This is a genomic window from Photorhabdus heterorhabditis, assembly GCF_018448905.1.
In the GTDB taxonomy this organism is placed as follows: Bacteria; Pseudomonadota; Gammaproteobacteria; order Enterobacterales; family Enterobacteriaceae; genus Photorhabdus; species Photorhabdus heterorhabditis.
The window spans coordinates 1-57,671 of the sequence record NZ_RCWA01000015.1 but is presented as its reverse complement, the minus strand read 5'-3'; the positions used below and the strand labels follow the sequence as shown (position 1 = coordinate 57,671).

Below are 57,671 nucleotides of genomic sequence, written 5' to 3'. Positions count from 1 at the left end.
CAACAGCAAAAATCACATCTGAATTATGCATTGCCTTGTTAGCTTCAAATGTGCCATGCATACCAAGCATACCCAGATTTTGCCGATGAGTGGCCGGGAAACTGCCTAATCCCATCAGGGAACTGACAACCGGAATATGAAATTTTTCTGCTAATACCAGTAATTCTGCCGAACAATCTGCATTAATTACTCCGCCCCCGACATACATAATCGGTTTTTTCGCATTCAGAAGCTTTCTCAATGCTCGTTTAATCTGCCCTTTATGCCCTTGAATCGTCGGGCTATAAGAGCGCATGCTTATCTGTTCAGGATAAATATATGGCAGTTTTATTGCTGGATTTACCGTATCTTTTGGTAAGTCAATAACAACTGGCCCCGGACGACCACTAGAAGCCAAATAGAAAGCTTTTTTTAGTACCTTCGGAATATCTTCCGCTTTCTTCACTAAAAAACTGTGTTTCACGATCGGACGGGAAATACCCACCATGTCACATTCCTGGAATGCATCATTACCAATCAAGGAACTGGCTACCTGACCGGACAATACAACCATTGGAATTGAATCCATATAAGCTGTCGCAATACCCGTGATTGCATTGGTCGCACCTGGCCCAGAAGTGACCAATACCACACCAACCTTACCCGTGGAACGGGCATAACCATCAGCCATATGAACTGCACCTTGCTCATGACGTACCAGGATATGCCCAATTCCCCCAACCGTATGCAAGGCATCGTAAATATCCAGTACTGCCCCACCCGGATAACCGAATACATGTTCAACGCCCTGATCAATTAACGATCGGACGACCATTTCAGCTCCTGATAACATCTCCATGGGTTTTCCTCCAGGCTCTGTTTGCAAGTTAATAATCGGAAGTTATTTCCACTTTTATTTTAGTAAGACAAATAGACTCTCAGCTATTATCGTTGCTGAGTTAATTAACATAACGCTAGAAACGGATGTTAGCAATTGTCATCACCCTATTCTCTTCCCACCACTTCTGCCGTAATCCGTATCATCCCATTCCGTCTATAAATATGGTAATATTCAGCCAAAATCCATATACCTCATCATGAATTCATTCTTTTATCACGCCATAAATTATATTAATTCCAATAATTCACCAAAATAGCCAGGTTATGAACATAAGCAGACCTGACATATCTGCAAACAGCCAGTCAATTTCTTCACAACATTGAATTATCTTTTAACACCTTCTCCAGATTAGGAAAAATCGTAAAACCATCGCGATCTAAAAAGTGCCCGCCATCAGGGAAACCGTACAATTCAGCACAAATCTTCTGGCTCAAATTTAATGTAAACTGTGGGGGTACAATCTCATCATTAAGAGATAATACTGCTATTCGCCGCTTTATTTTTTGTATAAAGAGACGAAAATCTAGATTCACATCAGTAAATGTACTTAATTCAGGTAGGGTAGGTAATTCTTCAGAGAATCCTGAAATTAATACGACACCCCCTATAGTGACATCATCAGGTAAAGATGAGATGTACCTGAGTGTGGCAATACAGCCCAAGCTATGCCCAATAAAAAGCGTTCTTTCATTAGGATTGGGTATACTTTGCTGCAATTTTTCTTGCCACAAATGAGGAGAAGGAGCATGTGATTCTGGCATTTCTGGCACAATAACCTGAATATTTGACCTTTCATATTGACCTTTAAGCCAAGGAAACCAATGTCTATTAGGGGCTGCTAAAAAACCATGAACAATAACTAAATTATCAAAATTCATTAATTCACCAAATTATACAAAATGTGTTCTATTTACTATAAAAACGAGCATAGAATACTATCAGCTCATTTTTATAGTCCTCTTTTACATATACTTTTCATATCCTATTCTTAATCAATGAGAAATAAAATAATCTATCTGATAGGAATAACATAATGTTGTCAGTCAACAAGTCCTTATAAATTAGCAGAAAAAATAGCACCAGCCCCTGAAACCATATGAATTTTTTGTTCTGAGATAAAATAACATTTTTATAGCATGAATCGCCGAATAGTTTTCAGATGACAAGTATTAAAACTGTGATATTTAACAATCACAGAGCGATATCAGGGAATGTCATTTATCTACGACTTTTAAGGCTGAACTACAGTCTATTCGCCAATATTGAGATCTTTAAAAACCAAGGAACTTTGGGAAAGTGCCTAGTGAAATATGATGCGATACCACCTGGAACTTTCCTTGAAGAATTACCAGTTTAAGGAAATAGCATTAACTAACTTGATATATACCCAATAGATTTCAAGTTGCAGGGCGGCAGCAAGTGAACGCAGCCAACAAAGCAGCAGCTTGAAAGATGAAGGGTATAAATCCTGAAAATCAATCCTGATACATAGACTCAATTTCTTGATGGTAGCGCTGCATAATAATTTTTCTTCGTAATTTTAATGTTGGAGTCAATTCACCTGTTTCCATTGAAAATGGTTGCGGCAGTAATGTGAAGCGCTTGACCTGATCAAAATGGGCAAAGTTCTTCTGCATCTCTTTTAGGCGTTGTTCAAACATTGCCATAATGTGGCTATTACTCAATAATTCAACTCGGTCATGATATTTCAGATTGATTGATCTTGCGTACTCTTCCAAGGCATCATAGCAAGGCACGATAAGAGCGGATACAAACTTACGGGCATCAGCAATAACCGCAACATGCTCAATAAAACGATCTTGCCCCAAAATGCTTTCAATCATTTGTGGAGCAATATATTTACCATTTGATGTTTTCATCAAATCTTTTAAGCGCTCGGTAATAAACAAATAACCATTTTCATCCAATTTACCCGCATCACCAGTACGCAACCAACCATCTTGAGTAAATGTCCTGGCGGTTTCTTCCTGATTATTGAAATAGCCTTTCATCACAATTGGACCGCGCACCTGTATCTCATTTTCTTCACCGATACGGACGTCAATACCTGGCAGTGGAGTACCAATAGAACCAAGCACGTAACCTTGCTCATCCCAACAGGAAACCGTGGCACAAGTCTCTGTCATGCCATAGCCATATTTGATATTTATACCAACAGCAAGGAAAAATAGGATAATGGTTTCGTCTAAACGCGCTCCGGCAGCAGGTAAAAAACGGACTCTGCCACCCAATATATTACGCAATTTGCTCAATACCAATTTATCGGCTAGTCGGTGCATTGCCGTTGACCAGGGACAATTTTTTTTACCTTGCAGCTTACGTAAAAACTGACGTTCTCCACATTTAATCGCCCAATTAAAAAGTTTCCTCCGATGCCAAGGCGCCTGAGAAACCTTTTCAAAAACCGCACTATAAATTTTTTCATAAAATCTTGGCACTGCACACATCACTGTTGGACGAATAGCTGCCATAGCTTGACGAACAAAATTAGTATCCGTCAAATAAACGTTTTGCGCGCCGGTATGCATGACATAAAAGCTCCATGCGCGCTCAAATACGTGGGATAACGGCAGGAAACTCAAAGAAACATCCTGATCAGTTAATGTCAGTATATGGTCATGTGAATGTAACTGATATGCTAAACTACGATAATCAAGCATGACACCTTTAGGCTCACCGGTTGTACCAGATGTATATATAAGCGTAAAAAGATCATCTAGGTTGCGGTTAACAATACGGGTTTCTAACTCAGACTGATGCTGTAATTTATTATCAGTCATAAAGTCAGATAAATGTTGTGCTAATGAACAATCGTGCAAATCAACTGATTCATCCAATACAATGATATGACTTAGCTGAGGACAACATTCTGTCAATGTGATAGCAACATCGTACTGCGCCTGTCCACCAACAAATAGAATATGTATACCGGCATCATTAAGAATAAAGCCAGCCTGCTCCTGACTACTGGTTGCATACAAAGGAACAGTAACCGCCCTGAGCTGTAATACAGCAATATCTACCAGAGACCACGCCATACTGTTATGTGCAAAAAGGCCAATTTTTTCCTGTACATCAATACCCATCTCCAGCAACGCCCGGCTAATAGCTTTTGCCTTTTTATCAATGTCATTCCAGCTTAATTCGAGTTGTTCCTCTGGAGACCATTGACGAAAAGCTATTCTCTCTGGGTATTGTTTGATTTGTTGCTGTAATCGGTTTATCAAGTGATAAGGGTGTAAATTTTCAGTTATCACAATTCTTTTCCTGTTAGAAAAAATTTTTCTTATCAGAGAAAAAACAGAGGCTTTATTCTCTAATAATACCTGTTTGCATCACTTACTCGCTTTTCAGCTTACAGGTGTTAGCTATTTCCTTGCAGTCTACCTATTCCTGAACAACAGGAAAAGAATATTTATCAAAAGTTGAAAAATTTGTGATAAAGAAAAAAACTCACTACCAGTTATCCAATAGTGAGTACCAAGTTAATTAGTTTCCACCGAGTTGACTCAGCAGCGATTTCATCCACTGATGCCCTTTATCTTTTGTTGTAGATTCGTGCCAAATCAAATAGCACGGACGACTGACTTTATCCCACGGTAATGAAATAGCTTTTATTGCTAATTGTTCGCTGTAGTGTTCAACCAACCATCTTGGAGCAACCGCAACCAAATAGGTTTGAGATACAATATGTAACACACTATTCAAGTCAGTTCCTTGATAAACGACAGAACGCAAACACTCGCCACCATCATAATAAGGGATACTGAATGAATCTACATTATCCAAGGATACAACTGCATGATGCTCCTCATACAATTGCTGTTCACTAATACTATTTCCAATTCTTGGATGACTACTGGAAACGGCCAAAACCAATTCATCATTGAATAACGGATAATGATGAAAGTCCGTACGTTCCAACTGCGTATAACTAATGACAAACTCAGTTTCTTGATATCTGAGTTGATGCTCAATATTATCATGCAGATATGATCTAATCGTGACACCCAGATTCGGCGTATTTTGTTTTACCTGTTCAACTATTTTTGCGGCCAGCCTAATATCCAAAGGGCTACAAATTGAAAGATTAAAAACCCTGTCACTACCATCAGGCTCAAAACCAACCCCAGGTAACTCATTATATACCAATTGTAATGCCTGACGGACAGGGCCAAATAATTGATGAGCTCTTGCTGTCGGTTGTATTCCACGCCCATAACGCACAAATAATTCATCATTGAACATTAACTTCAAACGAGAAACTGCATTACTGACCGCAGGTTGTGACATCCCTAATATCTGCGCAGCACGTGTTACATTCTGCATTTGCATAACCGCATCAAAAACAGTCAACAGATTTAGATCCACATTACGTAAATGAATTTCACTTGGACCTTTTTGGTTTGTCGTTACTGAGGTGTATTCAGCCATTGTTTAACTCCACTAAACTCATTCAGATGACCCCAACTAATAACAAAACATCGGAAATACTTCATTCATCACTCAGATATTACGATGACTTTTACTATTAACGAGATCAATTACCTTAATCATTTTGATGATAAATAATTAAGAATCGTCCTTGTACAAATCTGAATACGCATAGCTAACCAGCGCATCCCCTTATTAGTGTTAAAAATATATAATTTCAATTAGTAGAAAATGTAGATGCTCATTATTTATTCACAAAAAAGTACAATCATGTTAACAATCCATTTACTCTAGTTCGTTAGATAAGATAATAAATCAAAGAATGACATAATTCATAATAAAATTACTGATTTATTATTATTAAACAATTTTATCAGAGTTATTATATTATGAAATTATTTTTTCAAGGATATATAACATAACTTCCTATTTACATCTATTTTGTCAATAACAGATGACGTTTTTTAGAAAAATACAAATCGCTTTCCATCTTTCCCCATGGAAAATACTTAATTTTAATTAATAAGTATAATACGCTATTTTTTATATAATTATGAGTTTATCACTAAAGCCAAAACGGGTCTTAAAAGAATAAAATAAAATCTTTTCAAATAAATACAGATTAACACTTCAATTTATCACCACAGGAAAAGTAAAACCAAGAATCATATGCCTAAATGAATTCTTGACATCACTTTTAAGATAACGTATCAATAAAAGTATCGGAATCACAAACACTCATTAATATTGCTGAAAGGTTGGATCAATATGATTCACTCAATTTGTCTATTAAACCTACTACTAATCGTATCTGATATGCGCGGTATGCTGGTGGACAGAAAACGGAGTTGATTCAAAACAGAGTTGGTCCAAACCAGACATTAACAACCCGCGCCATGCGCGGGTTTTTTTTACCTGCTGGGCGCAAAAAACAACCACGAGAGGAGCACAATATGAACCAGCAAGTTATTATCTTCGACACCACTTTACGGGACGGAGAACAAGCATTACAGGCCAGTTTGTGTGTGAACGAAAAACTCCAAATTGCACTGGCTTTGGAAAGAATGGGAGTTGATATCATGGAAGTTGGTTTTCCAGTTTCCTCGCCTGGTGACTTTGAATCTGTACAGACAATCGCTCAGCAGATAAAAAACAGCCGTGTTTGTGCCTTAGCCCGTTGTGTAGAAAAAGATATTGATGTTGCCGCTGAAGCATTAAAAGTTGCGGAAGCCTTTCGTATCCATGTTTTCCTGGCTACCTCTAACTTACATATTGAATCCAAACTGAAAAAAACATTCGAAGATGTCATGGAAATGGCAGCTCAATCAATCAAACGGGCGCGTCGTTACACCGACGATGTCGAATTCTCCTGTGAAGATGCCGGACGCACACCTATTGATAATCTGTGTCGGATCGTTGAAAACGCGATCAAAGCAGGTGCAACCACCATCAATATTCCAGATACCGTCGGTTACACCACACCCTATCAATTTGGTGGCATCATCACCAATTTGATCGAACGAGTTCCTAATATTGATAAGGCGATATTATCCGTCCATTGCCACGATGATTTGGGTATGTCTGTTGCCAACTCAATCACAGCGGTACAATCTGGTGCCCGTCAGGTAGAAGGAACGATGAATGGTCTTGGTGAACGAGCTGGCAATTGTTCGCTGGAAGAAGTCATCATGGCAATTAAAGTGCGTCAGCAGATGTTAGGTGTCTATACTAATATCAATCATCAGGAAATTTACCGTACCAGTCAGTTGGTCAGCCAGTTATGTAACACGCCGATCCCTGCTAACAAAGCGGTTGTCGGTAGTAATGCATTTTCCCACTCATCCGGTATCCATCAGGATGGAGTACTGAAAAATCGTGAAACTTACGAAATCATGACGCCAGAGTCCATCGGTCTGAAAGACATTCAATTAAATCTGACTTCCCGATCTGGTCGTGCAGCAGTAAAACATCGAATGGAAGAGATGGGATATCAAGACAAAGATTACGATATGGATAATTTATACGAAGCCTTTTTACGGCTGGCGGATAAAAAAGGCCAAGTATTTGACTATGACCTGGAAGCTTTAGCGTTCATCAACTTGCAACAACAAGAGCCAGAATTTTTCCATTTGGATAATTTTAATATCCAATCCGGTTCAAGTGTAATGGCAACAGCAGCGGTACGTTTAGTGTGTGGCAAAGAGATAAGATCAGAAGCTGCCACAGGTAATGGCCCGATAGATGCTGTTTATCAGGCAATTAGTCGAATAACTGAATACCCAGTTGAACTTGTTGCTTATCAGTTATCAGGTAAAGGGCAAGGGAAAAATGCGCTGGGTCAGGTAAATATCGTTGTCGAATGCTTTGGGCGTCGCTTCCACGGCATGGGATTGGAAACAGATATTATTGAATCCTCTGCCAAAGCAATGATTCATGCGCTGAATTGTATCTGGCGCACAGAGCAAGTTAAGAAAGAGAAACAACGCATACAGCAAAATACAAAGGAAATGGTGTGAACATGTCGAACAATTATCATATTGCAGTTTTACCCGGTGATGGTATTGGCCCAGAAGTTATGACGCAGGCCCATAAGGTACTGGACGCAGTCCGCAAGCGTTTCAATATCCGCATCACCACCAGCGAATATGATGTAGGTGGAGTTGCTATCGATCGTCACGGCTGTCCGCTGCCAGTAGAAACCATAGCAGGCTGTGAACAGGCTGATGCCATATTGTTCGGATCTGTGGGGGGGCCTAAATGGGAACATTTACCACCAGCAAAACAACCTGAACGTGGTGCTCTGTTGCCATTACGCAAGCATTTCAAACTGTTCAGCAATTTGCGCCCTGCTCGCTTATATGCTGGATTAGAAATATTTTGCCCTTTACGCAGCGACATCACTGCCAAAGGCTTTGATATTTTATGTGTCCGTGAATTAACAGGCGGTATTTACTTTGGTCAGCCAAAGGGGCGTGAAGGCCAAGGTAAATTTGAGCGTGCATTTGATACTGAGATTTATCACCGCTTTGAGATTGAGCGTATCGCCCGCATCGCTTTTGAATCAGCCCGCAAACGCCGTAACAAAGTCACATCTATTGACAAAGCAAACGTGTTGCAGAGTTCCGTGTTATGGCGGGAAGTGGTCACTGAAATTGCTAAAGAGTACCCCGATGTAGAAATTGGTCACATGTATATTGATAATGCCACCATGCAATTAATCAAAGATCCGTCCCAGTTTGATGTCATGCTGTGCTCCAATATCTTCGGTGACATCTTATCTGATGAGTGCGCTATGATCACCGGTTCAATGGGCATGTTGCCTTCTGCCAGCCTGAACGAAAAAAGCTTTGGTCTGTATGAACCCGCTGGTGGTTCTGCGCCGGATATTGCCGGGAAAGGTATTGCTAACCCAATAGCCCAGATTTTATCTGTTGCGTTACTGTTGCGTTACAGCTTAAGTCAGCATGATGCTGCTAATGCAATTGAACAAGCGGTGAACCATGCACTAGAACAAGGTTATCGCACAGTAGATTTAGCCGGAAATGGTAAAGCAATCAGTACTGATGAAATGGGTAACGTCATTGCCCGTTATGTCGCCGAGGGGGTTTAATATGACTAAGACTTTATATCAGAAATTATATGATGCTCATATCGTCCGGGAAGTACCAAATGAAATCCCGTTACTCTATATTGATCGTCATCTGGTTCACGAAGTAACCTCCCCGCAAGCTTTTGATGGTTTACGCACCAAAGGTCGCCCAGTTCATCAACCCAGTAAAACGTTCGCCACAATGGATCATAACGTCTCCACACAAACAAAAGATATAAACGCCTGTGGTGATATGGCACGTATTCAGATGCAAGAGTTGATGAAAAACTGCGCCGAATTCGGTATCACATTATATGACTTAAACCACCCCTACCAAGGAATTGTTCATGTGATCGGACCGGAACAAGGTATGACCCTGCCCGGAATGACTATCGTGTGTGGTGACTCACATACCGCAACCCATGGCGCATTCGGCTCATTAGCATTCGGTATTGGCACTTCTGAAGTTGAGCATGTACTGGCAACTCAAACCCTGAAACAAGCTCGTGCTAAGACCATGAAAATAGAAGTTGTTGGTAATGTCGGTGATGCTATTACCGCCAAAGATATCGTTTTGGCAATCATCGGCAAAACAGGCAGTGCAGGTGGTACAGGTTATGTTGTTGAATTCTGTGGTAAAGCGATTGAAGCACTTAGTATGGAAGGCCGGATGACCTTATGTAATATGGCAATTGAAATGGGTGCTAAAGCGGGTTTAGTTGCGCCAGATGAAACTACTTTTACTTATATGAAAGGCCGCCAGTTCTCACCAAAAGGAGCGCTGTGGGAACAAGCTGTTGCTTACTGGAAGACGCTGAAATCCGATCCTAACGCACAATATGACACAACTGTAACTATTAATGCAGAAGAGATCTCCCCACAGGTCACATGGGGAACAAACCCAGGACAAGTAATCGCTATTGATCAGGCAATTCCTGCACCAGAATCTTTCATTGATCCTGTTGAACGCGCATCTGCTGAAAAAGCACTGGCTTATATGGATTTGAAACCCGGTATTAAGCTGACGGATGTGAAAATTAATAAAGTCTTTATTGGTTCCTGCACCAATTCCCGTATTGAAGATTTACGGGCTGCCGCAGCTATCGCGCAAGGCCATAAAGTTGCCCTAGGAGTTCAGGCGATCGTTGTTCCAGGATCAGGCCCAGTTCAAGCACAAGCGGAAGAGGAAGGTTTGGATAAAATCTTCATGGATGCCGGTTTTGAATGGCGTTTACCCGGATGTTCAATGTGTTTGGCAATGAATAATGACCGCCTGCAACCGGGTGAACGCTGTGCTTCAACCAGTAACCGCAACTTTGAAGGACGTCAGGGGCGTGGGGGACGTACACACCTGGTTAGCCCAGCAATGGCAGCTGCGGCAGCGATTAACGGCCATTTTATTGATGTACGTAATTCTGTACAGAAGTCATAAAGGAGAAAATTATGGAAAAATTTATTCAGCATACTGGCTTAGTTGCTCCTTTAGATGCCGCAAACGTTGATACCGATGCCATTATTCCCAAACAATTTTTGCAGAAAGTTACCCGTACCGGATTTGGTCGCCATCTGTTTCACGACTGGCGTTTCCTTGATGATGCAGGAGAGAAACCGAATCCTGAATTCGTATTAAATCTGCCCTGTTATCAAGGTGCCAGTATCCTTTTAGCCCGTGAAAACTTTGGTTGCGGCTCCTCCCGTGAACACGCACCCTGGGCATTGACGGATTATGGTTTTAAAGTTGTTATTGCTCCAAGCTTTGCAGATATTTTCTACGGTAACTCCTTCAACAACCAGTTACTGCCAGTGAAATTAGACGATAAAGATGTAGATGAACTATTCGAACTGGTTCAGCAAAACCAAGTTTGTCGTTTTACCGTCGATTTGGGACAACAGAAAGTGCATGCTGGTAATAAAAGTTATGACTTTGAAATCGACAACTTCCGGCGTCACTGCATGATGAATGGCTTGGATAGCATCGGTCTGACATTACAACATCTGGATGACATAATAGCCTACGAACAGGAGCAGCCAGCTTTCTTGCGTTAATCTTTTCTTTATTTATTCATCGATCAATCCCGTAGTTTTCTGCTGCGGGATTTTTTTATCATCCAGATAGAAGAAATGCCTTAGCGTTAGCTTAAAGCATTGCAGAAATTGATACACAAGAGCAACAACAGCACCTAGACAAAATTCAACCAACATCAGATTGCTACTCAATTTTGAATCGATGCATAAAATAGAAACAACACAGAATAAAATCTCTAAATTTCCCCATACTGACTTCTATTATGTGCATGTTAACCACAACAACAGAATAACAACACACACAATGTACAATAAGAAAAAAAGCCAGTAAGCTTGCTTACTGGCTGGCAAATCACCATTACTCAAGAAAATTGGGGGAGAAGCCAGATATCGTTCTGGCCTATTGAGCTACTTTCAATACTGTTAATTATCTGCTCAATATAAGGAAACAAAAATTGATCAATAATACTACGGAGTTCCTCTTTTATGCCCAGCCCACGTTTACAACAACAATTCATCAGACTATGGCAACATCATCAAGGAAAAGAGGCTGAAACAACATTACAGGAACTGGCAAATATCTTGCATTGTTCAAAGCGTCATATCCGCTCACTGCTCAACAATATGCAGAAAGCCGGCTGGTTACAATGGCAAGCAGAATCCGGTCGAGGAAAACGTTCTCAATTGAATTTCTTGCGTGACGGTCGAGAACTCCAGCAACAACGAGCTGAAGAATTGCTTGAACAACAGAATATTGAAAAGCTAGTTCAGCTCGTTGATGATAAAGATGCCGTTCGTCAGATGGTGTTATCCCAGATTGAACGCCGTTTCCGGCAAGGAAAAAACCTTCTACGGATACTCTATTATCGCCCGTTCCTTAACCTTCTACCCGGCTCACCTTTACGCCGTTCTGAAATTCATCTAGTCAGGCAGATATTTAATAGCCTGACACGCATAAATGAGGAAAATGGGGAACCAGAAGCTGATTTGGCTCATCACTGGCAACAGATATCGCCAAATCATTGGAGATTTTATCTGCGACCAGCCATCCATTTTCATCATGGAAGAGAATTACAGATGGCAGATGTCATTGCTTCGATACAAAGGTTAAGTAACCAGCCTCTTTTCTCCCACATTGAAAAAGTAACAACACCGACACCACACGTAATTGATATTTTTCTTTCAGAACCCGATCACTGGCTCCCTTTATTAATTGGTAGTCCACATGCCATGATTTTGCCGCAAGAATGGCATCAACTCCCGAACTTTGCTCGTATGCCAGTAGGAACGGGTCCTTACCAAGTAGTCAAAAATAGCTCTCAGAAACTGCAAATCCGAGCCTTTGATAATTACTTTGGCTTTCGAGCGCTGATTGATGAGGTGAATATATGGGTTCTGCCAGAGTTAGCGGAAAAACTAGTCTGTACAACCCTACACTTGGAAAGCGATAGTACAGGTAATAATTCGTTAGAAAGCAGGATAGAAGAAGGCTGTTATTTCCTACTGCATGACCAACGTTCTGATAAATGTAAAAGAGAAGATGTTCGCCAGTGGCTATGCAGCCTATTAACACCAATAAATCTGTTGGCTCATTGTGACCCTTTCTACCAGCGACATTGGTCACCCGCATATGGCTTATTACTACGTTGGCATCACAGTAAGCTAGTAGCAGAGTTAGATAAACCAGAAGATATTACCCATCTGACCGTAACTCTGTATCATCAACACCACGAATACCACACAATCAGTCAAATCCTGCAAACCATCCTGACAAAATGCAGAGTCGAACTGAAAATCAACATCGTGGATTATGACACATGGTTCAATGGTAACGCCGAAAGTGACCTCTGGCTTGCCACCGCCAATTTTTATAACCCACTGGAATTTTCACTGTTTGCCACATTGTATGAGATGCCATTATTGAAAAAATGTCTTGGGGATAACTTAGATGAAGAAATCTCACAATGGCGACGACAGGAATTATCGCTTGAAGAATGGTGCAAAAAAATAGTCGATAAACACTGGCTTTATCCGCTGTTCCACCACTGGCTTGAACTACAAGGACAGAGAAGTATGCGAGGAGTAAAAATGAACACCTTTGGCTGGTTTGATTTCAAATCTGCCTGGTTTAACCCATATGAAGGGTAATTCACAGAAAAGGCCACAGTTATGAACATACACAGGTATACACGTCTGCTTTTATTCACTTTTTCTGTGGATATCTATGTGAAAAAGGCAGGGGTAATTCAGGTATAGCTTTATATTATGAATTATCAACCTATAAACAAAGAATGAAATTGTATTTATTTTTCATTGAAATAGCCGTTATTTACCCCGTTATTTCTGGCGTCAGCCATTGCTATAACCGGTAACATTAGTCAACAAGAACAAAAAACAACCAAAAATAACATTATCCACAGGTTATGCTTTTTAGTTAAACAAAAAACAAGGTTTTTGTAGAGAAATATGTTAGTCAAGGCTGTAAATCAAACCAGTGATCTCATTTTTGTCTACTTATCCCATAAAACTGTGGATAACATGGTGTAAAATCCTGTTCATTATTGCCGGCAATCGGTGAACAATAGTGTCAGTCAATCTTACAATAATCCAAATAGCAATAAAAAATGTTTATATATCATGATATTATCACTCTGTTAGTGACTGTGTAAAATCCAAATTTATTACTCACAAACAGCAAGGCTATTTTTTGACCTAAAAACGGATATACCTAAATGCACACACGTTTTACCCCGCCCCTTCCACCGGACAACGAACAACAGTTATTTGAATGCGCCCAACTTTTGGCTGGTTTATCAATGGGAGAACTCGCGACAAAAGCCGATTTACCTATCCCCCCCAATCTGAAACGAGATAAAGGCTGGGTAGGAATGTTGCTGGAATACTATCTTGGTGCCAGCGCTGGCAGTAAACCTGAGCAGGATTTTGAACATATCGGTGTTGAACTTAAAACTATCCCTGTAGACAGAAAAGGCTATCCTTTGGAAACAACATTTGTTTGCGTTGCACCATTAACTGGGAACAGTGGTATTACCTGGCAAAGTTGTCATGTCAGACGCAAGTTATCGCGTGTGCTGTGGATACCTGTTGAAGGTGAACGGGACATTCCTTTGGCTAAACGCCGGGTTGGTTCACCTCTGTTATGGAGTCCCAATAAAGAAGAAGAAGAGTTACTGCGTCGTGACTGGGAAGAATTGATGGATTTTATCGTACTTGGCAAAGTAGAAAGTGTGACAGCCCGTCATGGTGAAGTCTTACAGTTACGCCCTAAAGCAGCCAATAGTAAAGCATTAACCGAAGCAATCGGCATACACGGCCAACCCATTATGACTCTGCCCCGAGGGTTTTATCTGAGGAAAAATTTTACGGCTCCTTTACTGGCTCGTCATTTCTTGATTTAACATCAATATTCGATCAGTTTTTTCATTGACGTACTTACCTTGCATTCAATCACGCGTATAATTAAGTTTTTACCTTAAGGTTTTAATACACAATGTTAGAATGGATCGCCGATCCCCATGCTTGGATGGCACTGGCCACCCTGACAATTCTAGAAATCGTTTTAGGGATTGATAACATCATCTTTTTATCACTTGTTGTCGCAAAACTCCCTATCCATCAACAAAATAAAGCACGCAAAATTGGGCTAATGGGAGCAATGTTGATGCGCCTGGCGCTATTGGCATCTATTGCTTGGGTTATCCAGCTAACCTACCCAATATTGACCATTTTTGAACATGATATTTCTGCTCGTGATCTGATCCTATTCTTTGGCGGACTATTCCTGATATGGAAAGCCAGTAAAGAAATTCATGAAGCCATTGAAGGCGGAGATGAAGGAGACTTAAAACGCCCTGTTCACTCTTTCTTTGGTGCTATCACTCAGATTATGCTGTTGGATATTATTTTCAGCCTAGACTCTGTCATTACCGCTGTTGGTCTGTCCGATCATCTGTTTATTATGATGGCAGCCGTTGTAACCGCTGTCGGAGTTATGATGCTCGCGGCTCGTCCTATCGGAGAGTTCGTTGACCGTCACCCTTCAGTAAAAATGCTCGCACTGTCATTCCTGATACTTGTGGGTTTTACCCTTATTCTGGAAAGCGTACAGGTACACATACCTAAAGGTTACATCTATTTTGCAATGTTCTTCTCAATGACAGTGGAAACACTGAACCTAATGCGTGGAAAAAAGAAAAGAAATGAGAAGTAGTGTTACAATAACGCCAAAAATATCATTCTCTAATATATACCCAATAGATTTCAAATTGCAGCACAGCGGCAAGTGAACGCAGCCAACAAAGCAGCAACTTGAAGGATAAAGGGTATAAAAAGTATTTCACCAAAGCCCTGTTCAGTATTGCAGCATCTAAATTCCATATAACAAAAAAATTGCCGGTTATCCCGGCATTTTTTTTATTACACTTAGCTAACCTAGCCAAATATGAGGGATTTATTATGACTGCCCAGGCAAAGCTGCATAAAAATCAATCAAAACACTTTCGATCGAGAACTCTCTGTTAATACGACAGAACCCCTCCCCCTTTTGAAGAAATTATTAAAATTCAGATAGTAATTTAATAAGGAACAAATACTCACGACACCATAACGTTCAGGTATTAATGTTGAGTATATCGGAAGCTAATAATTGATTGTCTCAAAAAGGGAACAAACTGCCTTTCAATCTTTACCGCTCAGAAATAGATATGTTATCGACGGTTTAATCAAAATTCAGAAGTTAATCAGCAAACAAAATAACTCAAATGACAAGTAAAACGTACCGCGTTTGCGATCTGATTGTTTAACTTGTCGTGATGTTGTTTCACGCAAAATGTATCGAATAAACAAAAGGAATCGATGAAATGAAAAAACAAATTTTGAAGACCTGTGTGATAGCGGCACTGTGTCTGGGGGGGATGTCGCAGGCTATAGCGGAGGAAGTGAGTGCCGGTACCCTGACGGTGAGCTCTTCAGTGACCGCAGAGACTTGTAAGTTTGCCGCAATAGAGCCTGTTAGTCTCACCGCTTTGGTATCCGATTTTACCGGGAAAGCAGATGGCACAATCTTAGCTAACACTCAAAAATTCGTCACGATTAAAACGGAGAAATGCCCTCTGTGGAATTCCGCGAAAAGCGCTAAATTGACAGTTTCTGGCACCGCAGCAGGACCAGGCGGCGCTTACTTTCAGCTTGTTAACAACGCGGGTAATGCTGCAATTACCGACCATGCGGTTGGCCTGACGATAAATGATAAGCCCGTGCCACGAGGCACTGCAATTAACCTAAAAGATCCCCAATACAGTCCCGGAGTAGCCGGTAATAATGACATCACGCTTAAGGTAGGGCTGGCTAAGATTGGTCCAGCGGCGGTAAAAGCAACAAACTCCAAAGCGAACCTGACAGTGAAAGTCGAGTATGACTAATGCAACTCCGTTAGGCGTTCCGTGGAATTGGACAGGGAGGTCCAATTCTTACTTACGCAATACCCAACCAAACATTTTCAGGTGAGTCAGTGAAAAGATTGATGACAGCAATGATAGTGACCGGTCTGTTAGGTTGCCCGGTCACTTCCGCGCAGGCGGAAGGGGTGGGGATCAACACTACCCGCATTATCTATCCAGCGGATAGCCGCGCGATAACCGCCTCAGTGAGCAATACCAGTAAAGAGTCGGTCTATTTAATACAGGCGACAGTCAGTTCTGCTTCTGAGGGAGATAAAACCGCGCCATTTCTGGTGACGCCGCCCCTGTTTCGTATGGAACCCGACAGCCAGAATCAGGTGCGCATCATCAAAACGGGTCCGTCGCTGCCTGCCGACCGGGAATCCCTGTTCTGGTTTACGGCAAAAGCCATTCCGTTAAGCTCTGAATCCGATAATCACTCCCGGCGGAATGTCTCCGGCGGAATACAGTTTGCTATAGCCAACACGATTAAGCTGATGTATCGCCCGTCAGGGTTGTCGGTTTCGCCGGAACAAGGATTTGGTTCACTGCGCTTCAAACCGACAGCCGCGGGAATCACAGTCACCAATCCATCACCCTATTACATCACCTTAACCTCCCTAAAAGTGAGTAAACAGGAGGTGATGACGCAGCAGAAAGCGAACATGGTCTCTCCGTTCTCTGATCTCTCTTTACTATTTAAAGGAGAGAGTTATCCAGCCAAAGTGAGCTGGACGGTGATTAATGACTTCGGCGGAGAGTCCACCTATCAGGGGGAGATACCGTAATGCGTAAACCGTGGACCCTTATCAGATGGACAACATTAGCTGGCCTGCTCTGTGCCGCCTCCCTGCCCGGGGTGGCGAGTTCAAACACGGCAGAACTGACATTGGCGCTGACGCTGGAACAGCCAACCTGTGAGCTTTACATGCAGACATCCCATGTCGAGTTTTCATCCGTACCACTCACCGAAGTGCGGTACAGCACGCAACATATTGCGGCGGCGGGCAGTAAACCTATTACGTTGGCATTGTCAGGCTGTGCGGGATCAGCCAGAGCAGGCCGTACTCCGGCGATTAAAATAGGCGGTGCCACGTCAGAAAGCCATCCGACGTTATTTCGGGATAAAGCGTCCACGGTGGCGGGCAATGTGGGATTTGGTCTGCGCTATCAATTACCGGGCGGTGGGTTGGGGAGCTACCTGAAAAATGGCGATTATGTGAATTTAGCACCACTGGGTAACGCCGCTAAAGACAGTCAAATTACCTTCCTGATGGATATGCGACATGAATCCGGCACGGCTGTGCCGACTCCCGGTGAACTGACCGCACACATTCAATTTCAATTTGACTATCACTGAGTATGACTCAGGTAACAGGTTTCAGGAGGCATTGTGGAAATAGGTCGGGTACGCCCTGCGTGGTACCGGCTGGTACCATTTGTATTCTGGCTAGGGTTAGGGATGACCGGTACAGAATCCTGTCTAGCCGCCGGTATCAGCCTAAATAAAACCCGGGTGATTTTTATCCAAGGGGAGCGGGCACAAACGCTGACGGTGATCAATACCACACCTCAGGCGTGGCTGGTGCAGGTAAGGATAACAGAAGATCAGGAGAAAACTACACCGGCGTTTGTGGTGACACCACCGCTGTTCAGGTTGGAAGCTAACAGTCAAAACAGCCTGCGTATTTTGCCAACCTTTAATCAGCCCTCCTTTCCGGTGGATCGGGAATCGCTCGGGTATGTACAGATGAACACTATCCCCGCAACTCAGCAGGTGACGGATGAGCCTGTTCAGGAACAGGCGTCGATGAGCATAGGAATGCGGATTAAGTTTTTCTGGCGACCGTATGGCCTGCCAATGTTGCCGGAAGAAGCGTATGGACAGCTCCGCTTTCAGTCGCAACCCGATGGCATCAAAGCGTGCAATCCCACTCCGTATTTCCTGTCGCTAGACAGTCTGATGCTGGACGGACAGACGCTCGATCTGAACCGCTATCCCTCCATGATAGCGCCACAGGATTGTGTGACCTATGCCGGGCTGGTGGGTAAAAAATCGGTGAGCTGGTCGATGATTAACGATTACGGCGGGGCTTCAAATCTGTTTACCGCCAACGTGGCGCGTTAAATTCGCCCTTGTTTTATTTAGAGGTGGAAAGTGAAGAGAGTCAGTAACCGGCATAGGGGGACACACTGGGGGGTAATGCTTTATTCCCTTGGTTTCGCCTTGCTGCTAGGGGATATATTCAAAGCGCATGCGGTTGATAATCAAGGGCTATCGTTCTCCCCGATGCAGTTGTCTTATGTGGCTAAAGATAGCCCGAGCGGCGTGACGCTCAGCATGACCAATCACACGACGCAGAACTATCTGGTACAAGGATTTGTCAGTCCAATGGACCCTGATACCGGTCGCTTTGACACCCAAGCCGAGCAGGTTCCCCCTTTTATCGTTCTGCCGCCGTTAAAACGGGTTGAGGCTGGCGAGAAATTTTCGTTCCGTATTCGCCAGCTTGGCGGGCAATTACCGCCGGATAGGGAATCGGCCTTTGTAGTTTCTTTACGAGCTATCCCGGGAGTTGCCGTACCGGACATGGGAGAACCAGAGCGCCAGAACGGCAAAGATTCACAAGTGCAGGTCGCCTTACAAATGAATATCCGGCTGTTTTATCGCCCTCAAGGGGTTCCTGCTAGGGATAACGCCACGGTGGCTAAACAGGTGAAATTTTCCCTTCAGGGGGCGCAGTTACGGGTAGAAAACCCTACACCCTATTTTCTGACCTTTTCTGTCCTAAAAGTCGGCAGCCAACAGGCAGATGACCGCACCCGTCAGGCAATAGTGCCCCCGAAAGGCATACAAACCTATTCGTTTCAAACCCATTCGTTTACCGCCGGAGTACAGGGGCCACTGGTCTGGCGTTTTCCCGGCGACAGTCAGGATCACCATGTTCCGTTATGACCCGTTCTCATCTGTGAGTAGTGACCAACAAAGTGACCTCAAGATTAACAGCATAGGCTTAAGTTAGAAGCAGAAATGAGCTATGACAATAAACATTTTATTTTCGTTTGCGTGGCTGGCTGGCAGCCAACGTGCGACCGGTCAGTCGTGCCGTTTCCGGCTCCGTCCTGTATATGTATGTCTGCTATGCTCACTGACGGCGACAACCTTGCCGACCTCTGCGCGGGAATACTTTAATCCCGCTTTTCTTATGGGGGCGACGGGGGAACAGGAACATATCGATCTCTCGGTGTATGAAAACGCGGGTTATGTCGCACCGGGACGCTATCTGGTGGATGTCTACATGAACCAGAATAAGGTAGATAACCGCGAGATTGAATTTAGATTGGTGAATGACCATCTGCAACCGGCATTAACGATTGCACAGCTCAAAGAATATGGGGTCAATATTCACGGGTTACCGGCTTTTCAGGGTAAAGCGGACGACAGCCTCATCACAGATCTGACGAAACAGATCCCGCACGCCCACGCAACACTGGATTTCGCCCGTTTGCGTTTGGATCTGAGTGTCCCTCAAGCGGCTATGCAGCCTCACCATTCTGGGATGGTCGATCCGTCACTGTGGGATAACGGGATACCGGCCTTTTCGATGAATTACACCGTCAATGGTTCGGAAGGGCGTTATGACGGTCAGGCGACTGGCGGCGGATCACACTCCCGTAACCTATTTGCCTCTTTTCGCAATGGGTTGAATCTGGGGCCGTGGCGTCTACGCAGCACACAAACTTACAGTTACAATCGCCAGCGCAACGAGGGGCCCTCCGGTTTTTCCCCCTCGACACAAACCCAATGGCAGGTGAGTAATACCTATCTGCAACGTGATGTGCAGTCACTGCGCAGTGAATTCACGGCGGGTGAAACGTATACCGGTGGGGATATTTTTGACAGCATCCCGTTGCGTGGCATGAAACTGGCTTCGGAGGAGGCCATGTTACCTGACAGTCAGCGCGGTTTTGCCCCGGAGATAACCGGGGTGGCAAGCTCCAATGCACAGGTGACCGTATCTCAGAATGGTTATACCGTGTATCAAACCACGGTGGCGCCGGGGCCGTTTCGTTTCACCGACCTGTACACCACCGGAGATTCTGGCGATCTGACGGTCACAGTCAAAGAAGAAGATGGCAGTACTCGTGTCTCTACCCTTGCTGCATCATCTGTCCCGATGATGCAACGTCCCGGTGGCATTAAATATGAGTTAACGGCCGGTCAATATCACGGCGGCAGCCTCACCGATGGCAGCCGTTCCCCGGTATTTGCTCTGGGCACTCTGGTCTATGGTTTGCCACATAATATCACCTTGTACGGTGGGGGACTGGTCGCAGACAACTATCAGTCGGGTGTATTAGGCTCGGGCGTGTCACTGGGGGCATTCGGCGCACTGTCTGCGGATGTGACGTTTGCCCGTGCCCAATTGCAAGAGGCCAAGGGGCAGGAAAATAACCGGCAACAAGGCCAATCTTATCGGGTGAAATACTCTAAGAACTTGATCAGTACCGGCACCGGCATTGATCTGGCCACCTACCGCTATTCCACTCAGCATTATTACAGTTTCAGTGATGTTAACAGCATGGGGTACAGCCTGAATGAATATCAGGTCCCGTGGGCACTTGACCGACGTCAAAGTACCTGGCAGGTGAACCTGCGTCAAACGCTAGGATGTTGGGGCAGTCTTTACGCCTCCGGGACGCGTAACGATTATTGGAATGGTCGTACTGACAACAATCTGAATCTGGGTTATAACGCAATGCTGATGGGGATCAGCTATAACCTGAGTTATAACATTTATCGCATGGAAGGGGCAGGCAACTGGTCGGAGAATCGTCAAGTGTCATTCAATATGCAGGTCCCACTCAGTCTCTTTGGATCATCGTCTGCGCTACGGGGCGTTTATACCCGCTATACGGTCTCGCGCGACTCGCAGGGGCGCACAGCTCAACAGACCGGAATTAGTGGCATGTTATGGGATAACCGCCTGAATTATAACCTCCAGCAAGGTTGGGGGAATCGCGGCCAGCAAAACAGTCGGGCTTTGTCTCTGAGTTATCAGGGCAGTCAGAGCAACGTTAATCTGGGCTACAACGACAATACCAATAGCCATCATTTCACTTACGGGGCTTCCGGTGCCCTCCTAATCCACCCTTACGGCATGACGCTATCACGTTCACTGGGTGATGAAGCGGTGTTGGTCCGTGCACCCGGAGCGAAAGGGGTGACGGTCGGTGACGGAAACGTGCAGACCGACTGGCGTGGCTACGCCGTACTGCCGGGCGGATCGGTCTACCACAAAAACACTATCAATCTGGACCCGTCCACCCTGCCGGAAGGGGTCGATATTGACCAGACCAGCAAGAATGTTTATCCGACTAGGGGAGCCGTCACGCTGGCCAATTATCAGGTTCGCTCAGGCAGCCAGTTACTGTTGACGTTGATACATCATGGTAAACCGGTGCCTTTCGGTGCCACCGCGACGCTGGAAGAGAATGCCACTCAGGCCGGCAGCGGCATTGTGGGCGATAACGGCCGAGTTTATTTGAGCGGTATGCCTCCCGCCGGTCACGTGAAAGTCAAATGGGGAAACGGGGCAACGCAACAATGCACTACTCGTTATCAGGTACCGCCCGATACCCCCGGGCAACTGGTACAGGCAGATGCCGTGTGTCTATAAGCGTTACCCTCATGTAGGCACCACCAAAAATGAGGTTATCCCGGCAGTTAAAGTCAGCGATTTGAACAGATGAGTCATTTGGAGAGAAGAAGAATGTTAAACACTGAACGTTTGTGGGGCTGTCATGTAGAGAACCCCGTTCCAATCCTTATAGGCTTGGGGATATCACTGCTCTTTTTATTGACTGCTTTGCCCCTTCAAGCGGCAGAGCGTTATCAGGACTGCGAGATTGAACTGGTACAGATGGTTCGTCATGTTACGGGTTATGCCACGGTGCCAAGCAACAAAGATAAACGTGATTACTCACGTGATGAGATAGTGGGTTATACCACCAGTGGCCCCCTTGACTGGTCGACAACCTGTCGCGTCCCGGCTGGAACGCAGTTTATGGCCTACACGGTGGAGTCTGGAACGAATCCATTAATCTCTTCGTCGTCACCGAGTCACGTCCGAGTGGGACGGTCCGGCGACTTTATGATTGATGTCGGGCAATCTTCACTCTCTTGCCAGACACACGGTTCATCCAGTACGTATCGCTCAGCCAGTCTGGCAGGGAGGAATGTCGGCGTTAACATTCCCTGCGTTCCCGATGCCAACGGCCTGGTTGATGTCAGTGTCCGCACCGTGACAGGGGCAATTTACCCGGACAGTGACGGCAATTTCAATGTGAAGGCAGGAGGCAGCCCTCTGTCATTTGGCGCGATCGGCTGGACTCCTGCGGCCATATTGGGTTCTAACGGCATGCTGAAACCACTGTGGACCACGGTTATTCTCTCACCGGTCAAAAAGCCATCCACCTGTGCGGTTGTCCTGACACCCTCATCGGTGGATTGGGGAACGGTGAAAAGAATCGGTAAACAGGCAGGAGACCCACTGGCGTCGGCCAGACAGATAGGGATAAGCAGCACATGTTCCGGTGATGACGATGTATTCCTACATTCACGCCTACTCTACCGAATCGATGGGCCACTTGTGCCGGGGAAACCGAATGTATTAGCTTCCTCAATAGAAGATATCGCCTTCGCGTTCACCAATTCTGCCAACAAACCCATATATCTCGGTACTGGGCACAGAGGCGAAGGAGAGAACGCAAGATACATTAAGCGGGGGGACAATAGCTATACCGCATCAACACAACTGTCTGTTGTACCGATTCTGATGAAGGCTGACGGAGCCGGAGGGCGAGCCAGTGCCGTTGCTGTCATCTCAGTGTGGTCGGATGTTAATTTCGTCGAACCATCGGCTTAGGCTAGGAAGGTTCTGTCGCATTAAGCGCTGTTTGGATAATCAGGCGAGGTAAGACCATGTTAGCTGAGATTGAACTCAATATGTTGCGTAAAGGACAATACCCGCAAGAACCGGGATATCCCATTTCACCCGCAGTCTTTTTTTATCGACCAGCTGCATAAAAATGAATCAAAATACTTTCGATCGAGAGATCTCTGTTAATGCGACAGAATCCTCAGTATGGCATTCGGTTAATCAATGCTCATATGTGAAAAATAATGGAGAGTATCCAAGAAAGTGTATATACCCAATAGATTTCAAGATAACGGGTATAAACATATACATGTATATGAAGGTTACATCAATTCAAATAATACTGAACTAGGGGATAGATTCACAACTCGTTACGAGCTTAGCGACTATCCCCTGATGCTATATATTAGTGCATAAGAATTCAGATTATCTTCTTAGCTGCCTGCAAGTAAAGCATCTCCAGCGCAACAGTCGCACCTGCCAAAGCAGTAATCTCAGACTGATCATAAGCTGGAGCCACTTCTACTACATCCATACCGACAATATTCAGTGGTTGCAAACCACGCAGCAATTTCAATACCCGATCGGTTGTCAGTCCACCAATTACAGGCGTACCCGTACCTGGTGCAAAAGCAGGATCAATACAATCGATATCGAAAGTCAGATAAACCGGCATATCACCAACAGTCTCTTTTATCTGAGCGAGCACATCATCCACACTACGGTCATTAACCTGAGCAGCATCCAACACAGTGAAACCATCGTCCTGACCATGTTCAGTACGGATACCAATCTGTACTGAATGATGTGGGTCGATCAATCCTTCATTTGGAGCATGGTAGAACATAGTACCATGGTCAAATTTGCTGCCGTTTGGATAGGTATCAGAATGAGCATCAAAATGAACAAGAGCCATTTTGCCAAAATATTTAGCATGAGCGCGTAAAAGCGGTAAAGTAATGAAATGATCACCACCAAAAGAAAGCATACGCTTACCGGAAGCTAGTACTCTTTCCGCATGGTCTTGTAACTTGTCACTCATATTCTGAGCATCACCAAAATCGAAGACCAAATCACCACAATCCACAACGTTTAGGTGATTGCGTAATTTAAAATCCCACGGCCAACGACTACTTTCCCACGCCAGGTTAGTAGAAACCTGGCGAATAGCCGCAGGCCCATGGCGGCTACCTGAACGACCCGATGTTGCCATATCAAATGGCACTCCGGTAATTACCCACTCTGCATCACTAGAATACGGCTGGAAATTCAGCGGAAAGCGCAGGAAACCGAAGGCGTTAGAAACTAGAGAGTTATCTTGTTGGTTGCCCAAGGTACTTATTGTCATGAGATATATCCTCAGAAGTTTCCTGACAGGATAATGCTATTTAATTCCAGAATACCTAATGCTATTACGAAACGGGGTATGCCTGAGATAATCCCATTTCTATGCATCCCCGAATCTGGTTTTATAAATAACGTCATCTGTATACAGGAGGCTTAATTAACACCAGAAGACTATTCATCTTCCAGATATGTGTAGCCATAAAGACCACTTTCAAATTCCAGTAAAAATTGCTCTTGCAAACCGGTATCCAAATCCGTGCCTTTTACTTGATCACGGAAACGGGCCATCAGCACATTAGGGTCCAGTTTCACATATTGCAGCATATCCGCAACCGAATCCCCCTCTTCACTCTGGTTATAAGTCACTTCGCCATTATCAAATACATAAACATCAATAGCCGCAGTATCACCAAACAAGTTATGCATATTGCCAAGAATTTCCTGATATGCCCCCACCATAAAGAAACCAATCATTGGCGGGTAATCAGGATCATAAGCAGGCATTGGCATTGTCGTTGCTACACCATCACCATCCACATAATGATCAATAATACCATCGGAATCACAGGTGATATCTAACAAGACAGCACGACGATCCAACGGCTTATCCAGCCCTTCAATCGGCAAAACAGGGAACAACTGATCGATTCCCCATGCATCAGGCATAGACTGAAACAGAGAGAAATTCACATAGAATTTGTCTGCCATGCGTTCTTGCAATTCATCAATAATTGGCCGGTGAGCACGGTTGCTTGGATCAAGATCCTGCTGAATACGACGACAAATATTCAGATACAATTCTTCCGCCCATGCCCGTTCAGTCAGATCCAACATGCCATGAGCATATTGAGTATGAACATCATGCAGATCGAGCTGACTGTCATGCAGCCATTCACGTAAAGAACGTCTGTTCCCTTCCGAGTGCATCTCCTGCCATGTTTCCCACAGACTAGCAAGCGGGCGGGAAGCATCTTCTGCCGGTGGCGTTGTCTGCGTAAATTCATTACGTTCAACACCGATAACATTGGATACCAACACAGTATGGTGAGCAGTCAGAGCACGACCAGATTCGGTGATAACGGTCGGATGTGGTAAACCATGTTCATCACAGGCATCACCAATGCCCCAAATCACATTGTTAGCATATTCATTCAACCCGTAGTTTACAGAACAGTCAGATTGAGAACGAGTTCCTTCATAATCGACACCTAATCCACCGCCAACGTCAAAGCACTGAATATTGACACCGAGTTTATGTAACTCGACATAAAAACGGGCTGATTCACGAACACCCGTTGCGATATCACGAATATTCGACAATTGTGAACCAAGATGGAAATGCAGTAATTGCAAACTATCAAGCCGGCCCACTTCACGCAGAGTCTCAACCAATTGCAGTACCTGAGTTGCCGCCAGCCCAAATTTCGATTTTTCACCACCACTGGCTTGCCACTTACCCGAGCCTTGCGATGCCAAACGTGCACGAACTCCCAAGCGGGGGATCACATTCAGCCGTTCAGCCTCCTCCAGCACCTGAGCAATTTCAGACATTTTTTCGATCACCAAATAAACTTTGTGACCTAACTTTTCACCTATCAGCGCCAAACGAATATATTCACGATCTTTATATCCATTACATACAATTACAGTACGAGTCATACCCGCATGTGCTAACACCGCCATTAACTCAGCTTTAGAACCCGCCTCAAGCCCTAAAGGTTCACCAGAACTTGCCAGCGATTCAATAACCCGGCGTTGTTGGTTAACTTTAATGGGATAAACTAAAAAGTAATCACCTTTATAGCCGTACGACTCTCTGGCTCGCCTGAATGCAGCGTTAATTGAACGCAAACGATGCTGTAGGATTTGAGGAAAACAAAATAACGCCGGCAAGCGTAAATGTTCCTGCTCTTCCTGAACTCTTTTCACTAATCCCGCAAGATCAATTCTTGCCCCTGGCAAATCAGGGTTTGGACAAACACTGACATTACCTAAATCATTGACGTAGTAGTAACTCCCTCCCCAATATGCAATATTGTAAGTCTGTTGCATTTTACGAGCGATATTATCATTCATGGCAGTCTCCTTAATGGAGTTAGAGTTTCGCCTTCGCCTGTAATTAATAAATAACTCAAGACACCATATCTTGCGTGTTAAGAAATATCAGGGAACAGCATGCTCTCAGGTTTAAAAAGCGTTTAGTTACTACTAAACAATGACAAAATTACCGAGCGACAATACGTCTGTCCGACATATCCGGCCTATTTGCTGACAACGGATAACATCGAATTAAAGACATATTGAAAAGAAAGGAAAAAGATGCGGACAAATCCGACAAGTGTGGCTGTTGGCCATTAGCAATCAGCAGATAATGGATCATTACCCCATTCACCCCCACACATGACTCATATTTAAAGAGCCATTTTCTCGATTGAGAAACAGAAGCTATTTAGCTTTCTGCAAGTCTGTAGCACAAATAACTCAACTACGGCCGCTGTTTATACTCGCAATTACACAAAATTGCAAAATGAAATTGAACAAAACTGACATATAAACAAAGAAATTATTTGTTACCAGATGAAAATGACCACTTATATACCCTATGGATTTCAAGATGGATCGCGACGGCAAGAGAGCGAATCCCCGGGAGTATAGATAACGATGTAACCGGGGTGAGTGAGTGCAGCCAACGAAGAGGCAACTTGAAAGATAACGGGTATAACTAAAAAAATCTGGAACACGGATAGTAATTATCCTAAAATAGCCATCTAGATGTTAATCCATCCATCATTCCCAAACTGAAATTATATTTTAAGGTAACGTAATATAATGACCACATACCTTTTCACTTCTGAATCTGTTTCTGAAGGGCATCCTGATAAAATCGCAGACCAAATTTCTGATGCTGTTCTTGATGCTATTCTGGAACAAGATCCAAAAGCTCGTGTCGCATGCGAAACCTATGTTAAAACCGGCATGGTTATGGTTGGTGGTGAAATCACTACCAGTGCTTGGGTTGATATTGAAGAAATTACGCGGCAAACAGTTCGAGAGATTGGTTATGTCAATTCTGAAATGGGTTTTGATGCAAACTCATGTGCAGTATTAAGTGCTATTGGCAAACAATCACCAGATATTAATCAAGGTGTTGACCGCGAAGATCCTCTACAACAAGGTGCTGGCGACCAAGGGCTAATGTTTGGTTATGCAACCAATGAAACTGATGTACTGATGCCCGCGCCTATCACCTATGCACACCGTCTGGTTCAGCGTCAAGCAGAAGTTCGAAAAAATGGTGTACTGCCGTGGCTACGTCCAGATGCCAAAAGCCAGGTAACATTCCAATACAGTAACAACAAAATTGTCGGCGTTGATGCAGTTGTACTTTCAACACAGCATTCTGAAGACATTAACCAAAAAGATCTGCAAGAAGCGGTAATGGAAGAGATCATCAAGCCGGTTCTACCTTCTGAATGGTTAAATCCAACAACCAAATACTTCATCAACCCAACTGGCCGTTTTGTAATTGGTGGCCCAATGGGTGATTGTGGTCTAACAGGCCGTAAAATCATTGTGGATACTTACGGTGGTATGGCTCGTCACGGTGGTGGGGCATTCTCTGGTAAAGATCCATCCAAAGTTGACCGTTCTGCCGCTTATGCTGCGCGTTATGTAGCAAAAAATATTGTGGCTGCTGGCTTGGCTGATCGTTGTGAAATTCAGGTTTCTTACGCTATCGGCGTTGCAGAGCCAACTTCCATTATGGTGGAAACCTTCGGTACTGAAAAAGTGCCAACAACAACTTTGACTCTACTGGTACGTGAATTCTTCGACCTGCGTCCTCATGGCCTGATTCAAATGTTGGATCTGTTACACCCGATCTATCGTGATACCGCTGCCTATGGCCATTTTGGTCGTCCACAATTCCCATGGGAAGCAACTGATAAAGCAGAGATACTACGCGAAGCGGCTGGTCTTAAATTGTCAGCTATTAATATATAAAAGCAAAGAACCTAGTTTGGATAAACTGAACTAGGTTTTTTTAACATGAGCTGACGATTAAAAAAACCATAAAGTTATTATTATCGTTAGCTTGCTTTTAAAAATTTCTAATAAATATTTACTCATCCTCACTTACTTCATTTTCAACACATGAAATCAGTTAGAGTTCCAATTACTTTACAACAAGCTGTTATGCAAACCTTGCGGCAAAAACTGCAACAGGCAAATTTACATCTTAAGCGTGATTTTCCTGAACCTATAATAAACTACCGTCAGCGAGGAACCACTGCTGGCAGTGCTTACATACAGCATTGGGAAATTCGCCTTAATCCAGTGCTATTGATTGAAAACCAACAAGCTTTTATTGATGAAGTTGTTCCTCATGAACTGGCTCACTTATTGGTTTATCACTACTTTGGGAAAGTACCTCCACATGGGAAACAGTGGCGTTGGATGATGGAAGAAGTTCTGAGCGTTCCTGCCAACCGTACACACAAATTTAAAATCGATTCAGTGCGCAGTAAAACTTTTACTTATTACTGTAGCTGTCAGCAACATGCACTAAGCCTGCGTCGCCATAATAAAATCTTACGGGGAGAGAACCATTATATTTGTCGAAAATGTGGCGAGAGACTTATTTTTAAATAATAAAAAATTGAAAAAAAGAATAATCGTAAAATATTTACATGAAAAGGTAATTACCTATATTACTTGTTTTTTCATAAATAACTTTAAAAAAAACATTAACACCACACAACAATCAAATATATAATCCCAGTCGGTTGCGCATAATAACCAAAAATTTTGGATCATCAGTATGTTACCTATTTCATATATAATGAAATAGGTAACATACAATAAAAATGGAAAAGAATTATCTTTAATTCTTTTCCAACTCTTTAAAATTAGCAAAAAACAATTTATTAATAGGAAAAAATCATTTATAACTTCTTTAATAAGATCACTTTCATTAACATTATTATTGTGCTCGAAAACCTTAAAGTCACTTTTTATTTCATCAAAATAAACATCATAATACTCATAAAGACTATTGAACCACCTTAATTGCATAGCAGGATTTTGAAAAAATTTAGGTATCATTCCTGACTTTACAGCAATCTCATGATTATCGATAGAATCTTGAGATGTATAATTAAAAAATATCACTCCGTCAGATTGAGGACATTTCTCGACAATAACATCATATAACTCATTAAAGATATTATATTCATCATGACTAACAATTCCATTGACATAAAGTAATAACATCATTAGCTTATCTTCAGCTAAAGAACGTTCCATTATGATGTTATATCCGTGATCAATCCATGATTTTATGAGAATCGATCTCTGAATTATCATATGTAACTGAAAAGGAAATCCATTGGGTATAGAATAGTTATCATATTCAATATTAACATAACCTAAGTTACCATCTTAGTAGTGAGTACGCCATATAAAAATATAAAAATATAAAAATATAAAAATATTATCCAATTTCATTAACAAGAAGCCAAAAAATTTCAATCAATATTACAGATGGATATATACCCAATAGATTTCAATTTGCAGCGCAGCGGCAAGTGAACGCAGCCAACAAAGCAGCAACTTGAAGGATGAAGGGTATATAAAATAAGCTCTTATCCAGTCAATAAGATACCCAATTAATATGGGTACCTTATTGATAATTTTAAACGAGCTCTGTCATCACCAACTTAGCTATTTCAAAATAGATAATCAAACCAGTACCATCAATAAGCGTGGCAATAAAAGGAGCAGATACAACAGCCGGATCAATAGAAAGCCTTTTCAATACCATCGGAATAATGGAAGAAACAATGGCACTCCAGACGGTAATTGCAATGATGGTCAAACTGACAACAATCGTCACTTCAATTCCTACACCTAATATCCAGGCTCGGATGAGCGCAACAGAACCAATCGTCATCGCCACTAAAAACGAAGTGGAAACCTCTTTACGTAACACAGCCCACAGATTACGCAAGCTCACTTCCCCCAACGCCATTGCTCTGACCAACGTTGAAGTGATCTGTGTACCGCTGTTGCCTCCCGTACCTATCAATAACGGGATGAAAAATGCTAGAGAAATTGCCGCTTCTAGTTGCTCTTCAAACGCTTTAAGTACAGTCCCAGTATAGGCTTCTGCGACAAACAGCAGCAATAACCAACCAGCGCGCTTACGCCATAATGTTATTGGGCTGGTACTCAGATAAGGTTCATCCAGAGGCAAAGTCGCCCCCTGTAAATGAGCATCCAACGTATTTTCATCTTCGATTAGTTCAGCAATATCCTGCGGTCGTAGTACGCCAACTAATTTGCCAAAATGAATAACCGGTACACTATCCATACCGCTGTGATTTATCAGACTATAAACATCATGACGCGGCTGCTCCGGTGATACAGAAAAGTAGCTTTGCCTCATAATATCTGACACAAATAAATCATCGGCTGCGGTTAATAACACCTTCACCGGCAATATGCCATTCAGATAACCTTCATCATCAATGACATATAAATACGTCGGGATCTGTTCTCCCTCAAGTTGATTAATCAGATTACCTTTTGCCGATAAAACAGAATCAGCAACGGATACAGAAATAAAACATTGACTCATATATGCACTGACAGTTGCATCTTCATGTTTCAATTGATGCTTCTGCTGCTGATCAACATTTTTTTCATTAATGGAATGGTTACTAGCAATAGCTAATAGATCCATTTTTTCATGGGATGTAACTTTCATGATGTTGGTCCCTATTACTGTTGTGAACTTCAAACAGCACTCACATAGGGGCGAAACCAGATGAGAGAATGCAACAGCTATCTCCACGTCTCAGTTTTAGCACTATACAACGTATCCTGATTTATCAGGAAGTTACATGGGGATATACCTTGGTTCGATATATCCTGTCCTAATCTTGGGCGTCTCTCGACGTCGTCAGATCAGCAACCTGTGTTTGTATAGGAGCCTCGCCTAACGAGATACTGCACTTAAAATGCGGCTCGTATTATAAACAAAATTTATAATAATTCAAAATCATAAGATAACTTGTTTAAATTCTGTTTAAATTACTAATGATAATAAAAAAACGGCATAGATTTCTATCTCATACCGTTTAATGCACATAATCCTATGAAGATGTTACTCATTTTCTGATTTCTTAGCTTCAATTTTTTCAGCTTCAGCAATCAGTTGGTCAGCTGTTTTACCATCCAGTGACTTATAAAACTTTTGTTTTAATTCTTTTATATCGCTATTAACACCTGATTTAACCAGTTCATTGAAATCGATACTATTAAACATAGCTACCTGAATTGATTCATCAAACTTAGCTCTTTTATCATCTGGTAGCACATCCCTTATCTTATCAATGGATGTTTTCAGAGCAATTTCATTAGAAGCATCAATTTTAGGTTGGTTATCACAGCCAGCTAATACAAATCCCAACAAACAAATTGCTAACAATTTTTTCATACTCATCCCCCGAAGAATATTAAACAAGGGAATAATAACAGAAGCGAAAACAATAAACCGTTTATAATTAGCCAAATTAGCAAAGAATAGGTATATACCCTTCATCTTTCAAGCTGCTGCTTTGTTGGCTACGTTCACTTACCCCAGTCACATCGTTATCTATGCTCTTGGGGAGGAGTTCACTTGCCACCGCCCTGCAACTTGAAATCTATTGGGTATAAAATGAAATTTTTTATTCTATTCCAGAACAACATCTCCCCATAATTGGCAACTGCATGCCAGAACATAACCGTTTGCTATTTCATTAGCCGTTAATGTCATTGTACTGCGGGTTGTATATTCACCACTGATCACCCGAGTCTTACAACTGCCACAAACACCTGCCCGGCACGCGGCCATCACCGGAATATAGTTATTTTCCATTGCCGCTAGCAAAGTTATTCCTACCGGTACTTTGAACCTGGAAACTGACTGGTTTAAAGCCATAGTCAAATGACTCTTATCAGATTGTTCTGGCTCTGCAAAAAATCGCTCCATAAAAAAGCGATTTTCTGCCACCCCAAGACCATAGCAAAATTCACGAGCATTTTTCATATAAGGCGCGGGTCCACACGCCATGACTGTCCGACAACTAATATCAGGAACAAGCGTAGCCAGTTTTTCTTCAGTTAACCTACCATTGTTAAGACTACCCTTTTCCGGTTGTTCAACCATTATGATGAATTGCAATTGTGATGGATAACGAACAACTAATTGCCGCCACTCATCAGCAAATATCACCTGCTGGCTGTCCCGCACATTAAAAATCACCTTCATATCTGCTTGTGGACGATGATGCAACAACCAACGGCACATAGACATAACCGGCGTCACACCACATCCCGCAGCCAGCATCAGATAGTGATTATCAATATAGTTAGCACAGGTAAATTCACCCTGAGCATCGGATAACCACAGATAATCACCGGGTTTCACTTTTGTTGTCAGCCAAACCGAGCCAACACCCTGCTCTAATCGCCTGACCGTAATTGAAATAAAACGGCTCAATCCTGGCGAAGAAGATAATGTGTAAGCTCGTAAAACTTCATTGCTTCCATCAATGCTTACCAGCGCAAATTGCCCTGGCTGATAAGGATAAAAATCGTGATTAATCAAAAAGATTGTCCAGACATCCGATGTTTCCTGCCGGATAGAATGTACTTGCATACAGTTAGGGCAAAGTGAAGTTGACATGGTCATAACGATTTCTCCCTGTCAGAGATTGACATAACTTCCATCTGACAATATTTCCTCAAGCTGAAAGAATATCCTGTAAATCTTGCTCAACTGTGGTGATTGAACGCATACCAAATTTTTCGCTAAGTATCGCCAGTAAATTATCTGTCAAAAATGCAGGTGCCGTTGGACCGGTATAAATATTTTTCACACCAAGAGAAAGCAGAGTCAGCAAAATCACGATCGCTTTCTGTTCAAACCATGACAGCACCAGACTCAGCGGTAAATCATTCACTCCGCATCCCAATTTTTCAGCCAAATGCACAGCTAACATAACCGCTGAATAAGCATCGTTACACTGCCCTACATCAAGCAAACGGGGTAAACCTTCCAACATACCGAAATCGAGTTTATTAAAACGATATTTACCACAAGCCAGAGTCATGATCAGGCAATCCTGCGGAACATTACGGGCAAACTCTGTGTAATAACTACGTTCTCCTCGGCTCCCATCACATCCACCAACGAGAAAAACATGACGTAATTTCTTTCGAATAACCAGATCAATAACAGTATCAGCCACATTAAGAAGTGTCTGACGGCCAAATCCAACCGTAATCAGATGTTCTACTTCGCTGTAAGGAAAGCCATTCATAAACTTTGCCTGTTCAATTACAGCACTGAAATCATCACCATCCAGATGATTAACACTCGGCCAACCTACAATACTGCGGGTCCAAATACGATCACGGTAATTCCCAACATTCGGGTCAATAATACAATTAGAAGTCATGACAATTGGACCAGGAAATTTGGCAAATTCAATCTGCTGGTTTTGCCAGCCACTACCGTAATTCCCTACCAAATGAGGATATTTTTTTAGTTCAGGATAACCGTGAGCGGGCAACATTTCACCATGAGTATAAACATTTACCCCAGTTCCTTCCGTTTGCTGTAACAACATATGCAAGTCTTTCAGGTCATGACCTGAAATCAGAATAGATTTGCCTGCAACCGGACGCACATTGACAGATACAGGCTGCGGATCACCATAAGCTTGCGTTTCACCTTTATCCAGCATCGCCATAATACTGAAATTCATTTGACCGATTGCCATTGCGTTATCTAGCAATTCGGCCATATTGTCAGGATTAGTCCCCAGCCAGGCCATAATCGTATGATATTGAGCGTAAATTTCATCATTATACTGCCCAAGCACATGCGCATGCTCCATATAAGCCGCTGCACCTTTCAATCCATACAGACAAAGCATACGAAGGCCATGAATATCATCACCAACCTTAGCTTTATCACTGTTAAGAGCGAACTTCCCAGCTTGTTTCTGTAAAGATGGAATATCTTCTCCTGCCAATTGCAACACAGCCATAGGATGATCGACAGTTATTACGGAACTAGCCTGACGACAGCAACTTGCCAGAGACTCCCGCAGATAAATAGCTTCTTTGACATAACCGATAATCCGCTGAGAATCGAAGTTAACATTAGTCAATGTGGAAAAAAATGCTCGCGGAGCAAAACTGTCAACATCATGATCCACAATGCCCAATTTCCGCGCTGCTATTGCCCAAGCAGAAAGCCCTTGCAAAACAGCAACCAGTAAATCCTGTAAGTCAGAAGTTTCAGCCGTTTTACCACACATTCCTTGCGCGTAATTACAACCATTACCTGCGGGAGTTCGGATTGTTTGTTCACATTGCACACAAAACATAATGTGCTCCTTATAAGTTGCATTTAATATACATATATAAGATTACAACTTTTCCCGTTGTTAAAAAGGCATTTTATTTACAACTTAACTTTTGTTTGATCTGACGCAATTTTGGTAAATAGCGGTACTTATAACAACCACTACTTAACTCATTGTTATCAATTAAAAATTATGAAAAATAAAAATATTATTTACCAGAGCCACTAAAATTATTTGATTAATATAAATCGTTATCATTATCATTTTAAGTTTATTGTAAACAGATATGGACCTAATCAGATGACCGATTACATTAATTATTCTAATTAATTAACCAAGAACACCCTATATTCCAGCATTCATGAATCTCTGATACAGAATATCGCTTTGAAAATCTGCATATGAAACTTAAATCAAAGGAGAAACAATGTCAGTCATCCCCCGCACTGCAAAATACTTGCTGACTACCATGTTGATATTATTGCCTATCTTTGCTCAGGCAAAAGAAATTACGGTCAAGGATGTTGCTGGCCGGAAAGTTAAAGTTGATGCACCAGTCAGTAGGGTTATGCTGGCTGACAGCCGGGTATTAATCGCGTTGAATATTCTTCATCCTGATAATCCTCTTAAAGGCATTATCGCTTGGGATAATGCATTAGAAATCAAATCCCCAGACTTGGCAACGGCTTATGAGCAAAGTTTCCCACAGTTATGGGACATTCCCGTATTTCCTAATCCTTATCAAAACGATTTCAGCGTTGAAAAAGCGTTAACTCATAAACCCGATTTAGTTATTTTTGATATTGGCCTTCAATCCAAACTCAATGATAGTGGAACCATGACTTTACTTGAGAAAGCGAATATCCCAGTTATTTTTATCGATTTCCGTCAATATCCGCTGACAAATACCATTCCGAGTATGATTTTGCTTGGGAAAGTATTTGGCGAAGAAGAAAATGCACAGAAATTCATTAAGTTTTATCAAGATAAGATGCAAACCATTAATAAACGAATCGGTACACTGGGCAAAGAACAACGCCCTCCGGTATTTATTGAACGACATGCAGGAATGCCTGGCACAGAACATTGCTGTCAGACTTTTGGTAGTGGAAATTTTAGTGAATTTGTTACTGCTGCCGGGGGTGATAACCTTGGTGCTCACTGGTTCTCAGGTATGGGTGGTGAAGTAAGTGAAGAACAATTAATTGTCAGTAATCCTGAATTTTATCTGATGACCACCGCAGATTGGGATAAAGTTCTCCCTGAAAGCCTTTCTGTGCCATTGGGTTATACCGGCAATTTGAAACAGTCACAGGAACGACTGGAAAAATTACTGACACGACCAAAATTGAGCGTATTAAGAGCATTTCGCGAAAAGCGGGTAATAGCACTGTATCACCAATATTACGATACCCCCTTTAACATCATTGCAGTTGAAGTTATAGCTAAATTTTTACATCCAGAGCTGTTCGAAGATATCGACCCACAAGCCGACAGCATATATCTGCATAAAACTTTTACTGCCCTTGATGGTAACGGGGTATTCTGGGTTACAGCAAAATAATATTTATTCTTAATCCGTTGGAATATTCCAACGGATATTTATCCCACCCTTTATTTATAATTTCCATTCGTTAATATACATAATATTTTATATAACACGCTAATAGACATCCATTATTTTGTACTCTACTATGTTGGTGCTAAAAAATAACAAAACATAACAAGCAACATTTGATTAGATAATAAATTATAAATCAAAGATACATTCACATATTGAAACTATACCCAATAGATTTCAAATTGCAGCGCGGCGGCAAGTGAACGCATCCCCAGGAGCATAGATAACTCTGTGACTGGGGTAAGTGAAAGCAGCCAACAAAGCAGCAATTTGAAGGATGAAGGGTATATATTAAGACTATCAATTAATACCCTTTCCCAATAGACATAATTGATACAAGGCAGTAAACGTAACGATTCTTAAACCAAAGTACCCGGAGTATGTTAATGAAACGATTACATGATATCGCTAAAGAGATGTTACCCGTTGAATCCTACAAAATGCTTATCGGTGGACAATGGGTAGATAGTGTATCCAAAGAAACAAGCAAAAGTTATAACCCAACGACAGGAGAATTACTGACTGAATATGCATCCGGTAATGCCGAGGATGTTGATCTTGCTGTCAGGGCCGCAAAAAAAGCCTTCACCGCATGGAGTCAAACCTCCGCAATCGAAAGGCAATCAGCTTTACTGAAAATTGCTGACTTACTGGAAGCAGAACTAGAACGTTTTGCCATTCTTGAATCACTGGATAACGGCAAACCATTAAATGAATCCCGGTATATGGATCTACCCGCCTGCATTGACCATTTCCGCTACTTTGCGGGTGTGATCCGCGCCCATACCGATGAAGCTTCAGTTCTGGATACCAATACACTTAGCCTAGTGCTCCGTGAACCCATTGGTGTTGTCGGACAGGTAATTCCCTGGAATTTCCCGTTACTGATGGCGGCATGGAAACTGGCTCCTGCTCTTGCAGCGGGTAACACGATTGTTATTAATCCGGCAACATTGACCCCAATAACACTGCTTGAATTAGGTCGGATATTGAATCAAGTCCTGCCAGCTGGCGTGGTTAATATCGTTACAGGCCGTGGTTCAATCGTAGGTCAAGCAATTCTTGACCATAAAGACATCGAGAAAGTGGCATTCACCGGTTCCACTCGAGTTGGTTATACTGTAGCCGAAGCCGCAGCCAAAAAGCTTATCCCTGCGACACTGGAACTTGGTGGTAAATCGGCCAATATAATCTTCCCTGATGCCAACATGAAGAAAGCAGTAAAATATGCTGCCAAAGCGATTCTGTTGAATCAAGGGCAGGCGTGTGAATCAGGTTCTCGGTTATTCCTACATAAAGATATTCATGATGAATTCCTTAAGTCCCTGAAAATAGAATTTGAATCTGTCCAGGTTGGTGATCCATTGGAAAAAGAAACACAGATGGGGAGCCAAATCAGCCAGGAACAAATGGAAAAAATTCTCTCATATGTTGATATTGCTAAAAAAGAGGGAGCGACTATCTTAACGGGTGGCAAACGGATTACTGGTGAAGGTTATGATGATGGCTTCTTTATTCAACCAACCATCATTATCAATGCAACTAATGAAATGCAAGTAGCACGCGAAGAAATCTTTGGTCCTGTATTGACAGTCATCCCATTCAGCACAGAAGAAGACGTGATCAGTATGGCAAATGATTCTGATTATGGGCTTGGTGGTGCTGTCTGGACACAAGATATCGACCGCGCATTACGTGTTTCCAAAGCTGTTAGAACGGGTCGTATGTGGATCAATACCTACCATGAACTCCCTGCTCACGCACCATTTGGCGGCTACAAAAAATCCGGCCTTGGAAGAGAAACACATAAAATGATGCTGGATTCTTATACTCAGGTCAAAAACATCTATATTAAAACTAGTGAAGAATAAAATTAGTTTCATCTAGTGATTAAGAAAGCCTTCCATCTGGAAGGCTTTTATTCAATTCTTTTCTTTAATATCAACACCATCCGAATTTACATCTTTAATATGTTCTTTTGTCAGCCGATAAACAACTGGGCTTAATAATGCCAATGCAATCAGGTTTGGTATCGCCATCATTGCATTCAATGTATCGGCCAGTAACCAAACAAAATCCAACGACTGAGTGGCACCTACCATCAAAGCTATAATCCATACCACACGAAAAGGGGTAATTGCTTTTTGCCCAAACAAATACTGAATACATTTTTCACCATAGAAACTCCATCCAAGAATGGTGGTGAAGGCAAATATTACCAGTGCACCCGCGACAATATAATTCCCACCAGGAATCGCTGCTGAGAAAGAAGTTGCGGTCAGTGTCGCACCAGTCTGACCAGTCAACCAACCACCCGTAATAACGATAGTTAAGCCAGTAATAGAACAAACAATAATGGTGTCGATAAAAGTACCGAGCATAGCTATCAATCCCTGACGAACCGGATTTTGCGTTTTTGCGGTTGCATGAGCAATCGGAGCACTTCCCAGCCCCGCTTCATTAGAAAAAATGCCTCGAGCCACACCAAAACGAATCGCGGCCCATACTGCGGCACCAGCAAAACCACCTTGAGCAGCAACGGGGGTAAATGCAGATTTAACAATCAAGGCAAACGCAGCGGGAATTTCACTGAAATTCACACCCAAAACAACAATTCCAGCAACCAAGTAAGCAACTGTCATAAATGGCACTAATTTACCTGCCACATCAGCAATACGTGTAATACCACCAATAAGTACTGCACCAACCAGAAACGCCAGTATTACGGCAGTTACCATGGTAGAAACACCGAAATTACTTTGCAGTACATCAGCAACAGAATTCGCTTGCACGGTATTACCAATACCGAAACAAGCGAGACTACCAAATATCGCAAATAGCGTTCCCAGCCAGACCCATTTTTCACCCAGACCATTTTTTATGTAATACATAGGGCCACCAACATAGTGACCATTTTTGTCAATCTCACGGAAACGGACTGCCAGCACAGCCTCTGAATATTTAGTCGCCATGCCGACTAATGCAGTGATCCACATCCAGAACAGCGCCCCCGGCCCACCCAACACAACTGCGGTAGCAACGCCGGCTATATTACCTGTACCAATGGTGGCTGAAAGCGCAGTCATCAGTGCGTTAAAAGGCGATATCTGACCTTCTCCTCTCTGATGATTACGTTCAAACAGTAACTTAAAACCCGTCCCCAATTTGCGTATAGGCAGTAAAGAAAGGCGGATCTGCATAAAGAGCCCAACCCCCAGAAGACCAACCAGCATCGGTACTCCCAACACAACCCCGTTAATGGCATTCAACCATTCTGTGACTAATTCCATATATTCCCTCGAATATTTCGCAACAAAATAACAACATATATGCATCAATTTAAATAAAGAATATTTATAGAAAATATGCGAGAAAAAGTTTCGTAAAAACGGAAAAAGATTTGATACTTGTGAGTAATATCACTTGATACAATTTTAAGATAAGATATTCAAAATTTGTTGCCCCAGACTTATCACAAAATATTTACGCTTAAGCTACTCTTTTCTTCATCCAAACAATTTACTGATATATTTAACATTGTTAATTAAAAAACCATTCGTCCCATTTGATTTTTTTATTAATCAATACTCTTTTTAAAAGAGTATTGATTAACTAATAACTCAACAGAAATTATCAACGATTTTTCTGAAAACATCTTTCTTACTCTGTCTATTATATTTTCTCGCTTAAACCTGCCCTTCCCTAAAACAAATTTCATTACGCCAATCTGGAGAGAAATAGAAAAATATATGTAATATTCTTTTATAACCATAAAATTACCAAATCTTTCTCGAGCCGCTTCACAATAATTAAACAACCCCATTGTATTATTGTTCTGTTCAACTCATTTTGTCAGCTCAAGTTAACGAATGGGTGGAGGATCACATGATGGAACAACAATATTTCATTGGTGTTGATGTTGGTTCAGCCAGTGTTCGTACTGCGATTTTTGATCAACACGGTAAACGACATGCATTCTCTGTGCGTCCTATCCAACAATTTCATCCAAGAGCTGGTTTTGTTGAACAGTCCTCCACAAATGTACCAAGACCAGCAGAGATATAACGAAATTATGCAAACCTGCTATACCCAATAGATTTCAATTTGCAGAGCGGCGGCAAGAGAACGCATCCCCAGAAGCATAGATAACGATGTGACTGGGGTAAGTGAAAGCAGCCAACAAAATAGCAACTTGAAGGATGAAGGGTATATTAACTTTTAATAATGAAAACTAGAATACCAGCAGGATAGAACATATATCCAAAATTACAACTCAGAAAATAAATCAATAACCCATTAAGTTGCCTGATGCTATCAACATAGAATTAATAGCCCATCTAAAATATTTTACTGCTTTCTGGCAATAAGCGTAGCAAAATTTAATTTTATTCTGTTGCCATGTTCATCAGTTTTATGAAGATATCCTGGGTCTTCATTATATTTAATAATTTCCCAGTCAGAATAATAACTTTTCAATTCCCCTGATTCCAGAAAACATTTAAATGGCAGTAATGAATATGGTGCAGAATCTGTTTTAATCGGACACACAATCAGATTAACACCACTTTCATTCGTTTGTTCCTGCATATTGAGAATAATATCAGCGATCTTTTCCCTTTGCAGGAACATCAGCACCACAGTTGAAATGATTAAATCATATTTCTCTTTAATATTGTGCAAATTGATATCATAAACAGAGGCACGGATATTTTTCAGCTGTTCTTTCTCTTTAATAAAATTAATTGCGTCAATATGCTGTTGGCTAATATCCATTGCCATAACATCATAACCTTTTTCGGCCAGATAGAAAGTATTCCGGCCTCGACCCGATCCCAGATCTAATGTCTTACATGGAGAAAGAATATCTACCAAATATCTAATTTCAGAGTGAGGCAATGACAGATTATTTTGTTTATAAAACAGATATTGCGGTTCACATAAAAAAGAGAGCTGGCATTTTATATCATCACTCACCCATTTAATCTTATGCCAAACTTGTGGCTGAATGATGGGAGGCTGTTTTTGCACATTAAAGTATTCTGTTTCCTCTTGTTCACCCTCGAAAATAACAAACTCCAGCTCACCCTCAAGGATTTCAAGACAAGCATAAGTACCCTCTTTAGTATTATGTCTTTGAGTGAACATTTCAGGAATCGTATTTTTCTGCCAGATTGGCATTCGTTTGTAACAAACAAGACCGCTCATTGGATTTCCCCAGAAATTAAGTTACATAATAAATACATCTTATAGTTACATTCTGCAACTGTAAAGGTATAAAATAGCAACAGAAAAAGTTCAGTAGATGTTCTGAGACAATCCCTTAAAAATAAAAGGAAAAATAATCAATTTTCCTCTTCCTTGAGTAAACCTATCCACAGTCAAAAAGCAGAAAAAATAAGATTTCATTGATAAAATTTCTCCGACCTACGGCTAAAGGCCGGAGAAAAACAAATCAATCCTTATAACTGTATTGATAATGTCCGCCGTAATAGAGACTCGAATTCTTCTCTACAGCATTTAACAATACGCCTTTAATATGCGTGCCATTTTGCTCAAAACGGCGAATAGCAACACCAACTTCTTTAACCCGCGTTTTATAATAACGAGCAATTAATAATGAAGTTCCGGCATATCTTCCAATGATTGCAGCATCAGTTACAGCCAAAATAGGAGGGGTATCTACCAAGACATAATCATAATGCTCTTCTGCCCAAGATAATAACTCCTTAAACCTACTATGCATGAGCAACTCTGACGGATTAGGCGGAATAGTACCTCGACTAACAAAATCAAGCTCAGTAAGATAAGTTCTGGTGATAGTCTCTTTTATCTGATTCTGACCAGCCAGATATTCTGAAAGCCCTGGAGACTGAGGGCTTTCTAACACCTTATGTAAATGCCCTCTTCTCATATCCGCATCTATTAAAAGAACTTTTTTATTACCTAATGCCAATACTGCTGCAAGGTTTACTGAAATAAAGGATTTTCCCAATTCAGGAGCAGGACCAGAAAGAAGAATAATTTTATTTGCAGATTCCATCATTGAAAAATGCAAAGTTGTTCTAAGACTACGTAATGCTTCAATCGCCAAGTCAGTAGGGTCATGAATCGCTAATAACCGTAATCTCTGATGATAAGGTCTCTTTTTCTGTTGCTGCTCAAGCTTAGTTTGAGTCTCCGATAATGGAATAGTCGCATAAACAGAAATCCCTATTTCTTCCAACTGTTCGGGACTTTCAATTCCTTTGCGGAACAATACGCGTACTAAAACTAATCCAATTGATAATATAAGCCCTAACATCATCATAACAGCAATGATCAAAGACTTTTTCGGTTTTATCGCTGAAGATTCTACAACAGCTTCATCAATAATACGTACATTACCCACCGTCCCGGCTTTTAGAATGTTCAGCTCTTGCTGTTTATTAAGTAACTGAACATAAATTTCTTGCCCAACCTGGACATCCCTGGTCAAGCGTAAAATTTCCTGCTGGGTTTTAGGTAACCGTTTGATTGACTGATTCAACTCTTTTTTGGTATCAGCCAGAGTCTTGCGTTTATCAAGCAATGCAACATAAGCAGGATGTTGTTTGGTATACAATTGCTGTAACTCAGCTTCTTTGAAAGTCAGTTCATTAAGCTGTTTTTCAATCTGGACCAATGTCTCCAGAGCAGATTTTGCTTCAAGCGATAAATCAATAGATTCATTAGCTTGACGATATTGATTAAGCAACTCTTCGGAGCGATTGAGCGCCATTTTAACTTTAGGTAAATGATTCTTTAAGAAATTAAGACTACTCTCAGCTTCTTCGGTCTTCCTTGTCACATTCTGTCGCAAGTAATTTTTACTGATACTATCAAGTATCAGTTTTATCCTTGCACGATCATCACCTTCTATTTCAAGCGAAATAATACCGGTATTATTTCCTTTCTCCGTTACCCGCAAAGATTGTTGCAACCCACGAATTACATTTAACTGGGCCTTTTTAACCAATGTAAAACTTTGTCCGGGAGGAGCCGAGATATTTGATATAAGCAAATTTATACCATCAGCATCAAATACCTTATTAACTTGCCCGTTAAAAACCTGACCGTCGAATTCCAATCGATAATGTTCTGAATCATCAACATATATTTTCACAGCCTTGTTAATATTATGTGACGATACAGTAAAATTTTTAATAACAATGTTAGGCTTTGGCATACCACGAAGACGAGCAATACCTTTACCTACCACAGGAAAATAATCAGCTTCAACCTGAACATCCAGATCCAAATCTCTTACTGTTTTTCCTATTATCATCCGGGAAACTAACAGCTCTAATTCTGCTGCTGTATCTGACGGCCTTCCAGATAGCATATCCGTCATGTCCCCGACTAAAGACAACGCACTACTTTTCTTTTCAACCTGCAATAAAGCATTCGCTTTGTATACCGGTGTAGCAATCAAGGCATAACAAAGACCAATAACAGTGAATAATAGAGTGACTCCGCCAATAATCCAGCGATAATCGAATAAGGCACTAAGAAGACGGCCTAAATCAATTTCATCACTATCCGTATGAGTGTGACTTGATTTATCTGATGTAGTCATAAAAAGCCTATAATTGCTTATTAAGAAGTAATAAAAAATAAAAAACAAAAATCAAAGGACACTTATAAGTTATAATTTCCCTAACCAACTATTAGCGCTTTTAAATAATAATTGATATACATATTCATAAACCTCGGTATCAGATTTATAAGGATCAGGAATCTCCATTTCACTTAGCCAATGGCCTAAGAGCATTGTCTTCCCTCTTGCTCCCAAGTTAACTCTATTTACCGCCTCAATATGTTTTTTTTCCATAACCAGAATCAGATTTGACTGCTGACATAACTCACTGGTTAATTGACGAGCTGTATGTCCTCCTAGAGACAATCCATGTCTAGCAGCAACTTTACTAGAAAGCTCATGTGCAGGTTTACCAATCAGAGCTGATATTCCCGCAGAATAAATCTCTTTCTGAGGGAATAACCGCCTCAATAAACGCTCTCCTGTTGGAGATCGACAAATGTTACCTACACAAACAATCAAAATAGAATTAAACATCAATTAGGCCACTTACGAATCCACTTGGTTGTTTCTGTCAAACTGTTAATGCTTGATATTGTTGGCACCAGTTGACTAATAACCCGATTCCAGCGAACAATTGGTGCACTGGTAACATAAACAATATCATAAGGTTGCAAATTAAACTCAGTTCCCAAGATTAACGTTGTCGCATCCTTCGCATTGAGCTGATAGATATTTGCTATTTTCCCACTCTTATCAGGTGTATTGCGCAATGAACGAATCACAAAAATGCCACTGGCATCGCTTGATAATTGATCTATACCTTCAGCATTACCTAATGCCTCGGTCAAGGTCATTCCACTACGGTCCATACGTAAAGTACTTTGCTTTTTCACTTCTCCCATAACAAACACTTTCAAATCATCATTACGAGGAATATATAAAATATCACCGGAATAGAGCAGACGATTCTGCTTTAGATCCCCGTTTTGCATTAAATCTTGAAGAGAAATGACTGTTTCTTTTCCTTTATGAGTTAAAACAGCTCTCTTCCAGTCAGCATTTTCAGTCAAACCGCCGGCATGGTTAATCGCATCAATCACAGTTAAAGGAACATTAGTGATAGCCTGTTGATCTGACCTAACAACTTCACCGGTTACATAAGCTTTTTGTGAACGGAAAGCAGCAACATTGACATCGACCTGAGGTGATTCGATATACTTTGATAACTTATTCGTAATCATGGTACGCACCTGAGTAACTGTTTTCCCCTTTACATACAATCTGCCAATATATGGGTAAAAAATTGTTCCATCAGAATGTACCCAGTTACCGGTATCACTAGCACTGCGATATTGCCCCGCAGGCGTTGTTAGTTCAGGATGATCCCAGACAGTAACCATGATTACATCACCCACACCAATACAATATTCATATTGCTGCAATTCTTTATCTAGTTCAGGATTTGGACGAGCAATAGCAGAATTCACCCGCAATTTTTCAATTAACTGCGGTGTCACCGGATAAACATTTACCAAATTATTAATGTCATAGTTACTATCATTATCATTGATTATTTCTTTATTATAAATAGGAAGGCCGCTCCCAGGAGCAACCGTACAACCACCTAATAACATAGAACAAGACAACGCTTGAACTATAATTAATTCCTTTATATTCATCAGACTTTTATCCTTAAAAAATAATAAACAAAAAATACACAAACAGTATTAATTATAATCTCCTTAAGAAAGTAAGATTATAATATAATAAGATATAATATAATATAAAAATTTTGTTTAAGTATCATAGCATATTGAGCCATTGATCGTATCACTTTGTAAAAACAATCAAAATCAGCTTAGTACCTTTGATAAGCTCCGGCTACTAAATAGAAAATAAATCAAACAAATAATATAATCACAAACTATTTAATTATAAAATGTATTTTGCAAGATATTGTTGCAAATAGAAAGTAAGAGTTGAATATCCCTGATACAGGAAAGAGAAAATATCACCAGAACTTGTTGAAACTAAATGCATATTTATGATCACATTGCTAGAAAAATACATTTCTACTTATATCAAAATCAATGCTTAATTAGTAAATGATTTTATAATTCATACTATGGTAATAAGCCAAAAGGTAGACCATAAACTTGCCAAAAAAGCACAAACACAAAACAATAAATTAACAAAAAACAAATAATAACATTACTATATTTTACATATTAAAAATAATAAACTTAAGTATATTTTATCAAAATTTCAAACTACTCTGGTTTCTTTAAGTTTACCATTTTGTATTTTCGCGGCTCTCAACTACTATGTTGGCTGTTTTATATAGAGTAGAGACAAAAAATCTGTAAGTTGAACAAATCCAATAAAAAATTTACCAACCGGAACCATCATGAACAAATCAACCATCCTAAGGATAGCCAGGCCAACAGATAACCTAAATCAGATCGTTGAAATGTACTGCCAAGGTTTAGGATTTATTGTTTTAGCTAAATTTAAAAATCATGAAAACTTCGACGGCGTTATGCTGGGACACCCAAATCATCTTTGGCACCTCGAATTTACACATCATCGCGGCACAACGGTAGGCAGAGCGCCGACACAGGATAATTTACTGGCCTTCTATATACCAAGCCATTCAGAGTGGTTACATCAAACATCATTAATGAAAACCGCTGGTTTCATTGATGTCCCTTCTTACAACCCATATTGGGATGTTCAAGGTAAAACGTTTGAAGATATTGATGGTTATCGGGTTGTGTTACAAAACACGGCATCCCCTGTTTGATTCTATACCCAATAGATTTCAATTTGCATCGCGGCGGCAAGGGAGCGAATCCCCGGGAGCATAGATAACTCTGTGACCGGGGTGAGTGAGTGCAGCCAACCAAGAGGCAACTTGAAAGATAACAGGTATAAATCAACTTCAGCATACTTCCCTGATAACCAACCCAATATCTACGTTGTTTCACAGCAACATTATCAAAACTCAGCTACTGACACTGAGTTTTGATGTAGTCCTGCAAGTATTTAGTTTGTTTCTCATTCTCAACAATCATTCTTCGGAGATCGAAATAATCTTGTTCAGCTGCCGGGTTAAATCGTGGGGTTCCTGCATGGCCCACGCTGCCGGAGGAACCAGTTTCGCTCTGACTACAGGTTGCCGCGATGCGCAACCTGAGACGACCAGCGGCAACATTATTACGAAGAACGTCAATTTCAGATTTCGCATTAGCAAGTTCCTTTGTATGTTTATCATCCAACTCAGACAAGCGTTTTATCCGCTCCTGCTGACTGACAATTTCATTCTGTTGCTCCAACAGCCGACTCTGTAGCTGAACTGTTGCATCAAGCTGTTTGGTATACTTACCGTAATAGTGATACGCCAGCAATGAAACAAGAGCCAGAGCAATGATCGTGTAACTATGAGAATTAAACTTCATAATATCACCCTACAAAAGTGAAAAGGCTTTATCAATCACCTCATTGCTATAGGGCTGGCTACCATTTTCCACTGTAATAATGGCTTTAATAATTTTTATCATAAATATCTTATTAAACACATCAATAACCTGATCGCAACTAACCCCAGTGTCTTTACACACACGATTAACATAACCATCCGTATTATTTTCATTGGGAGGGGCCCATCGTGAAATGATGCCTCCCACTGTTTTGAGATTATATTTTCTATTATAGTTATGCAGAATTTTAATCATTGCCCGAATACCATATTCAGGACTGATAAACTGACAAAAAGATTTATCGGTACGCTGTGATTCAGGCACCAAACCTTGCCAATCATCCCCCCAGCGAATATTGCCAGGGTTATTGTTTCGAATACCTCTGCTCATAATCTGCTCCTACTGTTTGTTACCTGTTTTATTATTAACAACTTTTCTTAGGATCTGACCAAAATAATCAGTTCCCAGATAACCAATAATGACACTGCCTATGTAAGCCAAATCCGTACTCATACCAAAAAAATCCAATACATCACGGATAAACCAGGCAATCATGGCGCACATAATGGCGTCCATAATTGTCGTCCAGAATTTACCGCCGTTATATCGACCTCTGAGATAAGCCATTGCAGCAGCCAGTGCCGCACCTATACCTTGTTCTTTGACTGACAGCAGCCATAACCATAGCTGCATCCAGATGTCAGGCTGTTTATCCATGTATTTCATCCTTCACTCCCATTCATACAATGGGAATCCATAGGCTGCCGTGTAGCCTTAAATTTGAGTTAATAGGAATACTGCGAAATCAGTAGAATAAGAAAAGGCCACACATAGCGCAGCCTTAAATTTTGTTAGGTGATTACTTACATTTAGTATAATACCGCACTCATCAGCAACCCCCAGTGATGTGTCATTATGGATAAGAAAACTAGAATGATGGATGAATATATACCCGTTATCTTTCAAGTTGCCCCTTTATTGGCTGCACTCGCTCACCCCGGTCACTCAGATCACATAGTTATCTATACTCCCGGGGATTCGTCGCGATCCATCTTGAAATCCACAGGGTATATAATTAATTGGAACTTTTATTATTCCCCCAAAATAATATTTCTACTGATAATCAGTATTATATTTTCCGTGAAAACCCAACTCACAGTGTATTTTCTAATTTTCTGATACCGTATTACTGAATTAAACGGCAAGATATTATTATCTTGTCTTGAACTATCCACTTTAAAGTAATCATTATCTGTGCTGTGCTGTGCTTAAACGCTATAATACATTGCTATCTTGTTATAATGATCCCACTTTTATCAATTCATTTGAAAACAAGATAAGTACTAACACAGATCTGTCTCCTCTATTCTTTTAATATAAACCTTTTTAAGGTGCGATAAACCTCTTCAGGTTGCTCAAGTATACCCAAATGTGTTCTGGCACTTTCCAATCGCTTAACCTGGAAAAAAGAGTTCTCGTGAGAAAATTTTTGCTGCTCAAGCAAATAATGGCCTCGTCTATCTAAAGAATAAATATGAATACATTGATGACGCCCCGATAACAGTTTTAATCTATCCAGAGGAGAACCATATTTGTTATATGCCCCCGCTATCGCCTTTCCCGCCGCTTCCCACACAGTAAAACCCACTTGTGACATTTCTTTAACTAAATGATCTCCAACAATTTTATTATTCCCTCCTCCCATCCAGGAATTAAATAAAGAATTCCTTGCTGAAACCCAATTTTCAGGATCTTGTATATAGTTAATTGCTTGAAAGAATGCAGGATCAGGATTAGTCATAATCCAATCAAGAAATACGAGTGCAGAGACTCTCTCTGGCATTATCTCTGCTATATCAGCAGCAATCCAGCTAGCGTGAGCAACCGAAACTGGTATAAATTGCTCTATTTCTAATGAGTTAATTAGCGAAACAATATCATTTAACAATATTTCTGGAGTTAATGGCAATACAGATTGTGAAGATAGTCCGTGATTACGCCAATCCAAGCTAATAATTCTGAAAGTTTCCGAAGCCAACGCTTCAAATGGGATAAAAACCGTTTTAGGTTCACACCATCCAGGAAGGAGTAATAATGTAATAGGGCCAATACCACTATCATTGTAATCTATTTTTATGTCATTGCAATAAAATTGACTCATAATCCTATTCTCAGTAGAAAGATTAAATAACGAAAACTCAAGACCTACAATAAATTGTCACATTTAGGTTTTATTGTCTATATCACGATTGATTTTCATCATTGAAATAGCACTAAAAGTAAATTTCAGATAACATTTAAAAAAACAATTATTTAAATAAGAATTCAAAATAAAAACATTATTCACATTATCCATTTTCGGCATTATTTAATTATCTTTTTTAATCTAAATTATAATTACCTAAATTGTCAATTTAGTCATAGGTTATCGACTTATGTTTATAAGATGTACATTCAATGTCTTATACAAGTAACGGGAAATGCCACATTATGCCTCATAAAGCAACCTCCTGACACAGATTTAATATCCATTTTATTTTAGGATGCTCAACGAAAACAAAGTCACTACAACAAGATATTCAAATAGAAGACAGGCAATAGAACCATTAGGTGAGCACAATCTAAAAAAACAGATCATTCAGGGCACAGTCGTCACTAATTCATGAAACTCCTTAATACTAAGATTAACTTACAACGTATAATAAACCATAGTTCATGATAATTATGTACACCAGGTAATAAATCACTCAAAAAAATTTTATGAACAAAACGTTTAGCAAGCAATTTCTTTAAAGCAGGATCTTGTATTTTTTTTCTATACAAAATAAAAAAACTTCCAACCTCTCTTATTGCATGACGACTAAGTGACCTCCTTAACGATTTTTTATCTTTAATTGCTTTTGAAATTTTAATAATTGAATCAACTACAGTAATATAGCTATCAGCTCGATGATATAATCTTTTAATTTCTGTTGAGCGAGTTATTGATTTCGGATTATTCCTATAACAATATAATAGTTCCTTACAGAAGCCAATTCGATTTGCTATAAGTGCCCAATTAATAGTCCATAAAATATCCTCATGAAAAGTGTTTTCTGCAAAACTCAATTGGTTGTCAAGAATCAACTCCTTTTTAATAAGTTGTAGCCAAACAAAATGTGGCCATTCCCTACACTCAACACAATATTCAATCCACTCTTTACCGGTTAACACGCTACCATGAGGCTGTTTATGTGTTACTTTTTTATTATCTGGTGATAATGGGTTTTCTGTAAAACTGACACCATTACCAATGAGAACATCTAGTCTTTGTGCAATAGCCTGATCAAGCCATTTTTTCAAAATTTGCGGTTTTAACCAATCATCACTATCAACAAATAAAACCCACTCTCCTCTCGCATATTCTATACCATGATTTCTGGCTATTGACACTCCCCGGTTTTCTTGATTAATAATTCGTATTCTATTATCTCTATTTTTATATTCTTCCAGCACTTTTAAACTATTATCGGTGGAGCCATCATTGATAATGATGACCTCAAAGTTAATATTTTCTTGTGAAGATATTGAATCCAACAAATAGACTATATTGTTTTCTTCATTGAAGATAGGAATAATGATGCTGATTTCAAACTGAGACATTTATAACCCTTTTGAAGAAATAGTAGATTTTAATAGAAATATTAATTTCATAATAAAACAAGCCTTTTCTTGTCGCTATTTATCTACCATACAGTATCTTAAAAGCTATTTATAGATAGGAATGGATAATTTTATTAAAATTAGCATTAATTAAGTACGATAATGATACTATAAATTTAAGGATAGAAAAGTACACACCATCATTACATACAACGATAACCACTGTAATTCAATTTCATTTATCCAGTGATAAATCAATCAGCACATATATCAATATAAATTAGAAATAATTGTACAGTCATATCTCAATCTAATGACTTTTATGAATCACATGATTATCTATTATCAATGTAGTTGTTGGGTATATCAGTATATTCATATCAAACAAACCAGACTAATTTTCTATCGTCTACTATATAAATAATGGGATAAGGATAATGAAAATGTGTCGTTGTAAAAATAAAAATTCCATATATATCATGGACTTTTAATATATCTGAAGTTTATTGAATTATATAATTAAGATAATAAAACATTCCATGAGATCATTAAATATAATATAAATTAAATAGCATTTGAAAACCTATAAATAAATATATTTCCCTATTTATTGTTCTCGAAGTACTTACTACCCAATCTTATAAACATTCTGGATAACACGGTAAGGGAAATAATTGCACTACGACTTTTTTTCCTGCAACGATCCGTTGTTGATTCTTTGCCTGTACCGCTCGTTTGTCATCCCAACGTAAATAAGTTCGCAAGAACAAATTTTCATGAGAAAACGGTAATGGACCCAAACGCATGGAAAAAGTCAAAGGTAACATATCCAAGCGATAACACATCTCGCCAACGGTCAGCACTTTCCCATCAACGACAGCAAGCAACGATAGTTCAACATTTGCAGTTTTGGACAGAGGAACCGGCATAGTCACATCCCCCTCAATCAACTGTGATGTTCCATTATCTGTTATGTTACTTACACACCCGGTAATCAGCAAACACCACAATATCAACCCCTTTTGGGTCATAACAAACTGATCCGACGTTGTGACAACGGTGTATGCTGCCTATCTAACAAACGTTGCAATGCTGTCTCATGTTCTAGCTCTATTACAAGACCTCTACTCAAAACTACAGAAAGCGGTTCATGAATATTTTGCGGTACACTCCCTGACGTAACCCTACGACCACAGCAAAAGCTATCATTTTCATGAGACACATTTGTTAAATGAATGGGTAACGAATTTTCAATTTTCATACTCGCATTCCCAAAGATTTGTTCTGCTGAGTCTCAGTTGGAAACTGAGCTTGCAATAATTCCTGCCAAAACTCAGCATGATCCAACATACTCGAAAGGCTTGCCTCAAAAGTAGCCAGATTCAACTGACTGGCTGACATTTGCCGATAAAGCTGCACCATCAGAGTTGACTCATCAAAACCAAAGTGAAGATCAAACTGATACCAATGGCGATTAAAACTGGTCAGTTGGCGGAAAATTCCCTCACCAACCGCAGTGATATCAGCTATATCTATTTGTAAAATTAGCTGATCACGTTCGGGAATTAAGATCAAAGAGAGGTGAAGGTGCTCATCAAAACAGAGAGCGGCCACACCTTCATGATTTAAAGCTAAGTGTGGCAAGCCGAATTTGGTGGCAAATTCAGCCAAAACTTGGTTGATGATGGTTATCACATCCATGGTTCACTCCTACAGAGAAGGAAATCAAGCAAACTTGAAGTTACCACGCAGTTGAGCAAACGGGTGACTCCCGAGAAAAGGGAGTTAGTTTACTACCATCATCTTTCATGCCTCTGTCACTCAAAGGCAGTTCTTTTAATAAAAAAGTCACTCGGATCGTTATCAAAAAGCCAAATACCGATCATAGCTAAAGACCGGATATCATGATTCAATATTTTCACCCCTTTATGCTTTTAGTGATAACCCACGAATTTTAAAAACAAAATCAATAGCAGCCATCTATCAATAAGAGCGCACCTTTCGATGCGTTCAAGCTTATACAAACAGTTACTACCTCGTTACACCACACCAGCCGCCGCACGCCATGCTTGGTTATAACTCTGAGAAAGTTGTTGCAACAATTGCAAAACATCTCTCATGAAATTGTTATTCAATGAAATCTGATCTTCACTTTTTTGTTTTTCATGTTGAGCCACAGAGGCATCCACTTCATGTTCCTTGGCTCTAGCCTGAGAAAGCCCTTGCTCTACTTGCACTGAATTATTAGACATACTTGATAACGAGTTCATCACTAAACTGAAGATCTGCTGTTTGCTGTTAAGACTATCAAACACTCTAGTCAGCGATTTCAGGGCATTTTCATCAGCAAGCTGTTCTTTGGCCCATACCTTACTAACCGCAGCCCGATCCACATCTCCATTTTTCCCTAGCTGTTGCAACTTAAGGTCAATCAATTCATTACGGCCAGCAATATTATTTTCTAACGTTTTCTGCTGCTTAACCACCTGACTACTTTTAACAGCCGAAAAGGCTCCCATCAGAGCTGAAAAAAACGTCATCACACCAGAAACAACCGCCACAGCAATTACCAACATAGCAGCATGGCGCATTTCATTCACTTGTAACTTCTGAGCACCAATAGCCGCCTTGTTTTCCGTATCACGCTGCAAGATACCCAATTCACGCATCTTCCTGGCAATTTCAAAAAGCAACGATATCGTGTTCAATGTACTATCTAATTCTTGGCTGATCTTTCCTAAGCGACTGAGATCCAAAGCCTGCTTCGGTGCAATCAAGTCAACTTTATCCATAAATCCAGTCTTTCCCTGCTGTTGAACAGCCGCAGCATGTATTGTTGCCTCAGCACTTTTATCAACCATAACATCAGCACTGCTACTAAAAGTAATCGACTGATGACCGTTAACGCTATCAATAAAACTCATCTTGTTATTCCCTAAATTTCACGTGGCCGACTGGCAAGATTGTTCATCATTTCCCCTCTGGCATTAAGCATCTGGGAAACCATTTCCATCACATGTTGGAAAGACTCCACCATCTGGGACAACTCTTCTTTAAGCCTGTCCATGACAGCCTGGAATGCCGTCAATTCGCTACGTGAAAGTAGCACATCAACTTGCCGATTAGCTGCTTTGCTCTGGAAAGCAGAATTGGCGGTTTGAACAGCACCATTAGCGAAATTAACCGTCATGTCACTCACCTGTATACCTACTTTCACGCTACGAGACAGAGTATTAGCTGCTGTACCGGCCATTTTTGCAGTAAACTCTGTAACCTTTGTTGCTACCTTAGCCGTCATTTCAGCGACTTTACCGCCAATCTTGGCTCCCATTTTAGCGAGCATTCCAGCGGCTGAACCGCCAAAACTGACCGCCGCTGCCACCACAGCCATCGTAACCTCAAGTACAGTTATTACTGGCCCCAACCATTTCATGGTTTCTTTACTAATTAAACCGTCCTGAGCTGCTTGTTGCAGTCCCTGCGATACTACGCCAAGTACCCCTCCGGCAATCAGCAAAGCACCTGCTACCGCACCAACACCGCTAGCAACCATGATTGCTCCGACCACAATTGAAGCAATCGCACTGATCCAACCAAAGATTTTAGAAAACAGTCCAGATTTCTGTGCCTCTTTAGCTGAATTTTCTGCCTCTTTGAGCTTATGCTGGTTCTCATCCATTTTCTGCAAACTTTGCTGACGTGCTCGCTGGATATCCTGGAGCCTAAGATCCGTTTGATTATGTTCGATCTCACTGGTCAGTTTGCCCAGTTCAATTTCGAATGCCGCAGGTGAAGATATATTCAGAGAAGCCAACCGAGAAATTACCCCGACTGCCAGCTTCGTTCCTTGAGTAACCGATTCAAGCAGATGAGCAACTTCTTCTTGTTGCTGAACATCGAGGAGAGTATTACTCACTGCCAATGGTACCGGCAATGATACTCTTATTGACCTAACCACATTAGAATTAGATGGTTGGTCACCAGCCTGGCTCAATGTAACGCGATCCTCCTTAGAAGACGTAGTCGCCGAGACATTATTAACCAAAGCATCATTCTGTACTGGAAGAACCTGGGGTTTATTTACTATCAGATCCATCTTCCTGATTCCTTTTTATTGTTATGGCTTCTAACATTGCCGTGCAACTAGCAGCTAAAGCAGCGTGTTCCGGTAAAACTACCGCAAGCTGTTGGGCCGAGTAGAAACCACTCTCTGCCCCATCGAGTTCTCCTAATTGCAGGAGGCATTCAGCAGCATGAAATGGAAAACGAGGTTCATTAATATCAAGCATTGCTCCATAGCTATAGCTTTGAATCGCCTGTTCCAATTGCCCCATTGCTTGGCGGCATGCACCCAATCCAAGGAAAAAGCGAGCATCATAGTGATCTAGCATGCATAAAGCCTGAAATATTTTATTCGCATCCTGCCATTTACCTGATTGATACTGGTTGAATGCTAATGAATAAAGTTGTTCAAGCGTATCACTGGAGACATCCTTCAACATGGCAAGAGTGCCACCATCATGAAGAAAAGCCTCCAATTCTTGTGCATATTGGTCAGAAGTCGTAAATGTTTCTTGGTGCTCCATAATCACTCCTTAAATTGCGCCGAGAATGCTGCGCATAACACTGTCATACTTCTGGATAAAACGATTTAACGCTTCAATAGCGGCATTATAACGAGAACTAATATCATTTAGCCGAGTCGTTTTTTCTTGGACAGAATTGTTTAATGGACTTACGCGGTCGTTGACTGAAGTAGAAAAATTGGCCAGACGGTTATTATCTTTTTCATATTTATATAAATTATCCAGACCTGCCATTGCACCACTCTGCTTGTTAGGACTTTCCAAAAATGTCTTAATAGATATGTGTGTTGAGTCAGAAGATATCTTATTCAATAATTGATATTCAGCACTCTTCCTAAAAGCATCATCATTGTCAAAACCATACTTTTTATAATCCAGCAAGTTGAAAGAATTACTGCCATCAATAGAAAGTTTCTGATTGCTCTCTTCCTTAGCTGATAATTTCGCATTAATTTCCGATTGAATAACGCTGTAAATCTTCAGCTCCGCAGTCAGTGCTGTAAGCTCATTACGCAGTAGTTGTCGTTTTTCATCATGACCTAACATGACAGAAGCAAATATATTAATTACAGCATCATCAAGGCGATTCTGTGGTAATTTAAAATGCGCTGTAGCCAAAAATTCTCTTAGATCCCAGTGGGTTTTTAATTCAGTCGTCGGCTTACCTTGCGCATCTTTTCTATAAGTATCATTCAAGAGAGATTTAATACTTTCGATCCCATTTTCTATCCCGCTAGCCAGATACCCTTTCTTAACAGCAGCAGCATCCTCCGTCTCTAGAAAATGAATAACCATTTTTTTTAGGCGCTCTTCATCGTCAGTAATAACCCCTACATAAGCAGGATCATCTTTTACTGCAATCTTGATATCTTTATCACGGATAAGCGAAACCAGTTGATTAAGCGCCACAGATTTAGAATCTTGCAGATCTTTCAGCGAAACCTTATCCAACTCTGCCAGGGAAAGCTGTAAGTTACTACGATAAGAGCTAATATCCACCGTTGAATCCTTATATTATGATGCCGCGCATACGAGGCGGACGACGGAGACGCTTTCCTTCTTCCAAAGAGTGGAGATGACTGTTCCGTAAGCGATTAACTTCTGTCACTAGCTCCTGCTCAGCACTCTGAACTAGAGCAAGATCAGTATGACCAAACAGCTCAGCCCCCACATTGGGGTTAACACCAAGGGATTGCCACATCTCCTGCAATAACTGTAATCTGTGATCGCTATCCTTAATAGCTATCTCAGCGGCCAACAGTACTTTGGCATTGGGTTCCTCTTGCATCAGTGACTCCTATAATAAAGATAGATATTGATTCTTCCTGTCAAAGTTGGACTTTTTTTTGTTGTTTTCTCATTTGAGGTAACGATATAACGCAAGTGACTGCTCCCCGCCGTAAAAAACGGCGAGGCTTCCCACTTCTCAGGCCGCAACCGTTGGTGCAACGGATTTACGCAGGCCTCCGTGGGCAGAAACGACGAGTCCCGCCGCCTGTAATACTGTTATGCCCTTGCCCTGGATGTTGATCGCCGCATTAATATCGCGGTCATGTTCGACTCGACAGAAAGGGCATTGCCAGATCCGCTTATGCAGCGGCATATCCGGCATTTTGTGACCGCAGCAATGACAGGTTTTCGAGCTGGCGAACCACTGAGCCAGTTTGA

The 57,671-nt window shown here is 41.1% G+C and carries 51 protein-coding genes and 1 riboswitch (1 of these 52 running past the window's edge); of the genes, 20 read left to right on the top strand and 31 right to left on the bottom strand.

The genetic code is table 11. The annotated features are described in order from the left end of the window. The 4 genes from ilvI to leuO all read right to left on the bottom strand — a co-directional run. Positions 1-838, bottom strand: partial view of an acetolactate synthase 3 large subunit gene (gene ilvI, locus EAE89_RS11505; RefSeq protein ID WP_054479186.1) — the 5' portion only. Its footprint begins 890 nt before the window's first position; the window shows 838 of its 1,728 coding nt (coding positions 1-838); the start codon lies at positions 836-838; the stop codon falls past the left edge of the window. Positions 839-1,191: 353 nt separating this feature from the next. Continuing rightward, positions 1,192-1,758, bottom strand: a complete 567-nt coding sequence (locus tag EAE89_RS11500; protein ID WP_214085874.1) for an RBBP9/YdeN family alpha/beta hydrolase — start codon at positions 1,756-1,758, stop codon at positions 1,192-1,194. A gap of 597 nt (positions 1,759-2,355) precedes the next feature. After that, positions 2,356-4,155 (bottom strand): AMP-dependent synthetase/ligase, encoded by a 1,800-nt coding sequence (locus EAE89_RS11495; protein WP_188093324.1) that lies wholly within the window; start codon positions 4,153-4,155, stop codon positions 2,356-2,358. A 235-nt stretch (positions 4,156-4,390) separates the two neighbouring features. After that, a complete protein-coding gene (gene leuO / locus EAE89_RS11490; RefSeq protein WP_054480167.1) occupies positions 4,391-5,335 on the bottom strand; it encodes a transcriptional regulator LeuO in 945 nt (314 codons plus the stop codon). Positions 5,336-6,288: 953 nt separating this feature from the next. On the opposite strand from leuO, the gene leuA reads away from it, so the two are divergent. From leuA to EAE89_RS11415, 14 genes are all read left to right on the top strand, one after another. Continuing rightward, positions 6,289-7,851 (top strand): 2-isopropylmalate synthase, encoded by a 1,563-nt coding sequence (gene leuA, locus EAE89_RS11480; RefSeq protein WP_054480166.1) that lies wholly within the window; start codon positions 6,289-6,291, stop codon positions 7,849-7,851. Positions 7,852-7,853: 2 nt separating this feature from the next. Beyond that, on the top strand, positions 7,854-8,945 hold the full coding sequence (leuB, locus tag EAE89_RS11475) for a 3-isopropylmalate dehydrogenase (protein ID WP_054480165.1): 1,092 nt from the start codon (positions 7,854-7,856) through the stop codon (positions 8,943-8,945). A 1-nt stretch (position 8,946) separates the two neighbouring features. Next, complete coding sequence (leuC, locus tag EAE89_RS11470) at positions 8,947-10,356, top strand: 3-isopropylmalate dehydratase large subunit (protein WP_054480164.1); 1,410 nt, start codon at positions 8,947-8,949, stop codon at positions 10,354-10,356. A gap of 8 nt (positions 10,357-10,364) precedes the next feature. Further along, positions 10,365-10,970: a 3-isopropylmalate dehydratase small subunit gene (leuD, locus tag EAE89_RS11465; protein WP_161804235.1), complete on the top strand. Its 606-nt coding sequence runs from the start codon at positions 10,365-10,367 to the stop codon at positions 10,968-10,970. A gap of 465 nt (positions 10,971-11,435) precedes the next feature. Continuing rightward, entirely contained in the window at positions 11,436-13,097 is a 1,662-nt protein-coding gene (gene sgrR / locus EAE89_RS11460) for an HTH-type transcriptional regulator SgrR (protein ID WP_054480162.1), read from the top strand. 584 nt (positions 13,098-13,681) lie between these two features. Next, entirely contained in the window at positions 13,682-14,368 is a 687-nt protein-coding gene (gene mutH / locus EAE89_RS11455; protein WP_214085873.1) for a DNA mismatch repair endonuclease MutH, read from the top strand. A 92-nt stretch (positions 14,369-14,460) separates the two neighbouring features. Further along, positions 14,461-15,180, top strand: a complete 720-nt coding sequence (locus tag EAE89_RS11450) for a TerC family protein (RefSeq protein ID WP_054480160.1) — start codon at positions 14,461-14,463, stop codon at positions 15,178-15,180. A 649-nt stretch (positions 15,181-15,829) separates the two neighbouring features. Then, complete coding sequence (locus tag EAE89_RS11445) at positions 15,830-16,390, top strand: fimbrial protein (protein WP_214085872.1); 561 nt, start codon at positions 15,830-15,832, stop codon at positions 16,388-16,390. An 89-nt stretch (positions 16,391-16,479) separates the two neighbouring features. Continuing rightward, complete coding sequence (locus EAE89_RS11440; RefSeq protein WP_214085871.1) at positions 16,480-17,196, top strand: fimbrial biogenesis chaperone; 717 nt, start codon at positions 16,480-16,482, stop codon at positions 17,194-17,196. Further along, positions 17,196-17,768, top strand: coding sequence for a fimbrial protein (locus tag EAE89_RS11435; protein ID WP_214085870.1), 573 nt, complete (start codon positions 17,196-17,198; stop codon positions 17,766-17,768). Before EAE89_RS11440 ends, EAE89_RS11435 begins: the two co-directional genes overlap by 1 nt. Positions 17,769-17,801: 33 nt before the next feature. After that, positions 17,802-18,536 (top strand): fimbrial biogenesis chaperone, encoded by a 735-nt coding sequence (locus EAE89_RS11430; RefSeq protein ID WP_214085869.1) that lies wholly within the window; start codon positions 17,802-17,804, stop codon positions 18,534-18,536. Between the two features lie 30 nt (positions 18,537-18,566). Beyond that, entirely contained in the window at positions 18,567-19,364 is a 798-nt protein-coding gene (locus EAE89_RS11425; RefSeq protein WP_072161902.1) for a fimbria/pilus periplasmic chaperone, read from the top strand. Positions 19,365-19,446: 82 nt separating this feature from the next. Then, positions 19,447-22,089, top strand: a complete 2,643-nt coding sequence (locus EAE89_RS11420; protein WP_214085868.1) for a fimbria/pilus outer membrane usher protein — start codon at positions 19,447-19,449, stop codon at positions 22,087-22,089. A 93-nt stretch (positions 22,090-22,182) separates the two neighbouring features. Then, positions 22,183-23,337, top strand: a complete 1,155-nt coding sequence (locus EAE89_RS11415; protein WP_214085867.1) for a hypothetical protein — start codon at positions 22,183-22,185, stop codon at positions 23,335-23,337. A gap of 433 nt (positions 23,338-23,770) precedes the next feature. Here the strand turns inward: EAE89_RS11415 and speB are convergent, their stop codons facing one another. The 3 genes from speB to EAE89_RS24005 all read right to left on the bottom strand — a co-directional run bounded on the left by speB (position 23,771) and on the right by EAE89_RS24005 (position 27,437). Beyond that, positions 23,771-24,697 (bottom strand): agmatinase, encoded by a 927-nt coding sequence (gene speB / locus EAE89_RS11410; RefSeq protein ID WP_054480152.1) that lies wholly within the window; start codon positions 24,695-24,697, stop codon positions 23,771-23,773. Between the two features lie 170 nt (positions 24,698-24,867). After that, positions 24,868-26,772 carry a biosynthetic arginine decarboxylase gene (gene speA, locus EAE89_RS11405; RefSeq protein WP_054480151.1) on the bottom strand — a complete coding sequence of 635 codons (1,905 nt, stop codon included), beginning with the start codon at positions 26,770-26,772 and terminating at the stop codon, positions 24,868-24,870. A 533-nt stretch (positions 26,773-27,305) separates the two neighbouring features. Continuing rightward, entirely contained in the window at positions 27,306-27,437 is a 132-nt protein-coding gene (locus tag EAE89_RS24005; protein WP_262499906.1) for a hypothetical protein, read from the bottom strand. Positions 27,438-27,525: 88 nt separating this feature from the next. Between EAE89_RS24005 and metK the strand changes: the two genes are divergently transcribed. After that, positions 27,526-28,698 (top strand): methionine adenosyltransferase, encoded by a 1,173-nt coding sequence (metK, locus tag EAE89_RS11400; RefSeq protein WP_054480150.1) that lies wholly within the window; start codon positions 27,526-27,528, stop codon positions 28,696-28,698. Positions 28,699-28,848: 150 nt separating this feature from the next. Next, positions 28,849-29,346 carry a SprT family zinc-dependent metalloprotease gene (locus tag EAE89_RS11395; RefSeq protein ID WP_054480149.1) on the top strand — a complete coding sequence of 166 codons (498 nt, stop codon included), beginning with the start codon at positions 28,849-28,851 and terminating at the stop codon, positions 29,344-29,346. 54 nt (positions 29,347-29,400) lie between these two features. Here the strand turns inward: EAE89_RS11395 and EAE89_RS11390 are convergent, their stop codons facing one another. The 5 genes from EAE89_RS11390 to hcp form a co-directional block, all read right to left on the bottom strand. After that, positions 29,401-30,111, bottom strand: a complete 711-nt coding sequence (locus EAE89_RS11390; protein ID WP_339423206.1) for a deoxynucleoside kinase — start codon at positions 30,109-30,111, stop codon at positions 29,401-29,403. A 277-nt stretch (positions 30,112-30,388) separates the two neighbouring features. Next, positions 30,389-31,462: a magnesium transporter gene (locus tag EAE89_RS11385; RefSeq protein WP_054480147.1), complete on the bottom strand. Its 1,074-nt coding sequence runs from the start codon at positions 31,460-31,462 to the stop codon at positions 30,389-30,391. A gap of 74 nt (positions 31,463-31,536) precedes the next feature. Further along, positions 31,537-31,708, bottom strand: a riboswitch (M-box (ykoK) riboswitch). A gap of 153 nt (positions 31,709-31,861) precedes the next feature. After that, complete coding sequence (locus tag EAE89_RS11380; protein WP_172908445.1) at positions 31,862-32,194, bottom strand: DUF6694 family lipoprotein; 333 nt, start codon at positions 32,192-32,194, stop codon at positions 31,862-31,864. 237 nt (positions 32,195-32,431) lie between these two features. Further along, on the bottom strand, positions 32,432-33,433 hold the full coding sequence (hcr, locus tag EAE89_RS11375; protein ID WP_214085866.1) for an NADH oxidoreductase: 1,002 nt from the start codon (positions 33,431-33,433) through the stop codon (positions 32,432-32,434). Positions 33,434-33,485: 52 nt separating this feature from the next. Next, the gene (gene hcp / locus EAE89_RS11370; protein ID WP_054480145.1) at positions 33,486-35,138 is read right to left on the bottom strand and encodes a hydroxylamine reductase; all 1,653 of its coding nucleotides are present in this window, start codon (positions 35,136-35,138) and stop codon (positions 33,486-33,488) included. 406 nt (positions 35,139-35,544) lie between these two features. Between hcp and EAE89_RS11365 the strand changes: the two genes are divergently transcribed. Next, positions 35,545-36,681: an ABC transporter substrate-binding protein gene (locus EAE89_RS11365; RefSeq protein WP_054480638.1), complete on the top strand. Its 1,137-nt coding sequence runs from the start codon at positions 35,545-35,547 to the stop codon at positions 36,679-36,681. A 443-nt stretch (positions 36,682-37,124) separates the two neighbouring features. After that, positions 37,125-38,609: an aldehyde dehydrogenase family protein gene (locus EAE89_RS11360; protein WP_149616246.1), complete on the top strand. Its 1,485-nt coding sequence runs from the start codon at positions 37,125-37,127 to the stop codon at positions 38,607-38,609. A 51-nt stretch (positions 38,610-38,660) separates the two neighbouring features. Here the strand turns inward: EAE89_RS11360 and EAE89_RS11355 are convergent, their stop codons facing one another. Continuing rightward, a complete protein-coding gene (locus EAE89_RS11355) occupies positions 38,661-40,028 on the bottom strand; it encodes an alanine/glycine:cation symporter family protein (RefSeq protein WP_054480634.1) in 1,368 nt (455 codons plus the stop codon). Between the two features lie 595 nt (positions 40,029-40,623). On the opposite strand from EAE89_RS11355, the gene EAE89_RS11350 reads away from it, so the two are divergent. Then, positions 40,624-40,803: a hypothetical protein gene (locus EAE89_RS11350; protein WP_054480627.1), complete on the top strand. Its 180-nt coding sequence runs from the start codon at positions 40,624-40,626 to the stop codon at positions 40,801-40,803. 282 nt (positions 40,804-41,085) lie between these two features. Here EAE89_RS11350 and tehB read toward each other — a convergent pair whose 3' ends face one another. The 4 genes from tehB to EAE89_RS11330 all read right to left on the bottom strand — a co-directional run bounded on the left by tehB (position 41,086) and on the right by EAE89_RS11330 (position 45,975). Beyond that, a complete protein-coding gene (gene tehB / locus EAE89_RS11345; protein WP_149616245.1) occupies positions 41,086-41,943 on the bottom strand; it encodes an SAM-dependent methyltransferase TehB in 858 nt (285 codons plus the stop codon). A 247-nt stretch (positions 41,944-42,190) separates the two neighbouring features. After that, positions 42,191-44,332 carry a polysaccharide biosynthesis tyrosine autokinase gene (locus tag EAE89_RS11340; protein WP_214085865.1) on the bottom strand — a complete coding sequence of 714 codons (2,142 nt, stop codon included), beginning with the start codon at positions 44,330-44,332 and terminating at the stop codon, positions 42,191-42,193. Between the two features lie 69 nt (positions 44,333-44,401). Further along, a complete protein-coding gene (locus tag EAE89_RS11335; protein ID WP_054480621.1) occupies positions 44,402-44,830 on the bottom strand; it encodes an arsenate reductase/protein-tyrosine-phosphatase family protein in 429 nt (142 codons plus the stop codon). Beyond that, on the bottom strand, positions 44,830-45,975 hold the full coding sequence (locus EAE89_RS11330) for a polysaccharide export protein (RefSeq protein WP_054480619.1): 1,146 nt from the start codon (positions 45,973-45,975) through the stop codon (positions 44,830-44,832). The genes EAE89_RS11335 and EAE89_RS11330 overlap by 1 nt, the downstream gene beginning before the upstream one ends. Positions 45,976-46,703: 728 nt before the next feature. Between EAE89_RS11330 and EAE89_RS11325 the strand changes: the two genes are divergently transcribed. Next, positions 46,704-47,099, top strand: coding sequence for a VOC family protein (locus EAE89_RS11325; protein WP_054480617.1), 396 nt, complete (start codon positions 46,704-46,706; stop codon positions 47,097-47,099). Positions 47,100-47,304: 205 nt separating this feature from the next. Here the strand turns inward: EAE89_RS11325 and EAE89_RS11320 are convergent, their stop codons facing one another. From EAE89_RS11320 to EAE89_RS11255, 14 genes are all read right to left on the bottom strand, one after another. Beyond that, a complete protein-coding gene (locus EAE89_RS11320; RefSeq protein WP_054480615.1) occupies positions 47,305-47,754 on the bottom strand; it encodes a lysis protein in 450 nt (149 codons plus the stop codon). Positions 47,755-47,763: 9 nt separating this feature from the next. Beyond that, on the bottom strand, positions 47,764-48,165 hold the full coding sequence (locus EAE89_RS11315) for a structural protein (RefSeq protein WP_054480612.1): 402 nt from the start codon (positions 48,163-48,165) through the stop codon (positions 47,764-47,766). A gap of 9 nt (positions 48,166-48,174) precedes the next feature. Continuing rightward, complete coding sequence (locus tag EAE89_RS11310; protein ID WP_012777244.1) at positions 48,175-48,501, bottom strand: phage holin, lambda family; 327 nt, start codon at positions 48,499-48,501, stop codon at positions 48,175-48,177. Between the two features lie 637 nt (positions 48,502-49,138). Then, entirely contained in the window at positions 49,139-49,936 is a 798-nt protein-coding gene (locus EAE89_RS11305) for an alpha/beta hydrolase (protein WP_214085864.1), read from the bottom strand. 494 nt (positions 49,937-50,430) lie between these two features. Next, on the bottom strand, positions 50,431-51,417 hold the full coding sequence (locus EAE89_RS11300) for a glycosyltransferase (RefSeq protein ID WP_214085863.1): 987 nt from the start codon (positions 51,415-51,417) through the stop codon (positions 50,431-50,433). A 638-nt stretch (positions 51,418-52,055) separates the two neighbouring features. Continuing rightward, positions 52,056-52,448, bottom strand: a complete 393-nt coding sequence (locus EAE89_RS11295) for a YscW family type III secretion system pilotin (protein ID WP_054480606.1) — start codon at positions 52,446-52,448, stop codon at positions 52,056-52,058. Further along, positions 52,445-52,678: a T3SS regulon translocated regulator ExsE family protein gene (locus EAE89_RS11290; protein ID WP_054480603.1), complete on the bottom strand. Its 234-nt coding sequence runs from the start codon at positions 52,676-52,678 to the stop codon at positions 52,445-52,447. Before EAE89_RS11290 ends, EAE89_RS11295 begins: the two co-directional genes overlap by 4 nt. After that, positions 52,675-53,118 carry a type III secretion system chaperone gene (locus EAE89_RS11285; RefSeq protein ID WP_214085862.1) on the bottom strand — a complete coding sequence of 148 codons (444 nt, stop codon included), beginning with the start codon at positions 53,116-53,118 and terminating at the stop codon, positions 52,675-52,677. Before EAE89_RS11285 ends, EAE89_RS11290 begins: the two co-directional genes overlap by 4 nt. A 338-nt stretch (positions 53,119-53,456) precedes the next feature. Then, positions 53,457-54,341 (bottom strand): YopD family type III secretion system translocon subunit, encoded by an 885-nt coding sequence (locus EAE89_RS11280; protein WP_214085861.1) that lies wholly within the window; start codon positions 54,339-54,341, stop codon positions 53,457-53,459. Between the two features lie 11 nt (positions 54,342-54,352). After that, a complete protein-coding gene (sctE, locus tag EAE89_RS11275; protein WP_072161924.1) occupies positions 54,353-55,513 on the bottom strand; it encodes a type III secretion system translocon subunit SseC family protein in 1,161 nt (386 codons plus the stop codon). Continuing rightward, positions 55,494-56,003, bottom strand: coding sequence for a SycD/LcrH family type III secretion system chaperone (locus tag EAE89_RS11270; protein ID WP_054480599.1), 510 nt, complete (start codon positions 56,001-56,003; stop codon positions 55,494-55,496). The genes sctE and EAE89_RS11270 overlap by 20 nt, the downstream gene beginning before the upstream one ends. Before the next feature lie 9 nt (positions 56,004-56,012). Continuing rightward, positions 56,013-57,002 (bottom strand): virulence-associated V antigen, encoded by a 990-nt coding sequence (locus EAE89_RS11265; RefSeq protein WP_054480597.1) that lies wholly within the window; start codon positions 57,000-57,002, stop codon positions 56,013-56,015. 10 nt (positions 57,003-57,012) lie between these two features. Further along, positions 57,013-57,291, bottom strand: coding sequence for an LcrG family type III secretion system chaperone (locus EAE89_RS11260; RefSeq protein ID WP_054480596.1), 279 nt, complete (start codon positions 57,289-57,291; stop codon positions 57,013-57,015). A gap of 138 nt (positions 57,292-57,429) precedes the next feature. Continuing rightward, the coding region (locus EAE89_RS11255) for a zinc ribbon domain-containing protein (protein WP_214085860.1) at positions 57,430-57,671 on the bottom strand (242 nt) is incomplete at its 5' end.

What these genes read in the sequence shown, in the direction of transcription:
- EAE89_RS11500 (WP_214085874.1), bottom strand. Translation starts at nt 1,758, where the DNA reads ATGAATTTTGATAATTTAGTTATTGTTCATGGTTTTTTAGCAGCCCCT.
- leuO (WP_054480167.1), bottom strand. Translation starts at nt 5,335, where the DNA reads ATGGCTGAATACACCTCAGTAACGACAAACCAAAAAGGTCCAAGTGAA.
- leuA (WP_054480166.1), top strand. Translation starts at nt 6,289, where the DNA reads ATGAACCAGCAAGTTATTATCTTCGACACCACTTTACGGGACGGAGAA.
- leuB (WP_054480165.1), top strand. Translation starts at nt 7,854, where the DNA reads ATGTCGAACAATTATCATATTGCAGTTTTACCCGGTGATGGTATTGGC.
- leuC (WP_054480164.1), top strand. Translation starts at nt 8,947, where the DNA reads ATGACTAAGACTTTATATCAGAAATTATATGATGCTCATATCGTCCGG.
- sgrR (WP_054480162.1), top strand. Translation starts at nt 11,436, where the DNA reads ATGCCCAGCCCACGTTTACAACAACAATTCATCAGACTATGGCAACAT.
- mutH (WP_214085873.1), top strand. Translation starts at nt 13,682, where the DNA reads ATGCACACACGTTTTACCCCGCCCCTTCCACCGGACAACGAACAACAG.
- EAE89_RS11450 (WP_054480160.1), top strand. Translation starts at nt 14,461, where the DNA reads ATGTTAGAATGGATCGCCGATCCCCATGCTTGGATGGCACTGGCCACC.
- EAE89_RS11445 (WP_214085872.1), top strand. Translation starts at nt 15,830, where the DNA reads ATGAAAAAACAAATTTTGAAGACCTGTGTGATAGCGGCACTGTGTCTG.
- EAE89_RS11435 (WP_214085870.1), top strand. Translation starts at nt 17,196, where the DNA reads ATGCGTAAACCGTGGACCCTTATCAGATGGACAACATTAGCTGGCCTG.
- EAE89_RS11420 (WP_214085868.1), top strand. Translation starts at nt 19,447, where the DNA reads ATGACAATAAACATTTTATTTTCGTTTGCGTGGCTGGCTGGCAGCCAA.
- EAE89_RS11415 (WP_214085867.1), top strand. Translation starts at nt 22,183, where the DNA reads ATGTTAAACACTGAACGTTTGTGGGGCTGTCATGTAGAGAACCCCGTT.
- speB (WP_054480152.1), bottom strand. Translation starts at nt 24,697, where the DNA reads ATGACAATAAGTACCTTGGGCAACCAACAAGATAACTCTCTAGTTTCT.
- speA (WP_054480151.1), bottom strand. Translation starts at nt 26,772, where the DNA reads ATGAATGATAATATCGCTCGTAAAATGCAACAGACTTACAATATTGCA.
- metK (WP_054480150.1), top strand. Translation starts at nt 27,526, where the DNA reads ATGACCACATACCTTTTCACTTCTGAATCTGTTTCTGAAGGGCATCCT.
- EAE89_RS11395 (WP_054480149.1), top strand. Translation starts at nt 28,849, where the DNA reads ATGAAATCAGTTAGAGTTCCAATTACTTTACAACAAGCTGTTATGCAA.
- EAE89_RS11385 (WP_054480147.1), bottom strand. Translation starts at nt 31,462, where the DNA reads ATGAAAGTTACATCCCATGAAAAAATGGATCTATTAGCTATTGCTAGT.
- EAE89_RS11380 (WP_172908445.1), bottom strand. Translation starts at nt 32,194, where the DNA reads ATGAAAAAATTGTTAGCAATTTGTTTGTTGGGATTTGTATTAGCTGGC.
- hcr (WP_214085866.1), bottom strand. Translation starts at nt 33,433, where the DNA reads ATGACCATGTCAACTTCACTTTGCCCTAACTGTATGCAAGTACATTCT.
- hcp (WP_054480145.1), bottom strand. Translation starts at nt 35,138, where the DNA reads ATGTTTTGTGTGCAATGTGAACAAACAATCCGAACTCCCGCAGGTAAT.
- EAE89_RS11365 (WP_054480638.1), top strand. Translation starts at nt 35,545, where the DNA reads ATGTCAGTCATCCCCCGCACTGCAAAATACTTGCTGACTACCATGTTG.
- EAE89_RS11360 (WP_149616246.1), top strand. Translation starts at nt 37,125, where the DNA reads ATGAAACGATTACATGATATCGCTAAAGAGATGTTACCCGTTGAATCC.
- EAE89_RS11355 (WP_054480634.1), bottom strand. Translation starts at nt 40,028, where the DNA reads ATGGAATTAGTCACAGAATGGTTGAATGCCATTAACGGGGTTGTGTTG.
- EAE89_RS11350 (WP_054480627.1), top strand. Translation starts at nt 40,624, where the DNA reads ATGATGGAACAACAATATTTCATTGGTGTTGATGTTGGTTCAGCCAGT.
- tehB (WP_149616245.1), bottom strand. Translation starts at nt 41,943, where the DNA reads ATGAGCGGTCTTGTTTGTTACAAACGAATGCCAATCTGGCAGAAAAAT.
- EAE89_RS11340 (WP_214085865.1), bottom strand. Translation starts at nt 44,332, where the DNA reads ATGACTACATCAGATAAATCAAGTCACACTCATACGGATAGTGATGAA.
- EAE89_RS11335 (WP_054480621.1), bottom strand. Translation starts at nt 44,830, where the DNA reads ATGTTTAATTCTATTTTGATTGTTTGTGTAGGTAACATTTGTCGATCT.
- EAE89_RS11330 (WP_054480619.1), bottom strand. Translation starts at nt 45,975, where the DNA reads ATGAATATAAAGGAATTAATTATAGTTCAAGCGTTGTCTTGTTCTATG.
- EAE89_RS11325 (WP_054480617.1), top strand. Translation starts at nt 46,704, where the DNA reads ATGAACAAATCAACCATCCTAAGGATAGCCAGGCCAACAGATAACCTA.
- EAE89_RS11320 (WP_054480615.1), bottom strand. Translation starts at nt 47,754, where the DNA reads ATGAAGTTTAATTCTCATAGTTACACGATCATTGCTCTGGCTCTTGTT.
- EAE89_RS11315 (WP_054480612.1), bottom strand. Translation starts at nt 48,165, where the DNA reads ATGAGCAGAGGTATTCGAAACAATAACCCTGGCAATATTCGCTGGGGG.
- EAE89_RS11310 (WP_012777244.1), bottom strand. Translation starts at nt 48,501, where the DNA reads ATGAAATACATGGATAAACAGCCTGACATCTGGATGCAGCTATGGTTA.
- EAE89_RS11305 (WP_214085864.1), bottom strand. Translation starts at nt 49,936, where the DNA reads ATGAGTCAATTTTATTGCAATGACATAAAAATAGATTACAATGATAGT.
- EAE89_RS11300 (WP_214085863.1), bottom strand. Translation starts at nt 51,417, where the DNA reads ATGTCTCAGTTTGAAATCAGCATCATTATTCCTATCTTCAATGAAGAA.
- EAE89_RS11295 (WP_054480606.1), bottom strand. Translation starts at nt 52,448, where the DNA reads ATGACCCAAAAGGGGTTGATATTGTGGTGTTTGCTGATTACCGGGTGT.
- EAE89_RS11290 (WP_054480603.1), bottom strand. Translation starts at nt 52,678, where the DNA reads ATGAAAATTGAAAATTCGTTACCCATTCATTTAACAAATGTGTCTCAT.
- EAE89_RS11285 (WP_214085862.1), bottom strand. Translation starts at nt 53,118, where the DNA reads ATGGATGTGATAACCATCATCAACCAAGTTTTGGCTGAATTTGCCACC.
- EAE89_RS11280 (WP_214085861.1), bottom strand. Translation starts at nt 54,341, where the DNA reads ATGAGTTTTATTGATAGCGTTAACGGTCATCAGTCGATTACTTTTAGT.
- sctE (WP_072161924.1), bottom strand. Translation starts at nt 55,513, where the DNA reads ATGGATCTGATAGTAAATAAACCCCAGGTTCTTCCAGTACAGAATGAT.
- EAE89_RS11270 (WP_054480599.1), bottom strand. Translation starts at nt 56,003, where the DNA reads ATGGAGCACCAAGAAACATTTACGACTTCTGACCAATATGCACAAGAA.
- EAE89_RS11260 (WP_054480596.1), bottom strand. Translation starts at nt 57,291, where the DNA reads ATGCAAGAGGAACCCAATGCCAAAGTACTGTTGGCCGCTGAGATAGCT.